Origin of the sequence: Pseudomonas sp. FSL R10-1339, assembly GCF_009600545.1 — a bacterium.
Classification (GTDB): domain Bacteria; phylum Pseudomonadota; class Gammaproteobacteria; order Pseudomonadales; family Pseudomonadaceae; genus Aquipseudomonas; species Aquipseudomonas bubulae.
In genome coordinates this window covers 1-57671 of the sequence record NZ_WIVQ01000007.1, presented here as the reverse complement: position 1 = coordinate 57671, position 57671 = coordinate 1, and the positions used below count along the sequence as shown (strand labels likewise).

Here is a 57671-nt window from a genome sequence, read left to right as displayed (position 1 = left end):
CGTCAGCCTGAGCCCGGTAAGCGCCAGGCTCAAGGTCAACACCAAAGATATCGACTTGCGTATCGCCCAGGCCTATATCGACCCGTTTATCCGCCTTGAGCTGCGTAGCGGCATGCTTGGCAGCGACCTGGCGGTTGATCTGAAAAGCACCGCCCCCCTGGCCTTTACCGTGGCCGGCCGCGCCCAGATCGATCAACTGCACACATTGGACACCCTGAAAAACCGCGACTTCCTGAAGTGGCAAAAACTGGTGCTGGAGGATCTGAAGTACCAGCACGGCGATAGCCTCTCGCTTGCACGGGTCAATTTCGAAAAGCCCTATGTGCGCTTCATGATCAACGATGACCGCACCACCAATATCGATGACCTGCTGATCCCGCAACCTGCTGGCAGTACGTCGGCCAAAGGCACGGCCAGCAAGGAAAAACCGCTGGGCATTCACATCGGCGCAATTGCGATCAACGATGGTTCAGCGAATTTCGCCGACTTCAGCCTGACACCCAACTTCCAGACCGCGGTTCAACAGCTCAACGGCCTGATTGGCACCATCGACAGCCGTAACCCCAAACCTGCCCCGGTCAATATTGCAGGCAAGGTCGACCGTTATGCGCCGGTGACCATCAAGGGCAGCGTCAACCCGTTTGACCCGATGGCCAGCCTGGATATCGCCACCAGCTTCAAGCGTGTCGAACTGACCACATTGACCCCCTACTCCGGGAAGTTTGCCGGTTACCGCATCCGCAAGGGTCGTCTCAACCTCGACCTGCATTACCTGATCACCAACGGCCAGCTCAAAGCCGAGAACAAACTCGTGGTCGAACAATTGCAGCTGGGGGAAAAGGTCGACAGCCCGGACGCCGTGGATCTGCCGATCAAACTGGCGATTGCCTTGCTCAAGGACACGGACGGCAAGATATCTATTGAACTGCCCATCAGTGGCGACCTCAACAACCCGCAGTTCAGCGTGATGCCGATTATCTGGCAAACGGTACGCAACCTGGTGCTGCGTGCCGCCCAGGCGCCCTTCAAGTTCATTGGCGGGCTGATCAGCGGCGGTGGAGCCGAGGACCTGGGCACCGTGTCATTCGCCCCAGGATCAAGCGAGCTGAGCCCTGAGGCACAAAAAGCCCTGACCACACTGGCCCAGGCCCTGAAAGAACGCCCGGCTTTACGCCTGGAGATCGAAGGTACGGCCGCACAGAGCAGCGATGGCCCTCTGATCGCCAAGGAACGTCTTGAGCGCGAGTTCCAGTACACCTACTACAAGATCCTCCAGCGTCGTGGCGACAAAGTACCGGCCAGCGCCGGCTTGCTCACCGTGCCGGACGATGAGAAAGGCCCGTTACTTGAAGGTATCTACCGCACGCGTCTCAAGCAGCAACCGCCTGCTGAATGGAAAGACCTGAGCCGTGACGAGCGCGCGGCCAAAATGACCGCGGCACTGATCGACTTCTGGAGCAAAAGCGAAGTGTTGTTGCGTCAGCTGGGGCAAGACCGTGCAAGCAGCATCAAGGACTACCTGGTAGACAAGGGCGGGCTGGCGGATGACCGCGTGTACTTTATCGATGCCACCCTGGGCCAAGCCGAGAGCGACGGCCGGGTAATCTCGCCACTGCATCTGGATAGCGAATAATGCACAACGTCGCCGAACGCAGCCTCGTTCCTTCGGCAGCTGCTACGCGGATTTTCGTAGCCCCAATCCCAAATACACCCAATCCCAAATAGAACAGCCCCCGACGCAAGCGCCGGGGGCTGTAATGACCACATCCGTGTGGCCGTCGCATGAACCTTTTTAACAATGCCTGCAGGCGTACTGCTTCAATCACCTGCCAGAACCTTGTTCCCCCGGTTCTACGAGAAAGGGTGCTTTATTCCGCTTTCAGGCCATCAGCCGATACAGCTTTAACGCCTTTGATCTTTTTGGCGATCGCAACAGCAATCTCTTTTTGCGCTTCAGTCACCGGTACCATCGAGGACAGGGAAACAACGCCTTTGTTGGTTTCTACCTTGATGTCCGTGCCCGGAATGCCTTTTTCAGTGACCAGGTCAGCTTTTACTTTGGTAGTGATCCAGGTATCAGAAGTAGCTTCCTTGGCTTTGGTTACTTCGCCTGCAGCCACCACCATGGTTGCCTGGGTGGTCGCCTGGGCAGCAAATGCAGCATTGGCCATAGTCAGGGTCAGAGCGGTGGCAGTTGCGGCAGCGATAGCGAACTTCTTCATACGAGTAACTCCTGTCTTCTTTAGAATCTGCGCCGTCTTGCAGCAGCAGGGTTATCAGTACTATTGCAGGCCGCGTGCCAACTTTTAAAAACAAATAAACCTATATAAATCAATAACTTACAAAATGACCAAAATTGCCCCGTCGTGCAAAATGCATGGCGCCGGTTAATTCTGCATGCAAGTTGCGGCTTTCGACTCGTGGCCTATGGCCCTAAGGTGCTGACTTTGCTCCAGGCATAAAAAAAGGACCCCGAAGGGTCCTTTTTCAAAGCAGGTGTCGAGAGCGATTAAGCTTCCGAAGCCTTGGCAGCAGCGACGTCCTTGATGGACAGCTTGATACGGCCGCGGTTGTCCACGTCCAGTACCAGTACTTCCACTTCCTGACCTTCTTTCAGAATGTCAGTCACTTTCTCAACGCGAGCATCGCTCAGCATGGAGATGTGAACCAGGCCGTCTTTGCCCGGCAGGATGTTTACGAATGCGCCGAAGTCGACGATACGCTCAACCTTGCCCACGTAGATCTTGCCGATCTCGGCTTCAGCGGTGATGCCCAGAACGCGCTGACGCGCGGCTTCTGCTGCTTCCTTGGACTCGCCGAAGATCTTGATCGAACCGTCGTCTTCGATATCGATCGAAGCCTTGGTTTCTTCACAGATTGCACGGATCGTCGCGCCGCCTTTACCGATAACGTCACGGATTTTGTCGGTGTCGATTTTCATCGCGATCATGGTCGGAGCGTTGGCCGACAGCTCGTTGCGCGATACGGCAATGATCTGGTTCATCTGGCCCAAGATGTTCAGGCGAGCGTCCAGGGCCTGGCCCAGAGCGATCTCCATGATTTCTTCGGTGATGCCCTTGATCTTGATATCCATCTGCAGCGCGGTAACACCTTTGGCGGTACCGGCTACCTTGAAGTCCATGTCGCCCAGGTGGTCTTCGTCACCCAGGATGTCGGTCAGAACAGCGAACTTCTCGCCTTCTTTAACCAGACCCATGGCGATACCGGCAACCGGCGCCTTCATCGGCACACCGGCATCCATCAGTGCCAGGGAAGCACCGCAAACCGATGCCATCGAGCTGGAACCGTTGGATTCGGTGATTTCCGATACAACACGGATGGTGTACGGGAACACGTCGGCAGCAGGCAGCATGGCTTGAACCGAACGACGGGCCAGACGGCCGTGACCGATTTCGCGACGACCAGCACCACCCATGCGACCACACTCACCTACCGAGAACGGAGGGAAGTTGTAGTGCAGCATGAACGGGTCTTTTTTCTCGCCTTCCAGGGTGTCCAGCAGTTGCGCGTCACGGGCAGTACCCAGAGTTGCAACAACCAGCGCCTGAGTTTCACCACGGGTGAACAGGGCCGAACCGTGGGTCTTCGGCAGAACGCCAACTTCGATGTTCAGAGGGCGAACAGTCTTGGTGTCACGACCATCGATACGCGGCTTGCCGTTAACGATGTTTTCGCGAACGGTGCGGTATTCGATTTCGCCGAATGCAGCTTTAACTTCGCTGGCAGAAGGCTGGCCTTCTTCACCGGACAGCTTGGCAACAACCTGATCCTTCAACTCGCCCAGACGCGCGTAACGGTCTGCCTTGACGGTGATGGTGTAAGCCTGGGAGATCGCTTCGCCGAACTCGGCACGGATAGCGCCCAGCAGTGCGGTCGCTTCCGGGGCAGCAGCCCAGTCCCAAGTTGGCTTGGCAGCTTCGGCAGCCAGCTCTTTGACAGCCTGGATAACCACCTGGAATTCGTCGTGGGCGAACAGTACGGCGCCCAGCATCTGGTCTTCGGTCAGCTCTTTGGCTTCCGATTCAACCATCAATACGGCTTCCGAAGTACCGGCAACAACCATGTCCAGGCTCGAAGCGGCCAGTTGCTCGTAAGTCGGGTTCAGCAGGTAACCGGTGCTTTCGTGGTAAGCAACGCGGGCAGCGCCGATCGGACCATCAAAAGGGATGCCGGAAATGGCCAGGGCAGCCGAAGTACCGATCATCGCAGCGACGTCCGGATCGGTTTTCTTGCTGGTGGACAGAACGGTGCAGACAACCTGCACTTCGTTCATGAAACCTTCTGGGAACAGCGGACGGATCGGACGGTCGATCAGACGCGACGTCAGGGTTTCTTTCTCGGAAGGGCGACCTTCACGCTTGAAGAAACCGCCAGGGATTTTACCCGCGGCGTAGGTTTTTTCCTGGTAGTGAACCGACAGAGGGAAAAAGCCCTTGCCTGGATCCGCTTGCTTGGAACCGACCACAGTCACCAACACGCTGACGTCGTCGTCAACGGTGACCAATACTGCGCCGGAAGCCTGACGGGCGATACGGCCAGTCTCGAGAGTAACGGTCGACTGACCGAACTGAAATTTTTTGATAACCGGGTTCACGGTGTCCTACCTTCTTTGTGGCTCTTGGGGAACGGGTTTCTTGCGAAAGTCATATGCAACATCGGGTATTGGCCCGACTCAAGATGCTTACGAAAACAGCCCTATAGGCAAGCTTTCGTAAGAATCCGGGTAGTCCAGATAAAACTTGAGGCTGGAAGCCTGCCATGAGACTGCGGGAAACCCGCAGACACACGACAGACAACCAGCCTCTAGCAACATCGCTATTAGCGACGCAGACCCAGGCGAGCGATCAGCGCTTTGTAACGCTCAACGTTCTTGCCTTTCAGGTAGTCCAGCAGCTTGCGACGCTGGTTTACCATGCGGATCAGACCACGACGGGAGTGGTGATCTTTGCTGTTAGCTTTGAAGTGACCTTGCAGCGTGTTGATGTTAAAGGTCAGCAGTGCAACCTGCACTTCTGGAGAACCTGTATCACCTGGAGCTTGCTGGTAGTCTTTTACGATTTCTGCTTTGTGTTCAACTGTAAGTGCCATTTGGCTTTCCTTTCAATTAGGGCCTGCTTGCGAACAAGACAGATCCAATAGGCCGAGGACAAATCCTCGTATTTAAATGTGAGATGTGACCGTGCCTAATAACAGCCACCCTCATTCCAGTCTGCGCCGGTAATACTACACCCGATGCAGCCTGGTTCCGGTCATTCCGACCGAATCAGTCGACGCGGCGCAATACGCCCGTCTTCGCTCACTTCACCGATACCGATAAAGCGACCGTTGTGATCCTGTACCCGCACCATACCGAACTTCGGAGCATCCGGAGCACGCACCGGTTGGCCATTGAGCCAATAAAACGAGCTGGCTTCCGAGAAGTGCAGCAATGGCCAGTCGAGCAAACCGCTGTCCGATGGCATCAGGAAGCGATCAACCGCTTCATTGCCGCCTTCGGCATGCACGGCCTCCAGCTCTTCCAGGGTAACCGTCTGGGCGAGGCTGAAAGGTCCGGCGTGGGTACGACGCAGTTCTGCAACGTATGCCCCGCACCCCAATTGCTCACCGATATCTTCCACAAGGGTACGGATATAGGTGCCTTTGGTACAGTCGACGGCCAGGCGCGCAGTGTCGCCTTCGCTGGCCAGTAATTCGAGGCGGGTAATAGTAACAGAACGCGGTTCACGCTCCACCACTTCGCCTGCACGGGCCAGCTTGTAAAGCGGCTGTCCGTCACGCTTGAGCGCAGAGTACATCGGCGGTATCTGGCTGATTTGCCCACGAAAATTGGGTAAAACAGCTTCAATATCGGCGCGACCAACGGTCACCGGGCGAGTCTGCAAAACCTCGCCTTCAGCGTCTGCCGTGGTCGTGGTCTTGCCCAATTGCATCAGGGTTTCATAACCCTTGTCGGAATCGAGCAGGTATTGCGAAAACTTGGTGGCTTCGCCAAAGCACAGCGGCAATACACCGCTGGCCAATGGATCGAGGCTACCGGTGTGCCCTGCCTTCTCGGCATTGAGCAGCCAGCGAACTTTCTGCAGGGCCGCATTGGAAGTAAACCCAAGTGGCTTGTCCAGCAGGATGATGCCGCTGACGTTACGACGGATACGCTTGACCTGAGCCACCGGTTACTCCTTGGTGTCTTCGGGAGCAGTGGTTTCAGGGTGCTGATTGTCTTCAGCCACTGCACGCTCGATCAAGGCGGACAGATGAGCACCACGCACGACGCTTTCATCGTAGTGGAAGTGCAACTGCGGAACGCTGCGCAGCTTCATTTCACGCGCCAGTTGCATGCGCAGGAAACCCGCTGCCGAGTTCAGCACCTTGATGCTCTGGGCGATATCTTCAGCGCTGTCCTGACCCATCACGGTGATGAAGATCTTGGCGTGACCGACGTCACGGCTGACTTCAACAGCAGTAATGGTGACCAGGCCCACGCGCGGGTCTTTGACTTCACGACGGATCAGCTGTGCCAGCTCGCGCTGCATCTGATCGCCAATACGTTGGGTACGGCTATATTCTTTTGCCATGTCTTGTTACCTGTTACTCACCCATGGGAAACCCATGCGGTCTGAAAGCGGCAAACGCCCGGCACGACAGAAGCCGGACCGGGCGTTGCGTTTAGAGTCCAGGCCGAGCGCTGCGCATTTGCATGCGCGGGCTCGTCCTCGCTCTTGAGGCTCGCGAGTTAGAGGCTGCGAGCAACCTGGACCTTCTCGAACACTTCGATCTTGTCACCGACTTTAACGTCGTTGTAGCTCTTGACGCCGATACCGCATTCCATGCCGGCACGCACTTCGGACATGTCATCTTTGAAGCGACGCAGGGATTCCAGCTCGCCTTCGTAGATAACGATGTCTTCACGCAGTACGCGGATTGGACGGTTACGGTGAACAACACCTTCCAGCACCATGCAACCTGCAACCGCGCCGAACTTAGGCGAACGGAACACGTCACGGACTTCAGCGATACCCAGGATGTTCTCCCGAACGTCGCTGCCAAGCATGCCGGTAAGGGCTTTCTTGACGTCTTCGATGATGTCGTAGATGACGTTGTAGTAACGCATGTCCAGGCCTTCCTGCTCGACAATCTTGCGAGCGCCGGCATCGGCACGCACGTTGAAGCCAAACAGTACAGCGTTGGAGGCCAGTGCCAGGTTAGCGTCGCTCTCGGTGATACCACCGACACCGCCGCCCACTACGCGCACTTGCACTTCGTCGTTACCCAGGCCGCTCAGAGCGCCCTGCAGAGCTTCCAACGAACCACGGACGTCAGATTTGAGGACGATGTTAAGCGTCTTCTTCTCTTCCTGGCCCATGTTCTCGAAGATGTTTTCCAGCTTGCCTGCGTGAGCACGCGCCAGTTTCACTTCGCGGAACTTGCCTTGACGGAACAGGGCAACTTCACGTGCCTTCTTCTCGTCGGTCATTACGCTCATCTCGTCGCCAGCATCTGGCGTACCGTCCAGGCCGAGAATCTCGACAGGGATGGATGGACCGGCTTCCTTGATAGGCTTGCCGTTCTCGTCGAGCATGGCGCGGATGCGGCCGTAGTTGGAACCGACCAGTACCATGTCGCCTTGGCGCAGGGTACCGTCTTGAACCAGAACGGTAGCAACAGGACCGCGGCCTTTGTCCAGACGGGACTCAACCACTACGCCACGGCCAGGAGCCGATGGAGTTGCCTTGAGTTCCAGAACTTCAGCTTGCAGCAGTACGGCTTCGAGCAATTCGTCAACGCCGGTACCCATTTTCGCCGAGACCGAAACAAACGGAGTGTCACCACCCCACTCTTCCGACGTCACGCCGTGAACGGACAGTTCGCTACGAATGCGATCGAGGTCAGCACCAGGCTTGTCGATCTTGTTCACTGCAACAACCAGCGGCACGCCAGCGGCTTTCGCATGCTGAACGGCTTCGATGGTCTGCGGCATTACGCCGTCGTCTGCAGCCACAACCAGAATCACGATGTCAGTCGCCTTGGCACCACGAGCACGCATTGCGGTAAACGCAGCGTGACCCGGGGTATCGAGGAACGTGACCATGCCGCGTTCGGTTTCAACGTGGTACGCACCGATGTGCTGGGTAATACCACCGGCTTCGCCAGCCGCTACCTTGGCACGACGGATGTAGTCGAGCAGGGACGTTTTACCGTGGTCAACGTGGCCCATTACGGTCACAACCGGTGCACGGGAGAACGACTCGCCTTCGAACTTCAGGGACTCGGCCAGGGAATCTTCCAGGGCGTTGTCGCTGACCAGAGTCACTTTGTGGCCCAGTTCTTCAGCAACCAGTTGGGCAGTTTCCTGATCCAGTACCTGGTTGATGGTTGCTGGAGTACCCAGCTTGAACATGAACTTGATGACTTCGGCAGCCTTGACCGACATCTGTGCGGCCAAATCGCCGACAGTGATGGTCTCGCCAATCTGCACGTCACGAACTACAGGGCCGGTTGGGCTCTGGAAACCGTGAGCGTTGCGCTTCTTCAGCTTGCCCTTGCCACGACCACCGCGACGGAAGCTGTCGCTTTCTTCGTCGGAAGTGCGCGGAGCAACACGTGGAGTCGGTGCTTTTTCTTTAACCGAGGCACGATGCGGAGCGTTTTTGCGATCGCCGTCACCACTGCCGCGACGATTGTTATCGTCTGCGCGTGGTTTGTCCGGGCGACGCTGTTCGTCACGCTTGCGTGCATCAGCGGCTGGAGCCGGTGCTGGCGCTGCGGCTTGCACAGGTGCAGGCGCTGCAGCGGCCGGAGCCGGTGCTGCAACAGGAGCAGATGCAGGCTGGCGGCGCGCTTCTTCTTCGGCGCGACGCTTGGACTCTTCTTCAGCCTTTTGACGTGCGGCATTTTCTACTGCACGACGTTCATCCATCTCACGTTTGCGCTCGGCTTCGATTTCTTCCGGGCTTTGCTGTACGAAGACTTTCTTCTTGCGTACTTCAACGCTGATGCTTTTGCTGCCAGCTACACGCAGGGTACTGGTGGTTTTACGCTGCAAAGTGATCTTGCGCGGTTCTTCCACTTTAGCCTTGTGGCTGCTTTTAAGGTGAGTCAGCAGAGCCTGCTTCTCACTATCGGTTACATTCTGCTCGGCGGCGTTGTGCGGCAGACCTGCCTCACGCATCTGCTGCAACAGGCGCTCAACCGGTGTTTTGACCTCATCGGCCAGTTGTTTCACCGTGACTTGCGTCATGCATTTCTCTCCTCAGGCCGCGCCTAATTACTCGAACCAATGGGCTCGGGCGGCCATGATCAACTTGCCGGCACGATCATCGTCAATGCCGTCGATGTCGAGCAGGTCGTCAATAGACTGCTCGGCCAGGTCTTCGCGGGTAATTACGCCGCGCACCGCCAGTTCCATCGCCAAATCCTTGTCCATACCCTCAAGCGAGAGCAGGTCTTCGGCCGGATGGGCGTCTGCCAGCTTTTCCTCAGTAGCGATGGCTTTAGTCAACAGTCGATCCTTGGCGCGAGCGCGAAGCTCGTTGACGGTATCTTCGTCAAAGCCATCGATGTTGAGCATTTCCTCCACCGGTACGTAGGCAATCTCTTCCAGGCTAGTAAAGCCTTCATCAACCAGTACCTGCGCCAGGTCTTCATCAACTTCCAGCTCTTCGATGAAGTTGCGCAGGATATCGCCGGTTTCTGCTTGCTGCTTGGCCTGGATGTCCGATTCGGTCATCACGTTCAGGGTCCAGCCGGTCAACTGGCTGGCCAGACGTACGTTCTGACCGCCGCGACCAATCGCCTGGGCCAGATTGTCTGCGCCAACGGCGATGTCCATTGCATGGGCATCTTCGTCGACGATAATAGCCGCCACTTCTGCTGGCGACATTGCGTTGATCACGAACTGCGCCGGGTTGTCATCCCAAAGGACGATATCCACTCGCTCTCCGCCCAATTCGCCGGACACTGCCTGGACACGCGAACCGCGCATACCAATGCAGGCACCTTGCGGATCAATGCGTTTGTCTTTCGAGCGAACGGCTATTTTAGCGCGTGATCCAGGATCGCGGGAGGCCGCCATCACTTCGATCAGGCCTTCGGAGATTTCTGGCACTTCAATGCGGAACAACTCGATCAGCATCTCTGGCGCTGTACGCGACAGGATCAGCTGAGGACCGCGGTTTTCAGTGCGGATTTCCTTGAGCAATGCGCGAAGGCGTACGCCAACACGGAAAGTCTCACGCGAAATGATGTCTTCACGGGCCAGCAACGCTTCAGCGTTGTTACCCAGGTCAACGATCACATTGTCGCGGGTCACCTTTTTAACGGTGCCGGAAATGATTTCGCCCAGACGCTCACGATAGGCATCGACTACTTGAGCACGCTCGGCTTCGCGAACTTTTTGCACGATGACCTGTTTGGCCGTCTGTGCAGCAATTCGACCGAATTCGATAGAATCGATTTTCTCTTCGATAATATCGCCGGCTTTCGCGCCTGGCTGTTTCGCCTGGGCCTGGTCTACAGCCAACTCGTATGCTGGATCATCCAGATCTTCGTCTTCGACCACAGTCCAGCGACGGAAAGTCTCATAGTTACCGGTGTGGCGATTGATTTCCACACGCAGTTCGACTTCGTCTTCAAAACGCTTTTTAGTAGCGGTGGCCAGAGCCAGCTCCAGCGCTTCAAAAATAACGTTTGCCGGTACGCCCTTTTCATTGGACACCGACTCAACAACCAGCAGTACTTCTTTGCTCATCGTACGCCTCGCCTTTCGCAAGCCATTGGATCCGCGGGATCCGCGTCTCAGTCAAAACTGGGAATAATGTTGGCCTTGTCGATCATATCGATCGGCAACAGGAACTCATGGTCTTCAACCTGCACCACGATGTCCTGCTCTTCTACGCCGCGCAGAAGGCCCTGAAAGTTGCGTCGCCCTTCAAAAGGCGAGCGCAGCTTGATCTTCACTTGCTCACCGACAAATTGGGCAAACTGTTCAAGGGTGAACAGCGGGCGTTCCATGCCAGGAGAAGAAACTTCAAGGGTGTATTCAACAGCGATAGGATCTTCGACATCCAGAACGCCGCTGATCTGACGACTCACGATAGCGCAGTCATCCACCAGTACGCCGCCTTCCTTGTCGATATACACACGCAACATTGAATGGCGGCCTTGAGCCGAAAATTCAATACCCCAGCATTCATAGCCAAGGGCCACGACCACCGGGGCCAACAAGTCCTGCAACTGTTCTAGCTTGCTCGACACCTGAACCCCCTAGTGCATGTTTGTGCATGCTGTGCAAAATGAAAAAATGGGCGAAGCGCCCATCTCTGAAACGTCGTTGAATACCGACGCTATAAAGTGTCCAGCTAACAAAAAGCCCCTGAAAAGGGGCTCCGCTGAAACTGGTTGCGGGAGCCGGATTTGAACCGACGACCTTCGGGTTATGAGCCCGACGAGCTACCAGACTGCTCCATCCCGCGACAAAGCTGGAGCGGAAGTATACGGTTGATCCCGTGACGGGTCAATCCAACCTTCCACATACAAGAAAGCCCGCTACTGCGGGCATTCTTGATAATTGGTACCGAGAAGGGGACTCGAACCCCTACACCCTATGGGCACAACCACCTCAAGGTTGCGTGTCTACCAATTCCACCACCTCGGCAATACAACGTTTACATCATGAAACCCGTTTTACTTTTGCTCTTGAGCTGGAGGTACGTCAGTCGCAGGAGTTGCCGACTTTTGCTCTTGAAGCACCGGAACATCATCTGAAGCCGGCTTTTGCACTGGAACTTCCAACACCGCTGGATTTGGCAAACCTACTTGAGTCAGCTGTTCAGCCTTCTCTTTAGCAAAGTAACCTAACCCCAAGCTGGTTATGAAAAAACCTGCGGCAAGTATAGCAGTAAACTTACTAAGAAAGGTAGAGGAACCTTGGCTTCCGAACACAGTATTTGATGCACCTGCGCCGAAAGATGCTCCAGCATCCGCTCCCTTGCCCTGTTGCAGCAAAACCAGGGCAATTACACCCAATGCTGTCAACAGATGAAACACAGTTACGACGTTATCCAGCATTTTCAGTTTCCTGCGGCACGAATGATCGCACCGAACTCATCTGCATTCAGGGAAGCCCCGCCAATGAGTCCCCCATCGATATCCGGCATGCTGAACAGTTCGACCGCATTGGCCGCCTTCACGCTGCCGCCGTATAGAAGCCGCACACCTTGTGCCACTTCAGAATTCTTTTGCGCCAGCTGTGCGCGAATGGCCGCATGCACATCTTGCGCTTGCTGTGGTGATGCGGTCAGCCCGGTGCCAATGGCCCAGACCGGCTCGTATGCAATCACGGCATTTACAAAAGCATCAATGCCAAACTCGTCAATCACGGCATTCAGCTGACGCTCTACCACTTCCAGCGTTTGCCCCGCTTCGCGCTGCTCCAGGGTTTCCCCTATGCACAACACTGGCGTCAAGCCTGAGGCTTGGGCCGCTGCAAACTTGCGATTGAGTGTCTCGCCCTGCTCACCCAGTATCAGGCGGCGTTCGGAGTGCCCCACAAGCACCAGCTTGCAACCTGCGTCGGCCAACTGACTAGAGGAAATCTCGCCAGTCAGCGCGCCCTGCCCCGACTCCACTGCAGCATCCTGAGCACCGACCGAAATCGCGGCGCCTTGCAAGCCATTGATAACACGATCAATAAACAGCTGAGGCGGAAAAACTGCAACATCAACATCGTTTGGCAGGACCAGACCACGCAGACCGTCGATCAGCTCAGCGACGCTGGCGCGGGTACCGTGCATCTTCCAGTTACCAGCTACCATAGTGCGACGCATGCTTTACCTCGTCGGTCAAAGTGGGCGCAGATGTTACCCAACCAAATCAAAGCTGGCAAGCCGAATCAGGCACAAACTTCACTTACCAGTTTTGCCAGCTCTTCGGCGTAGCCGCGAACCATGTTTTCGTCATCGCCTTCGACCATCACGCGCACCAAAGGCTCTGTTCCGGACTTGCGCAACAACACACGACCACGGCCATTCATGGCAGCCGTCACTCGCGCGCACGCCTCCTTCACCGCCGGGTGCTCGACAGGGTCGACGCCACCGGCAAAACGAACATTCAGTAACACTTGCGGGCACTTGCGCAGCGCCTGACGCGACTGGGCCAGGCTTTCATCGCGACGACGCAAGGACAACAACACCTGCAGCGCAGCAATGATCGCATCGCCAGTGGTGGTGTGGTGGAAGCACACGATATGCCCGGAGTTCTCGCCACCCACCAGCCAGTTACGCTCTTGCAGGGCCGCGATAACGTAACGGTCGCCCACATTGGCGCGTACGAACTCGATACCCAGGTCAGCCAATGCCAGCTCAAGGCCAAGGTTGCTCATCAGCGTACCGACAACGCCACCCTGCAATTTGCCACGCTCGTGCAGGTCACGGGCAATGATAAACAACAGCTCATCGCCATCGACCACGGCACCGGTATGGTCAACCATCAACACGCGATCGCCGTCGCCATCAAAAGCAATACCCAGGTCCGCACCTTCAGCCACCACGGCAGCCTGCAACTGACCCATATGGGTCGAACCGCAGTTTTCGTTGATGTTCAGGCCATCAGGCTGCGCCGACAGAACAACGACTTGAGCACCCAGCTCCTTGAAAACACTTGGCGCAACCTTGTAGGTAGCACCGTGGGCGCAATCGAGAACAATCTTCATACCGCTGAATTTGGTGCTGCTTGGCACGCTGCTTTTACAGAATTCGATATAACGGCCCGGCGCATCATTGATCCGCGAGACCTTGCCGAGCTTGTCGGAATCGACAACGGTCATCGGCGCATCCAGCAACTCTTCGATCATCAGTTCAACGTCGTCAGGCAGCTTGGTGCCCTCGCCGGAAAAGAACTTGATGCCATTATCGTCGTGGGGATTGTGCGAAGCGCTGATCACGATGCCCGCCTCCGCATGGAAGGTACGTGTCAGGTAGGCAATGGCCGGTGTCGGCATAGGCCCCAGCAACATCACATCAGCCCCGGCAGCCGACAAGCCCGCTTCAAGAGCCGACTCAAACATGTAACCCGAGATGCGGGTGTCCTTGCCTACCAGGATCCGGCAAGCGCCCTTGCTGCGAAACGCCATGCCCGCTGCCCAACCCAACTTGAGCATAAAGTCAGGGGTAATCGGATAAACGCCGACCCGACCACGAATACCGTCGGTGCCAAAATACTTCTTTGTCATAAGTGCTCCATCATTCTTAGTCGGCGGAATCTACCGCTGCGATCATCCGTACCACATCAACTGTTTCGGCAACATCATGGACGCGCAGAATGCGCGCACCCTTGGTCATCGCCAATGCTGCAAGCGCCAGGCTGCCATAGAGACGCCCTGCAACTGGCCGGTTCAGTGTCTGCCCGACCATGCTTTTACGTGACACGCCCACCAGCAAAGGCCGACCCAGCGCATGCAAGGCCTCCATATGCTTGAACAGGCTCAAATTGTGCTGCAATGTCTTGGCAAAACCAAAGCCCGGATCGAGCACGATGCGTTCGGCCCCAATGCCAGCAGCAGCGCAACGCGCCATGCTGTCAGCGAGAAACGTCGACACCTCGCCCACCAGGTCTTCGTAATGCGGGTTGTCCTGCATGTCTCCAGGCTCACCGAGCATATGCATCAGGCATACCGGCAAGCCTGTCGCCGCAGCGGCCTGCAAGGCCCCTTCACGGCGCAGCGAGCGCACATCATTGATCAACCCTGCTCCCAGGCGCGCAACCTCGGTCATGACGATTGGCGCGGATGTATCGACCGAAATAATCACATCCAGTTCCCGGGCAATTCGCTCGACAACAGGAGCAACCCGGTCGAGCTCTTCCTGCGGCAATACCACAGGAGCTCCGGGGCGCGTTGACTCACCGCCAACATCAATCAGGGTTGCACCCGCCTGTACCATCGCCTCTGCGTGGCGCAGAGCCGCATCCAGGGCAGCAAAGCGGCCGCCATCGGAAAAGGAATCAGGGGTGACATTGAGGATGCCCATAACATGCGTATGGGCCAAATCAAGAACCCGGTTGCCGCAAGGCAACCGGGTTGAGGACTGAACAGAAGTCATTTCAAGCCTTATTGATCAGCAGCAGGGCCGCCGATAGGTGTTTCCGGGCGCTCGGTTTTATCCAGCGTAGGGGCAGTCGGGGTACCCGAGTTGCCATCTTCCCAGTCACGCGGCTCACGTGGCGGACGACCCGCCATGATGTCGTCGATCTGATCGGCATCGATCGTTTCGTACTTCATCAACGCGTCAGCCATTGCATCCAGCTTGTCGCGATTTTCGGTCAGGATCTGCTTGGCCGTGTTGTAGCACTGATCAATGATGCTGCGCACTTCGGAGTCGATCAGCTTGGCTGTCTCGCCCGACACGTTTGCAGACTGACCACCGCCACGACCCAGATAGGACTCTTCGTCTTCGGCATACATCAGCGGGCCGAGCTTCTCGGACAAGCCCCACTTGGTCACCATGTTGCGAGCAATCTGGCTGGCTCGCATGATGTCATTGGAAGCGCCGGTGGTCACACCGTCAAAGCCCAAGGTCATCTCTTCAGCGATACGGCCGCCATACAGCGAGCAGATCTGGCTGATCAGCGCACGCTTGGACAAGCTGTAGCGATCTTCTTCCGGCAGGAACATGGTCACGCCCAGGGCGCGGCCACGAGGAATGATCGACACCTTGTAGACCGGATCATGCTCAGGCACTACGCGACCAACGATAGCGTGACCCGCTTCGTGATAGGCCGTGTTGCGCTTTTCTTTATCGGACATGACCATCGATTTGCGCTCGGCGCCCATCATGATCTTGTCCTTGGCCAGCTCGAACTCTTTCATTTCAACAACACGCTTGCCGGTACGCGCCGCGAACAGGGAAGCTTCGTTGACCAGGTTGGCCAGGTCGGCACCCGAGAAGCCCGGGGTACCACGTGCAATAACAGCCGGCTGGACGTCGTCGCCCATTGGCACTTTACGCATGTGTACTTTGAGAATCTGCTCGCGACCACGGATGTCCGGCAAGCCAACCACCACCTGACGGTCAAAGCGACCTGGACGCAGCAGCGCAGGGTCAAGCACGTCAGGACGGTTGGTGGCGGCAATCACGATGATGCCGTCATTCATCTCAAAGCCGTCCATCTCAACCAGCAACTGGTTAAGGGTCTGCTCGCGCTCGTCATGACCGCCGCCCATACCGTTACCACGGTGACGGCCGACAGCGTCGATCTCATCGATAAAGATGATGCAAGGCGCGTGCTTCTTGGCCTGCTCAAACATGTCACGAACACGGCTTGCACCAACGCCCACGAACATTTCAACAAAGTCGGAACCGGAAATAGTGAAGAACGGTACCTTGGCCTCACCCGCAATCGCCTTGGCGATCAGGGTTTTACCCGTACCTGGCGGACCCACCATCAGTACGCCGCGAGGGATACGCCCGCCCAGGCGCTGGAACTTGCCCGGATCGCGCAGGAACTCAACCAGCTCGCCCACTTCTTCCTTGGCTTCATCGCAACCTGCCACGTCAGCCAGGGTCGTCTTGACCTGGTCTTCCGACAGCAGCCGCGCCTTGCTCTTGCCAAAGCTCATCGGGCCGCCTTTACCGCCGGCACCGCCCTGCATCTGGCGCATCATGAACATGAAGACCGCAATAATCACCAGGATCGGGAAGCTCGCAACCAGCAACTGGGTCCAGATGCTTTGTTGCTCAGGCAATTTGCCTTCAACGGTGACGTGGTTATCCACCAGGTCGCCGATCAAACCGTTGTCCTGAATCGCCGGACGGATGGTTTTGAAGGTATCGCCATCGCTGCGTTTGCCGGTAATCACGTAGCCATCCACGGCAACGCGCTCGACCTTGCCATCCTTAACTTGCTGGATGAAGTCGGAATAGTTGAGGGTTTGTGGCTCGTTTGGACTGGAGAAGTTGTTCATCACTGTCACCAGGACAGCGGCGATGATCAACCACAGGATCAGATTCTTTGCCATATCGTTCAATTAGCTACCCTCTGAAGCACAAGCCCCGCTACTGAAGCGTGCTTCGCATGATATTCACCGGCATAACTTACTACATTGCCTACAACCCTTGCAGGCTCCGTCTGTAACCCTTTGTGAAACTTTGCCTACACAATATTCGTTATGCCAGATCTGTAAAGCGATTCAAAAAAATCTATCGCCCTTGTTACAGACGTTCATCACTGGCCGAACCTTCAACACCGCGGAAGCCGCGCCCCAGCAAATACTGCTCGCGGGACCTGTCTCGCGACGAGGACGGCTTGCGCATCTGTACCTTGTCAAACAGCTTGCGAATGTCCTTGTGGTACTGATCGAAGCCTTCCCCCTGGAAAACCTTAATCAGAAAATCACCACCTGGACGCAGGACGCGACCGGCAAGATCCAGTGCCAATTCGCACAGAAACATCGCCCGCGGCATGTCGACAGCTGCCAATCCACTCATATTGGGGGCCATATCTGAAATCACAAGGTCTACTTGTGTATTTCCGACGGCCTCGAGGATCTGAGCAAGCACGGCGTCCTCGGTAAAGTCGCCCTTGATGAAGGTCACATCAGGGATGCTGTCCATGTCCAGGATGTCGGAAGCAATCAAACGCCCCTGACCACCGATCAGACGACTGGTCACCTGCGACCAGCCACCCGGGGCTGCACCCAGGTCGATAACGGTCATACCGGGACGAATCAGCTTGTCGCGCTCCTGGATCTCCAGCAATTTGTAGCTGGCACGGGAGCGATACCCGTCTTTTTGCGCCATTTTGACGTACGGGTCGTTGAAATGTTCTTTCAGCCAGTTAAGGCTAGTCTTGGAACGGGCCACGGGCCACCTCAAAAATTTTAAACGGGTCGTGATTAACTGGGCGGTCTGGGACTCGCTCGGGTAAACTGGCCGCCGCTTTTTACAAGATCAGACACAGGGGTCAGATTATGCCGCTCACTCAAGAGCAGAAGAAACAGTACAAATCCATTGGCCACCATCTGAAACCAGTTTTGACTGTGGCTGACAATGGTTTGACTGAAGGTGTTTTAGCCGAACTCGAACGCGCATTGGGCGATCACGAGCTGATTAAAATCAAAGTCAACATTCTGGATCGCGAATCCCGCCTGGAGGCCATTGCAGAACTGTGCAAGGCCGGCAAAGCGGAACTGGTACAGGTTATCGGCAAAATGGCGCTTCTGTACCGCAAGAACGTCAATGTAAACAAGCAACTGTCGAACATCCACCGTTTCAAGTGATGTAGACAAGGGTCAAGGGTGCGCCTGGCGCGCCCTGAAACTCTTCCAGGGCCAAAGCCCGAGAGTCATGCAAGCACTGCCCGCGCAACGCATCAGGCAGCCAGAGACGCCCAACGCACTACTTCCCCACTTGCTCCATGCCACTTCAACAGCTTCGCTGCCAACCGCATTGCGGCCAGCACCGGCAAACAATTCTGTGTGCAACAACCACAGGCCGCCAACCCGGAACACCCGGGCCGACCGCCAAAAAAGTGCGCCCGCACACGGCGGGCGCTCTTCTTAGATGTGACTTACTTTGACAATTTCGTACTCAATGACGCCGCCCGGTGTTTTCACCGCCACCACATCACCCTCTTCCTTGGCAATCAAGGCACGGGCAAGTGGCGAACCAACGGAGATCTTTCCGAGCTTGAAGTCAGCCTCATCTTCACCAACGATCTGGTAGGTCACGCTTTCGTCAGTTTCAACGTTGGCGATCTCGACCGTGGTACCGAAAATCACTTTGCCGGTGTGAGGAATAGTCGTTACATCGATGATCACCGCGTTCTGCATGCGGCCTTCGATGTCACGGATACGCGCCTCAACCATACCCTGCTGCTCACGGGCAGCATGGTATTCAGCGTTTTCTTTAAGGTCGCCCAGCTCACGCGCCGTGCCGATATCCTGGCTCAGCTTGGGACGGACAACCTTGGTCAGATGTGCGTGTTCTTCTTCCAGGGCTTTGGCGCCCTGGACCGTCATTGGGTACTTGATCATGCCTTTAATCCTGCGTGTAGATCCTGCAAGCGACGTACGGTTTTTTCAGGACCGAATTTAAGCGCTTCACAGATCGCTTCGCCAGCAGCAATAGTCGTGGTGCAGTAGATCTTGTGCTGCAGCGCGTTGCGGCGAATGGAATAGGAGTCAGCAATCGACTGACGACCTTCGGTAGTGTTGATGATCAAGGTTACTTCGTCGTTCTTGATCATGTCGACAACGTGCGGACGACCTTCGGTCACCTTGTTCACACGACGTACTTTCAAGCCTGCTGCTTCGATGAACTTGGCAGTGCCAACGGTCGAAACGATTTCAAAGCCCAGGTTGATCAGGTCGCGGGCAACGCCGGCAACCAGCGGCTTGTCGTCGTCGCGCACGCTGATGAAAGCAGTACCGCCAGTCGGCAGCACTTCGCTTGCACCCATCTGGGCCTTGGCAAACGCTTCGCCGAAGGTATCGCCCACGCCCATCACTTCACCGGTGGACTTCATCTCAGGGCCGAGAATCGGGTCAACACCCGGGAATTTGGCGAACGGGAAGACCGCCTCTTTCACGCTGTAGAAGTTAGGAATGATTTCTTTGGTGAAACCGATTTCCTTCAGGGTTTTACCGGCCATTACGCGAGCTGCGATCATCGCCAGGGAAACACCGATGCACTTGGAGACGAAAGGAACGGTACGCGATGCACGCGGGTTCACTTCGATCACGTAGATATCTTCGCCCTGCAGAGCCAATTGCACGTTCATCAGGCCGACAACGCCCAACTCCAGAGCCATTTTCTTGACCTGCTCGCGCATCTCGTCCTGGATGTGCAGCGGCAGCGAGTACGGCGGCAGCGAGCAAGCGGAGTCACCGGAGTGAACGCCAGCCTGTTCGATGTGCTGCATGATTGCGCCGATCACTACATCAGTACCGTCGCAGACAGCATCCACGTCCATTTCGATGGCGCAGTTGAGGAAGTGGTCCAGCAGCACGGGGCTGTCGTTGGACACTTTCACTGCGTCACGCAGGTAGCGCTTGAGCTCGTCTTCTTCGTAAACGATTTCCATCGCACGGCCGCCCAACACGTAGGAAGGACGAACAACCAGCGGGTAACCGATCTTGCCAGCGGCACGAATGGCTTCGTCTTCGCTGCGCACAGTAGCGTTAGGCGGCTGACGCAGGTTCAGGCGCTCAACCATCTGCTGGAAGCGCTCACGGTCTTCTGCACGGTCGATCGCGTCAGGGCTGGTACCGATGATCGGCACGCCGGCTTCTTCCAGGGCACGCGCCAGTTTCAGCGGGGTTTGGCCGCCGTACTGGACGATCACGCCTTTTGGCTTCTCGACACGCACGATTTCCAGCACGTCTTCCAGGGTGACGGATTCGAAGTACAGACGATCCGAAGTGTCGTAATCGGTGGAAACGGTTTCCGGGTTGCAGTTGACCATGATGGTCTCGTAACCGTCGGCACGCAGCGCCAGAGCGGCGTGAACGCAGCAATAGTCAAACTCGATACCCTGGCCGATACGGTTCGGGCCACCACCCAGAATCATGATCTTGTCACGATCCGAAGGGTTGGCTTCGCACTCTTCCTCATAGGTGGAGTACATGTAGGCGGTGTCAGTAGCGAACTCGGCTGCGCAGGTGTCAACGCGCTTGTAGACCGGGAACACTTCCAGCTTGTGGCGGTGGCGACGCAGGTTCTTCTCGGTCACACCCAGCAGAACGGCCAGACGCGCGTCGGAGAAGCCCTTGCGCTTGAAGCGGTACATGGCGTCGCGATCGATCGACGACAGGGCCATGGTCTTGATTTTTTCTTCGTCCTTGATCAGATCTTCGATCTGTACCAGGAACCAAGGGTCAATCATGTTCATGCCGAAGATATCTTCAACGGTCATGCCGGCGCGGAACGCGTCAGCCACGTACCAGATACGCTCGGCGCCCGGCACGGTCAGCTCGCGCTTGAGCACGGCCATGCTTTCCGGGTTGCTCAGGTCCAGCTTTGGATCAAGACCGCTGACACCTACTTCCAGACCGCGAAGGGCCTTTTGCAGGGATTCCTGGAAAGTCCGGCCGATGGCCATGACTTCGCCCACAGATTTCATCTGTGTGGTCAAACGGGCGTCAGCCTTGGCGAACTTCTCGAAAGCGAAGCGCGGCAGCTTGGTCACAACGTAGTCGATGGACGGCTCGAAGGACGCAGGCGTAGCGCCGCCGGTGATTTCGTTTTGCAGCTCGTCCAGGGTGTAACCGATCGCCAATTTGGCAGCGATACGAGCGATCGGGAAGCCGGTGGCTTTCGATGCCAGCGCCGACGAACGCGATACACGCGGGTTCATTTCGATCACGACCATACGGCCGGTGTCCGGGCAGATACCGAACTGAACGTTGGAACCGCCGGTTTCAACGCCGATCTCACGCAGTACCGCCAACGAGGCGTTACGCATGATCTGGTATTCCTTGTCCGTCAGGGTCTGTGCCGGAGCAACGGTGATCGAGTCACCGGTGTGCACGCCCATCGGGTCGAAGTTTTCGATCGAGCAAACGATGATGCAGTTGTCTTTTTTGTCGCGGACAACCTCCATCTCGTACTCTTTCCAGCCGATCAGGGATTCGTCGATCAGCAGCTCTTTGGTTGGCGACAGGTCCAGACCACGGGTGCAGATCTCTTCGAACTCTTCACGGTTGTAAGCAATACCGCCACCGGTGCCGCCCATGGTGAAGGACGGACGAATGATGCACGGGAAGCCCAGTCGCTCGAGGACCGCATTGGCCTCTTCCATGGTGTGGGCGATACCGGAGCGCGGGCAATCCAGGCCGATGGACTTCATGGCCTTATCGAAACGCGAACGGTCTTCAGCTTTGTCGATGGTGTCAGCGTTGGCGCCGATCATTTCTACGCCGAACTTCTCGAGCACGCCTTCGCGCTCCAGGTCCAGTGCGCAGTTCAGAGCTGTCTGGCCGCCCATGGTTGGCAGCAGTGCATCCGGACGCTCTTTTTCGATGATCTTGGCAACGGTCTGCCACTTGATCGGCTCGATGTACGTGGCGTCAGCCATGTCCGGGTCGGTCATGATAGTGGCAGGGTTGGAGTTCACCAGGATGACGCGGTAACCCTCCTCGCGCAGGGCTTTGCAGGCCTGGGCGCCGGAGTAGTCGAATTCACACGCCTGGCCGATAACAATCGGGCCAGCGCCGAGAATCAGGATGCTTTTTATGTCTGTACGTTTTGGCATGGGTTTGTCACTCAAGTCCGCAGGTCAGTCGGCAAGCTGTCAATCAGGTTCCTGAAGCCCCCTGGGGGCCACCGAAATTCGGGGCCGCCACAGGGCGCTGCAAAAGGAGGCTGATTAACGGCGCTTGGCCATCTCATTGATGAAGCGATCGAACAGCGGTGCAACGTCGTTCGGGCCAGGGCTTGCTTCAGGGTGACCCTGGAAGCTGAAAGCGCTCTTGTCGGTCAGCTCGATACCTTGCAGGGTGCCGTCGAACAGCGACTTGTGGATGGCACGCACATTGGCTGGCAAGCTCGCTTCGTCTACCGCAAAACCGTGGTTCTGGCTGGTGATCATCACAACACCGGTGTCCAGATCCTGAACCGGGTGGTTGGCACCGTGATGGCCATGACCCATTTTCACGGTCTTGGCGCCGGAAGCCAGGGCCAGCAGCTGGTGACCCAGGCAGATACCGAAAACCGGAATCTCGGTGGTCAGCACTTGCTTGATTGCAGTGATCGCGTAGTCGCAAGGCTCAGGGTCACCCGGGCCGTTGGACAGAAACACGCCATCCGGGTTGAGTGCCAGAACGTCGCTGGCCGGAGTCTGTGCCGGAACCACGGTCACGCGGCAGCCGCGCTCGACCAGCATGCGCAGGATGTTCCACTTTACGCCGTAGTCATAAGCGACCACGTGATAAGGCAATTCGCTGGCTTCGATGGTCGGGTGACTGTCGGTAGCCAGGTTCCAGACGCTGGAGCGCCACTCGTAGGCTTTTTCGGTGCTGACGACTTTCGCCAGATCCATGCCCTTCAGGCCCGGGAAGCCGCGGGCCGCTGCGATGGCAGCTTCTTCAGAAATGTTGTCGCCCGCCATGATGCAACCGTTCTGCGCGCCTTTCTCACGCAGGATGCGCGTCAGGCGGCGAGTGTCGATACCGGCGATAGCCACAACATTGTTGGTTTTCAGGTAGTCGGCCAGCGACATGGTGTTGCGCCAGTTGCTTGCAACCAGCGGCAGATCACGAATTACCAGACCTGCGGACCAGACACGATCAGACTCGGCGTCTTCCGGGGTAGTACCGGTGTTGCCAACATGCGGGTAAGTCAGGGTCACGATTTGCTGAGCGTAGGAAGGATCCGTCAGGATCTCCTGGTAGCCAGTCATTGCGGTGTTAAACACCACCTCACCAACGGTTTGACCGTCGGCCCCAATGGCTTCGCCGCGAAAAATGCTGCCATCAGCGAGGGCGAGTATGGCTTGCTTAGTCAAGAAGACCTCCCGTAAATAAAGCCTGAAAGGGCGATCGCAGGTTGTAAAAAAGCGGAGTGACGTATGGACACGTCACCCCGCTTCTTCATCGAATTATCTGCGCGCTTTTAGTGGACACACTAAAGCTGTAGCTTACAGAAAAAGGCTTTTTTGGTCTACCGCTAAAGAGTCTAAAAGACAGGGGAATGCGACAGAACATCGCTTAGCGGTTAAAAATCGGGCTACTGGCGCGCCAACAGCCCGATTTTACAGAGGTTACTCAGCGCAGGTCGAGCACATCCTGCATGTCATACAGGCCAGGCTCGCGCCCTTGCAGCCAGAGAGCAGCACGAACAGCACCCTTGGCAAAGGTCATGCGGCTGGATGCCTTGTGGGTAATTTCCAGGCGCTCGCCTTCAGTGGCGAACAAGACCGTGTGATCACCCACCACATCACCGCCGCGCACCGTGGCAAAACCGATGGTTTCGCGCTCACGGGCACCGGTATGGCCTTCACGACCATAGACCGCAACCTTTTGCAGGTCACGACCCAACGCATCGGCGATCACCTCACCCATGCGCATCGCGGTACCCGAAGGCGCGTCGACTTTGTGCCGATGATGAGCTTCGATGATTTCGATATCGGCATCCTCACCCATCACCCGCGCCGCCATATCCAGCAACTTGAACGACAGGTTGACGCCGACACTGAAGTTGGAAGCAAAGACAATCGCAATATCCTGGCCAGCCTCGACCAGCAACTGCTTCTGCTCGGCATTCAGCCCCGTCGTACCAATGACCATGGCCTTGCCCAATTTGCGACACACCGCCAGGTTGGCGAGCATCACTTCAGGCAAGGTGAAGTCGATCAGCACGTCGAAATCAGCCGCGACCGCTTGCAGGCTTTCGGACAACGGCACGCCGATGCGCCCGATAGAAGCCAGCTCACCGGCATCAGCCCCCACCAGGGAGCTGCCAGGACGCACGATGGCCGCCGTCAGCCCGCACAGCGGCGAACGCTGCTGCACCGCATCGATCAAGGTCTTGCCCATGCGCCCGGCAGCGCCCATCACAGCTATACGTCGCATCTACCGCTCCTTACAGGTCGCCGAAAAAACGCTTTACGCCTTCGAACCAGCCAGTGGCGTTCGGCGAGTGACTGCTGTCACCTTCCAGCGTGGTGCGGAACTCTTCCATCAGCTCACGCTGGCGGCGGCTCAGCTTGACCGGGGTTTCGATCACCACACGGCACATCAAGTCGCCAGCACCGCCACCCCGTACAGGGGCCACACCCTTGCCACGCAAACGGAACTGCTTGCCGCTTTGTGTGCCTTCCGGGATTTTCAGCTTGACCCGACCATCCAGCGTCGGCACTTCAATTTCAGCACCCAGCGCAGCGTCGGCAAAGTTGATTGGTACTTCACAGAACAGATGCTTGCCGTCGCGCTGGAAAATCGCGTGCTCGCGCACATCGATCACCACATACAGGTCACCCGTAGGCCCACCCTGCACGCCCGCCTCGCCTTCGCCCGACAGACGAATGCGGTCACCGGTATCAACACCAGCCGGCACTTTCACAGAAAGGGTTTTGTATTCTTCTACGCGGCCTTCACCACGGCAGCTCTCGCACGGATCAGAAATCACCTTGCCTTGACCGTGGCAGCGCGGGCAAGTCTGCTGAACCGCGAAGAAACCCTGCTGCATGCGCACCTGACCAATACCGCCACAGGTGGTACAGGTCACAGGCGAAGAACCTTTCTTGGCGCCCGAACCGTCACATGGTTTGCAATTGACCAGTGTAGGAACGCGGATATTGACCGTAGTACCGCGTACGGCCTCTTCCAGATCCAGCTCCAGCGTGTAGCGCAAATCGCTACCGCGCTGAGCGCCACCCCGGGAGCCGCCACGACCACCGCCAAAGAAGTCGCTGAATACATCACCGAAAATATCGGAGAAGTTCTGACCGCCGAAACCTGCACCGCCGCCGCCCATTTGTGGATCAACACCGGCATGACCGTATTGATCGTAAGCAGCACGTTTGCTGGAGTCCGACAGAACCTCGTAAGCCTCGTTGGCCTCTTTGAACAATTCTTCCGAAGCCTTGTCATCCGGATTACGGTCCGGGTGATGCTTCATCGCCAGACGACGATAAGCCTTTTTCAGCTCTATCTCGGTCGAGGTGCGTTCAACACCCAAAATTTCGTAATAGTCGCGCTTTGCCATAATTCTTTGCACTCTCAAGGACGTTCGACAAAACCCTCCCGAGCCTCGCCAAACCCGCCAAGCCCGAAAAGGATCAGACCCGACTCACGTCTTTTCAACGATATAGGTTTGTGTTTAACAGCCAATGCATTGGCCGCCAGGAGCGGTTACTTCAGGCCGGAAAACAGAAAAGATCCAGACCAAACCGCCAGCATTCGACTTTGTCGCATGCTGTAAAAATTTCGGTACTCCAGACACGCCAACGCGGGAGCAAGCTCCCGCGCGGCGACATCCTACCAGTCACCGCGCAAGCGCGGTCAACCGGGCGACAAACAAGCTGATTACTTGTTGTCTTTTACTTCTTCGAACTCAGCGTCGACAACGTCGTCCGCTTTTTCAGCCGAATCAGCTGGCTTGGCCGCTGCGTCTGCCGGGTTCGCCTGCTCGGCGTACATTTTCTGTGCAACCGGAGCCGATACCTTGGACAGCTCTTCAACCTTGGCTTCGATAGCCGCCTTGTCGTCGCCTTTAACAGCGGTTTCAAGTGCAACTACAGCAGCTTCGATTGCAGCTTTCTCTTCCTCGGTCACTTTATCGCCAGCATCGACGATCATTTTGCGAGTCGAGTGAACCAGTGCATCGCCCTGGTTACGTGCAGCTGCCAGCTCTTCGAACTTGCGGTCTTCCTCAGCGTTGATCTCGGCATCGCGAACCATCTGAGCGATTTCTTCCTCGGACAGACCCGAGTTAGCCTTGATCACGATCGACTGAGACTTGCCAGTCGCCTTGTCTTTTGCACTTACGTGCAGGATGCCGTTGGCATCGATGTCGAAGGTCACTTCGATCTGAGGCACGCCACGTGGAGCAGGTGGAATGTCAGCCAGGTCGAACTTGCCCAACGACTTGTTCTGTGCAGCTTGCTTACGCTCGCCTTGCAGCACGTGAATGGTCACAGCGCCCTGGTTATCGTCTGCAGTCGAGAACACTTGCGATTTCTTGGTAGGAATCGTGGTGTTTTTCTCGATCAGGGCAGTCATTACGCCACCCATGGTTTCGATACCCAGAGTCAGCGGGCTCACGTCCAGCAACAGAACGTCTTTAACATCACCGGCCAATACCGCGCCCTGGATAGCAGCACCCATTGCAACAGCTTCGTCCGGGTTCACGTCTTTACGTGCTTCCTTGCCGAAGAACTCGGTTACCAGCTTCTGTACCAGCGGCATACGAGTCTGGCCACCGACCAGGATCACGTCGTTGATTGCGCCAACGTCGATACCGGCGTCTTTCAGCGCGATGCGGCAAGGCTCGATGGTGCGTTGAACCAGGTCTTCAACCAGCGATTCCAGCTTGGCGCGCGAAATTTTCACGTTCAAGTGTTTAGGACCGGTGGCATCTGCAGTGATGTAAGGCAGATTCACGTCAGTCGACTGGCTCGAAGACAGTTCGATCTTGGCTTTTTCCGCAGCTTCTTTCAGACGCTGCATCGCCAGCGGGTCACCTTTGAGGTTCATGCCGCTTTCTTTCTTGAACTCGTCAACCAGGTAGTCGATCAGACGGATGTCAAAGTCTTCACCACCCAGGAACGTGTCACCGTTGGTTGCCAGCACTTCAAACTGGTGCTCGCCATCTACTTCGGCAATTTCAATGACCGACACGTCGAAAGTACCGCCACCCAGGTCATAAACGATGACAGTGTGGTCGCCTTTCGCTTTATCCATACCGTAAGCCAGAGCAGCTGCGGTTGGTTCGTTGATGATGCGTTTTACGTCCAGACCCGCGATACGGCCGGCGTCTTTGGTCGCCTGACGCTGGCTGTCGTTGAAGTAGGCCGGAACGGTGATTACCGCTTCAGTCACTGGCTCGCCGAGGTAGTCTTCGGCGGTTTTCTTCATTTTCTTCAGAATTTCAGCCGAGATTTGTGGCGGAGCCATTTTCTGGCCGTTCACTTCAACCCAGGCGTCGCCGTTGTCAGCCTTGGCGATCTTGTACGGAACCATCTGAATGTCTTTCTGTACAACTTCTTCGTCAAAACGACGACCGATCAGACGCTTCACCGCGTACAGGGTGTTATGCGGATTGGTCACAGCCTGACGCTTGGCCGACTGGCCAACCAGAATTTCGCCATCATTGGCGTACGCAACGATCGACGGCGTAGTACGCGCGCCTTCTGCGTTTTCGATAACTTTTGCTTTACCGTTTTCCAGAACCGACACACACGAGTTGGTGGTCCCGAGGTCAATACCGATAATTCTGCCCATGTTTACTCTCCCTAAATTTGAATTTTGTTGCCGCAGCAGTAATGACCAACTGCGGCACTGCTTAACGCTTGACTTCTAAATGGGGGCCTTGTGGCCGATTTCAAGCCTGCTCGTCAATCGATGGCGAAACCGGCGCTGGCGCCTTGCTGACTACGACCATAGCCGGGCGCAGCAAGCGACCATTGAGCTGATAACCTTTTTGAAACACCTTGAGCACACTGTTTGGCTCCAGGTCTGCGCTTTCCTGCATTGCCATCGCCTGGTGATGCTCGGCATTGAAGGGTTCGCCGTGCGGGTCGATGGCTTCCAGCTGATAGCGCTTCAGGGTGTCCTGGAACATTTTCAGGGTCAGCTCGATCCCTTCACGCATCGGACGGATGTTTTCATCGTCCGGGCTGGACAGCTCAAGACCGCGCTCCAGGCTGTCGATCACCGGCAACAGGTCGCCAGCGAATTTTTCCAGTGCAAACTTGTGAGCCTTCTCAACGTCCTGCTCGGCGCGGCGGCGAACGTTCTGCAGATCGGCAGCTACGCGCAGAGCCTGATCGTTAGCGGCTGCCAGCTGCTCTTCAAGCACCTGCACGCGGGTTGCCAGATCTTCGCCAGCTACTTCGGCTTCCTGGTTCTGCGTATCCATAGTCTGTTCGTCTGCCATAGATTTCTCCTTTCAAACTTCGTCCGCGAGCTCGACTCGCGCTTGTGCCAAGGTATATGGGGTCGCAATTCTCAGGTTCAAGAGCCAAAAACCCATAAAAGGCATGTTTGGCGAACCATCCTCCCACTGCCGAAAAAACCAAACGAGCTAAGAACCCGAATAAAACAAGCAAATCGAACTAAACACAGCCATTGTCAGCACGAAACAAAACACTGTATAAATAACCAGACATTACGTTTTGGAGCAGCTCCCATGCTGGTGCACCTGTCCGTACACAACTACGCCATCGTTGAACATCTCGATCTGGAACTGGATCGCGGGATGAGTGTAATCACTGGCGAGACCGGTGCCGGCAAATCGATCATGCTCGATGCATTGGGCCTCACCCTTGGCGACCGCGCCGACAGCGGCGTCGTGCGCCCCGGGGCCGACAAGGCCGATATCCTGGCCACGTTCGACCTGCAGGATATCCCCGAAGCCCGTGCCTGGCTGGCCGAGCGCGACCTTGAAGGCGACGGCCCGTGCATCCTGCGCCGGGTCATCACCGCCGAAGGCCGCTCGCGCAGCTATATCAACGGCACGCCCTGCCCCCAGGGCGACCTCAAGGTCCTGGGCGAGCTGCTGATCGATATCCACAGCCAGCACGAACACCAGTCGCTGCTCAAGCCCGATACCCATCGTCGCCTGCTCGACGAGTTCGCCGGTGCCACCGACCTGGCCCGCCAGGTACAACTGGCTGCACAACGCTGGCGCCAGACCAAACAAGAGCTTGAGCACCTGTCCAACTCCGGCGACGAACAGCGCGCGCGCCATCAGTTGCTCAGCTATCAGCTTGAAGAGCTGGAGACACTCTCGCTGGGAGAAAACGAACTGGAAGAGTTGGAGCAGGAACATAAAAACCTGACCAACGCCGAAACCCTGCTGACCATCTGCCGCCAGGTAGTCGAGCAATGCAGCGAAAGCGATTCCGGCAACGTGCTCAATGCATTGACGGCCAGCCTCAACCGGCTTTCGAGCATCAACAGCAACTCCGGCTCACTGGGCGAAGCCACCGACCTGCTGGCCAGCGCACAGATTCAGGTCGAAGAGGCCGTCGGCGAGCTCAACCGCTTTATTGACCACTTTGACGCCGACCCGGGCCGCCTGCAGTATCTCGAGGAGCGCCTCGACACCATTTATACCCTGGCACGCAAACATCGGGTTCAACCCACCGAAGTGGCCGCCTTGCAGCAAAAACTGCTGGATGAGCTCGAAACACTCAACGCCAATGATGAAAATATCGAGCGTCTGGCCAATGAGCTGACCTCCTATACCCGCCACTATCAAGAGTGTGCCCGCGAACTCAGCAATTTGCGCAACCTGGCCGCGACACGCCTGAGCAGTGCCGTCGAAGAAGAGATCCAGCGCCTGGGCATGCCTGGCGGCCGCTTTGTGATCGAACTGCGCCCGCAAGCCAGCAGCGACCCGGCGCCCTTCGGCCTCGAACACGTTGAACTGCTGGTGAGCGCCAACCCCGGCCAACCGCTCAAAGCCCTGGCCAAAGTGGCCTCGGGCGGCGAACTGTCGCGTATCAGCCTGGCCATTCAGGTCATCACCGCACAAACCTCCCGCGTACCGACCCTGGTGTTCGACGAAGTGGACGTGGGCATTGGGGGCCCCACTGCCGAGATCGTCGGGCAACTGCTGCGCCGCCTGGGCGAACGCGGCCAGGTGCTGACGGTCACTCACTTGCCGCAAGTGGCAGCGCAATGCCATCAACATCTGTTTGTCCATAAGGTTCGCGAGAGCGATACCACCCGCACGGCCGTGGCCAAACTGAGCAAAAAAGAGCGCGTAGAAGAAGTCGCCCGCATGCTTGGCGGTATCGACCTGACCAAGGAATCCCTGGCCCACGCCAAAAAGATGGTGATCACTGCAAAAAATCTTGCAGCTTAACGACGAACGGTCATGAAATAACCGATATCAGAAAGCACGAAGGCGGCCCTTGGGCCGCCTTCGATCGTTTCGCGAACCGTAATTCGCGTGACATGCTCTTACTTGGCCTTCTTGCGCACGTACAGCACCAAGTTGTGATCCACCAACTCAACACCGTGCTTGGCTGCAATGGCGTGCTGCAGTTTTTCGATGTCTTCGTCGAAAAACTCGATCACTTCACCGCTGTCCACGTTGACCATATGGTCGTGGTGGCCGCCGTCAGCATCAGCCAATTCAAAGACAGCATGACCGCCATCAAAATTATGGCGAATCACCAGCCCAGCTGACTCAAACTGGGTCAGAACACGGTAAACCGTGGCCAGACCTACGTCCTCGCCTGCTTGCATAAGTGCCTTGTAAACATCCTCGGCGCTCATGTGACGCTGCTCTGCAGAGTCAAGCATCTGTAGAATTTTGACTCGTGGCAGAGTCACCTTAAGTCCGGCCTTACGTAGTTCGCTATTTTCAACCATGGTTAGCTTTCTCGCGGAAGCCGCTTCGCAGCTTCTCTTAATACGGGTATGATCGGCGTTTACGTTGTCCCAGCCAAGATAGTGGAAGTCGCCCACCGATGCAAAACACCAAGCTCTTGCTAACCAGTTTCACCTTTGTGGGACTGCTCGCACTCGCCGGTTGTTCATTCCCCGGGGTTTACAAAATCGACATCCAACAGGGCAATGTCGTCACGCAGGACATGATAAACCAGTTACGCCCGGGAATGACCCGCCGGCAAGTGCGGTTTATCATGGGTAATGCCCTGCTGACCGATACATTCCACCCTGATCGCTGGGATTATCTGTATAGCCTGCAGCCCGGCGGCGGAGAACGCCAACAGGAACGCATCAGTGTGTTCTTCAACCAGAATGACCAGCTCGTGAGCCTGTCAGGTGACTTCAAGCCTGGCGTCAGCCGCGACGAAGCCATTCTCGGCAAAACCGGCGGCACAGACGTGACCGAACCGGCGACTCAAGCTCCAGCCGAGAAGAGCGAAGTTCCAGCCAAGCCTGGTTCATTGCTTGATCAGATCCAGAAGGACGTAGACGGTGTTGAAACCGTACCGGTTCCTACGCCAGAACCTCTGGATACCACCGAGCAATAAGCGCCCGGTACAAAAAAGCCCGGCATGCCGGGCTTTTTGTTGCCTGCAAGAAAGCCGTCAGGGCTGACTGAGGCGCTTGGCCTCGGCAGCCTTGGCCGCACGCTGACGGCGAATCTCCTTGGGGTCGGCCAGCAGCGCTCGATACATCTCGATACGATCCCCTGCCTGCAGCACCCGGGTATCAGGATCAGCCACCTGCTTGCCGAAAATCCCCACCGGGCAATTAGCCAGGTCAACCTCGGGAAACTCGCGCCCCATGCCCGACACCAATACCGCTGCACGCAGCGTCGTGCCTTGCGGCACAACCACGGTCAGCAGGCACTGGCGATCGACCGCGGCATAAACCACCTCAACTTCAATCACCGGCTCAGCCATACAACTGCTTGGCGCGCTGGCAAAAAGCATCCACCAGCGTATTGGCCGCCTGATTGAACAAAGGCCCCAGAGTGGCCTTGACGATGGCCCCGGCGTAATCAAAGGTCATGTCCAGGCTGATTTTGCACGCTTTGTCACCCAAAGGTTTGAACACCCACAGGCCGTGCAGCTTGGTAAAAGGACCTTCTTCCAGGTTCATCTCGATGGACTGCCCGGGCACCAGGGTATTGCGGGTGACAAAGTGCTGGCTCAGGCCACCCTTGGCCACCCCCAGGCTGGCGCGCATCAGCACTTCAGTGCTTTCCAGGATTTCGGCAGACGAGCACCACGGCAAAAACTGCGGGTAGCTCGCAACATCATTCACCAGGTCATACAGCGCCTGGGCTGGATAAGGCAACAAGGCAGAGCGTTGGATATGGGTAGTCATGTCAGCGTTACTTCCACAGCTGGGCGGCAAACACAATCAGAATGCCGAGTGGCGCCACATAGCGCATCAAAAAAAGAGTCAGGGCGAACATCACCGGGCTGCGCATCGACAATTCGTCACGAACCGCGCCGCGCCCCATGATCCAGCCTGCAAAGACCACAAAACACAGGCCGCCCAAGGGCAACATGATACGCGAGGTGAAGAAATCGACGACACCAAAGAAGTCCAGACCGCTGGCCGCGCCCCATTGATAGAGATGAAAACCGGAATCTTCGTTCACGAAAAACTTCGCCTGTTTCCAGATATTGAACGAAAACACCGTGCCCAGGCCAACAAACCAGCAACTGAAAGCCAGCCATAAAGTGACCCACAAGCGCCGCACCCTGGTGCGCTCCACCAGGTACGCCACCATTGGCTCAAGCAACGAAATGGCCGAACTCCAGGCAGCGACTGCCACCAGCACAAAAAACACCACGCCCATCAACTGACCAAAGGCCACGTTACCGAAGGCAAACGGCAAGGTCACGAACATCAGGCCCGGGCCTTCGCCAGGGTTGAGCCCCGACGCAAATACAATTGGAAACAATGCCAGCCCGGCGAGCAATGAGACAAAAGTGTCGATCAGCGCCACCCCGACTACGGTGCCCGAGATCGATGCATTCTTGGGCATGTATGCGCCATAAATCATGATCGACCCCACGCCCACGCTCAGGGAAAAGAACGCATGGCCCATCGCGGCCAGCAACCCGTCGAGTACGCGATCGGGGTTGAAGTCGAACATGAAATGTACGCCCTGCATAAAGTGCCCGGTGGTCATGCTGTAACCCAGCAGTACCAGCAGCAGCACAAACAGCAGCGGCATCATGATCCGCAAACTGCGCTCAAGCCCCGCCACCACCCCCTTGGCGATCACATACGCAGACAGCAACATAAACCCGGTATGCCAAAAAGTGAGGCGCCAGGGATTGGAAATCACATCACCAAAGTACTGGCCGACCTGATCGGCCGTCGCCCCCTGAAAATCGCCCTTGCCCATATTGATGATGTAATCCAGCGACCAGCCGCCCACCACACTATAAAAAGACAAAATCAGCAGCGCCGTGATCATCCCGGCAAAAGCCCCCCACGACCAACGCCCCGAGTGCCCCGCCTCGACCGCCAACACCTTCAAGGCATTCGCCGGACTCAGCCGGGCACGCCGCCCGATCAGGGTTTCAGCCAGCATCACCGGCACACCGATCAGCGCGATACAGGCCAAAAACACCAACACAAACGCGCCGCCGCCATAGACGCCAACCATGTAAGGGAATTTCCAGATACTGCCCAAACCCACGGCAGAACCGGTCGCAGCGAAAATAAAGACCCAACGGCTTGCCCAACTGCCGTGGACAGAAACCTTGTCTGTCGACATCGTTACTACGCCCAACCACTAAAAAAAGAGGGCGCATTGTCCGGGAATCACCCTACGTGCTCAAGCACGCAGGTGCCCGTAGCCGACACGCTCGCAACTGCCTATAATGCTGCCCCTATGGCTAAACAGAAGAAACACCCAACAGGGACCATCGCGCAGAATAAAAAAGCGCGACACGATTACTTCATCGAACATCGGTTCGAAGCTGGTCTGGTCCTGGCCGGCTGGGAAGTAAAAAGTCTGCGTGCAGGCAAGGCACAGCTGGTCGACAGCTACGTGCTACTCAAGGATGGTGAAGCATGGTTGCTCGGCAGCCATATCGCGCCTCTGACGACAGCCAGCACGCACGTTATTGCCGACCCAACGCGCAGCCGCAAACTGCTGCTTAACCAGCGCGAGCTGGAAAAGCTGTTTGCCTCGGTGCAGCAGAAGGGTTACGCCTGCGTCTGCCTCTCGCTTTACTGGAGCAAGCACTTGATCAAGTGCGAAATTGCCCTGGGTAAAGGCAAGAAGGAATACGACAAGCGTCATACCGAGCGTGAGCGCGATTCCGATCGCGAGCTGCAACGTGCGGTGCGCAACAAGGGCAAGGAAGACTAGTTCTTCAGCCCTTGTACTCGTAGGAGCAACTGCCTTGATGCTGCCTCAGCTCTTGTGGGAGCGGGCTTGCTCGCGATGGAATCGACTTGGTATACCTGATATACCGAGTTGCATGAATCGCGAGCAAGCCCGCTCCCACAGGGTTTGCATCAACAATTACAAGCCATTGCGCCGCTCGGCCCGCGCCATGCGCTGAACTTCCTGACGCACTTCTTCCAGCACTTCCTGCACATACACCAGGTGTCGGCTCGCCACTTCCCGGGCGTCTTCCGCCCTGCCCTCGATAATCGCCAGATACAACTCGCGATGCTGACTGATCAGCATGTCGCGCGTTTCACTGCGCTGCTTGTACATGCCACCAATATTGGTCACCACGTTGCGCTTGAGCAGGTCGAATAACCCGCGAATCGTATGCAGCAACACCGCGTTATGGCTCGCTTCGGCAATGGCCAGGTGGAAGTTGGCATCGGCCTCCCCCTCTTCTGCGCGACTGACTTCATCCACCCGTGCATAACAGTCCTGCAACCGTTCAAAAGCCAGCCGCAGCCGCTCACGGTCCATCTCGGTGGCACGCGATGCCGCGTAAAAAGCGCACGAAGCCTCAAGCGTGTGACGGAATTCAAGCAGATCGCGCTGCGCTTCAGGATTGCTTTCCAGCAACTGCAACAAAGGATCACTAAAGGTCGAGCCCAGGGATGTTGCCACATAATTGCCGCCACCCTGGCGACTGACCAGCAGCCCCTTGGCCGACAATTTCTGGATCGCCTCCCGCAACGAAGGGCGCGACACCCCAAACTGCTCCGCCAGCGCACGTTCGGCAGGCAAGCGCTCACCTGACTTCAACGTGCCCTCGAGGATCATGCCCTCGAGCTGCTCGACAATATCGTCCGACAAACGGCGCTGCCGGATCTGATCAAACCCCATAACTGCTCTCCACCCTCCCGACCACGCGCCGGGGGCCGCTATTCTCGCCGATTGGCGCCACGCATACACCCATCAGAAACACCGCTAAAAACCCCATCAGATGCCCGGACAACGAACACCCCGACGAAAGTTTGTGAGGCGGCAAATTGACACATGCCTCATAAGGCTTTTAACCTAGCCAACAGTGATTGTAAATTGGTAATACCAATATACCAAACACAGTCTGCAGCATCGACCAATAACAATTAGGGGCCACCCCATATGCAAACCTGGCAACAGCTCTACAGCCCGCTCGGCAGCCTCGGCCTGTCCGCTCTCGCGGCCGTCGTCCCGATCGTATTCTTCTTCCTCGCCTTGGCCGTGTTCCGTCTCAAAGGTCACGTCGCCGGCAGCATCACCCTTGCCCTGTCGATTCTGGTGGCCATCTTTGCCTTCCAGATGCCTGTCGATATGGCCTTCGCAGCAGCGGGCTACGGATTTGCCTATGGCCTGTGGCCAATTGCCTGGATCATCGTTGCCGCGGTGTTCCTCTACAAACTGACCGTCAAAAGCGGCCAGTTCGAAATCATCCGCAGCTCCGTGCTGTCGATCACCGACGACCAGCGCCTGCAAGTACTGCTGATTGGCTTCTGCTTCGGTGCTTTCCTTGAGGGTGCAGCCGGTTTCGGTGCGCCGGTAGCGATTACAGCAGCACTGCTTGTAGGCCTGGGTTTTAACCCGCTGTACGCCGCTGGCCTGTGCCTGATCGCCAACACGGCCCCGGTCGCGTTTGGCGCCCTGGGCATCCCGATCATCGTGGCGGGTCAGGTCACCGGAATCGACGCGTTCAAGATCGGCGCCATGGCCGGTCGCCAGCTACCACTGCTGTCGCTGTTCGTGCCGTTCTGGCTGGTATTCATGATGGACGGCCTGCGCGGCGTGCGTGAAACCTGGCCCGCAGCCCTGGTGGCCGGTTTGAGCTTCGCCATCACCCAGTACTACACCTCCAACTACATTGGCCCGGAACTGCCGGACATCACCTCGGCCTTGGCCAGCCTGGTCAGCCTGACCCTGTTTCTGAAAGTCTGGCAGCCAAAACGTAGCGCAGGTGCACGAATTGCTGGCGTTAGCTCTGACGTAATTGTTACCGCGAGCGCAGGTGGTTTCGGTAAACCGACCAATCTGATGGCTTCGCCTTACAGCCTGATGCAGATTCTGAAAGCCTGGTCACCGTTCCTGATCCTTACCGTGCTGGTCACCATCTGGACCCTCAAACCGTTCAAGGCGATGTTCTCTGCCGGTGGCTCGATGTACGGCTGGGTGTTCAACTTCGCGATCCCGCACCTTGATCAACTGGTGATCAAGACCGCCCCTATCGTCAACGCGCCGACCGCGATTGCCGCCGTGTTCAAACTTGATCCGATTTCGGCCACCGGCACGGCGATTTTCTTCTCGGCACTGATCTCGATGCTGATCCTGAAGATCGACATCAAGACTGGTCTGACCACTTTAAAAGAAACCTTCTACGAACTGCGCTGGCCGATTCTTTCCATCGGTATGGTGCTGGCCTTTGCCTTTGTCACCAACTACTCGGGCATGTCCTCGACCATGGCCCTGGTACTGGCAGGTACTGGCGCCGCGTTCCCGTTCTTCTCGCCGTTCCTCGGTTGGCTGGGCGTGTTCCTGACCGGTTCCGACACCTCGTCCAACGCCCTGTTCAGCTCGTTGCAGGCCACCACCGCGCACCAGATCGGCGTGAGCGACACCCTGATGGTGGCTGCCAATACCAGTGGCGGCGTGACCGGCAAGATGATTTCCCCGCAATCGATCGCTGTCGCCTGTGCGGCGACCGGCCTGGTGGGCAAAGAATCGGACCTGTTCCGCTTCACCCTCAAGCACAGTCTGTTTTTCGCCACCATCGTCGGCCTGATCACCCTGGCCCAGGCCTACTGGTTCACCGGCATGCTGGTTCACTGATAAGCGCTATGGTTACTGCACGTTAATGTCGCCGGGGCACAGCCCCGGCGTCAGTAATTCACGACCCGGTCCACCTCGGTGGACACATAACCGGGACCACCCGGAGACGCCTGATGAGCGAGCTTTTTTACAACGCCGTGCCGAATGCGACCCGTGTCGCCCCGCCCTTGCCTGTACCCCGCCAATACCCCGCGCAAAAACCGCGCAAGGTCTACCTGTTCGGCACCTGCGTGGTCGATCTGTTCTTCCCCGAGGCCGGGATGGACGCCATCCACCTGATCGAGCGCGAAGGTATCGACGTCGATTATCCCCAAGGCCAGAGCTGCTGTGGTCAACCGGCCTATACCTCGGGTTACACCGAGCAAGCCCGGGAAGTGGCCCGTGCGCAACTGGCCCTGTTCGCCGAAGACTACCCGGTCGTCGTGCCTTCCGGCTCCTGCGCCGGCATGCTGCGCGAACACTATGAAGACCTGTTCAAGGACGAGCCCGACACCCTGAAAAAGGTTCACGCCCTGGCTGAACGCACCTTTGAACTCACCGAATTTTTGCTATTTGTGTGCAAGGTCCGCTTCAAGGACCACGGCGCCCCGGTCAAGGTCGCACTGCACACCTCCTGCTCGGCCCGCCGCGAAATGAACACCCACCTGCACGGCCGCGAAATGCTCGCGCAACTGGGCAATGTGGAGCGCATCGACCACAGCCACGAAAGTGAATGCTGCGGTTTTGGCGGGACCTTCAGCGTACGCATGCCGGATATTTCCGGCGCCATGGTCGCTGACAAAACCCGCTCCCTGATTGATACCGGCGCCCATCAAGTGCTCACCGCCGATTGCGGCTGCCTGATGAACATCAACGGTTCGCTGGAAAAACAGAAGGCATCACTGCGCGGCCAGCATCTGGCCAGTTTCCTGTGGCAGCGCACCGGAGGTGGCCAATGAGCGCCAGCACCCTGATCCCTACCGTCGCGGTCGAAGAAGACTTCCGCGAGCGCGCCCACGAAGCCCTGGGTGACAAGCAACTGCGAAACAACTTCCGCAGTGCAATGGATTCTCTGATGACCAAGCGCGCTGTTGCCTTCAGCGACGCCCATGAGCGCGAGCACTTGCGCGCTCTGGGCAACGCCATCCGCGCCCGCGCCCTGTCCAAGTTGCCTGACCTGCTGGAACGACTGGAAGCCAACCTGACCCGTAATGGCGTGCAGGTTCATTGGGCTGAAACCGTCGACGAAGCCAATCAAATCGTCATGTCCATCGCCCGCCGGCGCGCCGCCAAACAGGTGATCAAAGGCAAGTCGATGGTCAGCGAAGAGATGGAGATGAACCACGTACTCGGCGCCCAGGGCATTGAATGCCTTGAGTCCGACATGGGCGAATATATTGTTCAACTCGACAACGAAAAGCCCTCCCACATCATCATGCCCGCGATCCATAAGAACGCCGGGCAAGTGGCCGACCTGTTTCACGAAAAACTCGGCGTGGAATACACCAAAGACGTGGATCAACTGATCCAGATCGGCCGCCGCGTACTGCGCCAGAAATTCTTTGAAGCGGACATCGGCGTGTCTGGCGTCAACTTTGCCGTTGCTGAAACCGGCACCCTGCTGCTGGTGGAAAACGAAGGCAACGGGCGTATGTCGACCACGGTGCCGCCTGTGCATATTGCCGTTACCGGCATCGAGAAAGTGGTCGAGAACCTGCGCGACGTTGTACCGCTGGTGTCCCTGCTGACCCGCTCGGCCCTTGGCCAGCCCATCACCACCTACGTCAATATGATTTCCGGCCCACGCAAACCCGGCGAGCTGGACGGCCCTGAAGAAGTGCACCTGGTGCTGCTCGATAACGGTCGCAGCCAGGCGTTTGCCGACAGCGAATTGCGCCAGACACTCAACTGCATTCGCTGCGGTGCCTGCATGAACCACTGCCCGGTTTACACCCGCATTGGCGGTCATGCCTACGGTGAGGTGTATCCCGGCCCGATTGGCGCAATCATCACGCCACATATGGTGGGCTTGAACAAAGTCCCGGATCACCCGAGCGCCTCATCGCTGTGCGGTGCCTGTGGCGAAGTGTGCCCGGTAAAAATCCCGATCCCGGCCCTGCTGCGGCGCCTGCGTGAAGAAAACGTCAAAGCCCCCAATACCGTACCGCGCATCATGCGTGGTCAGGGCAGCAAGTATTCGCGTAAAGAGCGCCTGATCTGGAATATGTGGGCCAAGCTCAACAGCTCACCCGCGCTTTACCGCACCTTCCTGAAAGCCGCTACCCGTCTGCGCGCCCTGACGCCGAGCAAGGTAGGCCCGTGGACGCAAAACCACAGCGCGCCCAAACCCGCCGCCCGTTCGCTGCACGATATGGCCCGCGAGCATCTGGCGAAAAAGTCGGGAGAAACACGATGAGCGCCAAGCAAAACATCCTCAATAAACTGCGTAAAAGCCTGACGGGCACCACACCGGTGCCTGACAATTTTGACGAAGTGCTAGTCACAGAGCCCTGGACCTACACCCCGGAGCAACGTATCCCGCAACTGCGCAAGCTGATGGAAGCGGTCCACACTGAAATCCACCTCAGTACCGAGCAAGGCTGGCCTGCATTGCTCGCGCAATTGGTCACCGACCGTCAGTTGCCAAGCCTGCTGATCGCACCGACTACAGCGCACGGGCAAAAGGTCAGCGAACACTGGGCACAAAACCCCGGGTTGCCAGCACTTAAAGCCTACGACCGGCCGGTAGAAGCGTGGAAAGCCGAACTGTTCAACGATACACCGGCCAGCCTCACCACCACCCTGGGGGCAATTGCTGCCACCGGCAGCCTGATCATGTGGCCAACCCCGGAAGAACCACGGCTGATGAGCCTGGTGCCGCCGGTGCATTTTGCCCTGCTTAAGGCCAGCGAAATCCGCGACAACTTTTATCAGGTGCAGCGTGAAATGAACTGGACCGCCGGCATGCCGACCAATGCGTTACTGGTGTCCGGCCCGTCGAAAACCGCCGATATCGAGCAAGTGCTGGCCTACGGCGCCCACGGTCCCAAAGACCTGATCGTGCTGATTCTGGAGGATGCATGAGCCTGCCCGCCGCGTTTATGCGTGATGCCGAGCGACTGATCCCCCAGGACCGCCGTTTTACCGATGCGCTGTCGACCCTGGCGTTCGGCACCGATGCGAGCTTTTACCGACTGATCCCCAAGCTGGTGATTCGCGTCGAGTCCGAAGATGAAGTGGTGGAGCTGCTGCGCCTGGCCCGTCGCGATCAGGTATCGGTGACCTTTCGCGCAGCGGGCACCAGCCTCTCTGGCCAGGCCATCAGCGACTCGGTGCTGATCGTGCTCGGCGACAACTGGAACGGCAAGGAAATCCGCGGCCAGGGCAGGCAAATCCGCCTGCAACCGGGAGTGATCGGCGCCCAGGCCAACGCCTGGCTGGCCCCGTTCGGACGCAAGATTGGCCCAGACCCGGCATCGATCAACGCCTGCAAAATTGGCGGCATCGTCGCCAATAATGCCAGCGGCATGTGTTGCGGCACCGCGCAAAACACCTACCACACCCTGGCGGGCCTGCGCGTAGTGCTGGCCGACGGTACCCGGGTCGACACCGAAGATGCCGCCAACATCGCCGCCTTTCGCCAAAGCCACGGGCCATTGCTCGAGCAGTTGGGGACGTTGGCTCGCGAAACCCGCGCCAACGCTGAACTGGCTGCAAAAATCCGCCACAAATACCGTCTGAAAAACACCACAGGCCTGTCCCTTAATGCCCTGGTGGATTTCGACGACCCGCTGGATATCCTCAGCCACCTGCTGGTGGGCAGCGAAGGTACCCTGGGCTTTATCAGCGCGGTGACCTACGACACCGTGATCGACCACCCGAACAAGGCTTCGGCGCTGATCGTGTTCCCGGATGTCGAGACCTGCTGCAACGCCGTCACCGTGCTTAAAAGCCAGCCCGTGTCTGCCGTGGAACTGCTCGACCGTCGCAGCCTGCGTTCGGTGCAGGACAAACCCGGCATGCCGGCTTTCGTACAACAATTGTCGGCCAATGCCTGCGCGCTATTGATCGAGTCCCGCGCAGCATCCCAGACCTTGCTGCACGAACAACTGGCGCAAATCATGGCCTCGCTGGTCGACTTCCCGGTTGAAAAACAGGTCGACTTCACCGAAGACCCTAAAGAAAACGCCAAGCTGTGGGCGATCCGCAAAGACACCTTCCCGGCCGTCGGGGCGGTGCGCAAAACCGGCACCACGGTGATCATCGAAGACGTGACCTTCCCCGTTGAACAACTGGCCATCGGCGTCAACCGCCTGATCGAGCTGTTCGACAAGCACCACTACGACGAAGCGATCCTGTTTGGCCATGCGCTGGAGGGCAACCTGCACTTCGTCTTTACCCAGGGTTTCAACAACCCCGAGGAAGTGGCGCGCTACCAGGCCTTTATGGATGACGTGGCGCAACTGGTGGCCGTGGAGTTTGGCGGTTCGCTCAAGGCCGAACACGGCACCGGGCGCAATATGGCGCCCTTTGTCGAGCTGGAATGGGGCAGCGACGCCTACCAGTTGATGTGGACGCTCAAGCGTTTGCTCGACCCGCAGGGCATTCTCAACCCCGACGTGGTGCTTAGCGAAGACCCGCATATCCACCTCAAGCACCTCAAGCCAATGCCTGCGGCGGACGAGATTGTGGATAAGTGCATCGAGTGCGGTTTTTGCGAACCGGTGTGCCCGTCCAAGGGGCTGACCCTGAGTCCACGCCAGCGGATTGTGATCTGGCGCGATATCCAGGCCAGGCAACGCGCCGGCATCGACACCACAGAGCTGGAAAAAGCCTACGCCTATCAAGGCATTAATACCTGCGCAGCCACCGGTTTATGCGCGCAACGCTGCCCGGTGGGCATCAATACCGGCGAACTGGTGAAAAAACTCCGGGCACGCAGCGCTGACAGTGTGAAAACGGCTGACTGGCTGGCCAGTCACTTCACCACAGCACTGCAGGGGGCACGTTTTACCCTGCACGTGGCCAATGGTGCGCGCATGCTGCTGGGGGCGCCGCGACTGGCAAAACTCTCATCGGCCCTGAGCAAGGCCAGCAAAGGCCGCGTGCCATTGTGGACCAACGCCATGCCCCAGCCGGAACGGGCGATCCGTTTTACCCCGCCGGTCAAGGATGCCCGCCCGCGGGTGGTGTACCTGGCGGCTTGCGTGTCGCGGGTCATGGGCCCGGCGGCAGGAGACAAAGAACAAATGTCGTTGCTGGACAAAACCCGCGGCCTGCTGGAAAAAGCCGGTTACCAGGTGGTGTTCCCCGACAATATGGACAGTCTGTGCTGCGGCCAGCCGTTTGCGTCGAAAGGTTACAACGAACAGGCCGAACACAAGCGCCAGGAACTGATCGGCGCACTGCTGCAGGCCAGCCGTGGCGGGCTTGACCCGATCTACTGCGACACCAGCCCCTGCACCCTGCGCCTGGTGCAGGACCTGGGGGAAAGTCGCCTCGACCTGTACGACCCGGTCCGCTTTATCCGCACCCACCTTGTGGACAAGTTGACCTTTACCCCGCAAACCGCACCGATTGCCGTGCATGTCACCTGCAGCACCCAGCACCTGGGCGAAAGCCAGGCCCTGATCGATATTGCGCGGCTGTGCAGCACCGACGTGGTGATCCCCGAGGGTATCCATTGCTGCGGCTTTGCCGGTGACAAAGGCTTTACCACCCCGGAGCTGAACGCCCACTCACTGCGCACTTTGAAAGACGCGGTGCAATATTGCAGCGAAGGGATCTCCACCAGCCGAACCTGTGAGATTGGCTTGAGCCAGCATGGCGGGATCGACTATCACGGCCTGGTGTACCTGGTAGACCGCGTCACCAGCGCCCAGGCCTGAAAATGTGGGAGCGGGCTTGCTCGCGACAGGATCGCTGCGGTGTGACCCATACACCGCGTCGATGCCATCGCGAGCAAGCCCGCTCCCACAAAATCAAATATTCGCTCTACTTTAGGGCACAAAAAAAACCTGAAATTAATGGCCTGACCCAGGCAGAACTCCCGAGCGTGGCTATAGTCAATTGGCTTAAGGCCCCAATGTTTGGGGCATAAAACCGAGCCTGGAAACACCGGGCCTACCCTGTGCACAAGGAGTTTTCCCCATGAAGCGTACCGCTCTTGCTGGTCTGTTTATATCCGCAGTGATGTTGGCCTCCCCGGTGTTTGCGGCAGACGACCTTTGCCAGATCAACCTGCAAAAGATCAACGACGCCGTAGCCAGCTCTGGCGAAATCAGCTCCGACTTACAAGACAACATCGACAGCACCGTCGCCCAGGCCAAGGAAGAACAGTCCAAAGGCACCAAAGAAGGCACTCAGGCCTGCGTTTCACTGACCACCCAGGTGCTCCAGGACATTGCCAACAACAACAAAGGTGGTGAGTAACCCCTTTGAGTTGGCCTTCTGCGTGAGAAAGGCGTAGACTCCGCTAGCTTGCTGGTTATACACAGCAGGCATCGGGGCCGTTTAGGATTCGACGCCGGTTGCGAAACTCTAGGTGCATGCCGAGTTGGTAACAGAACTCGTAAATCCACTGTTGCAACTACTTATAGTTGCCAATGACGAAACCTACGAGGGTCAAGCTCTCGCAGCGTAAGCTGCCTTAGCCATCCTCCTGGTACCTTCGGGTCCAGCAATCACTAGGGGATGCCTGTAAACCTGAAGTGATTGTCATATAGAACAGGATCGCCGTGCAGTACGTTGTGGACGAATCGGCTAAAACTTACACAACTCGCCCAAAGCACCCTGCCCTTCGGGTCGCTGAGGGTTAACTTAATAGAAACGGCTAAGCATGTAGTACCGACAGCGGAGTACTGGCGGACGGGGGTTCAAATCCCCCCGGCTCCACCAAATACCAGTTTCCACATGTTCCCACATGATCGGAAACACCCCAAGAAGCCCGCCCTGCGCGGGCTTTCTTGTGTCTGGGTGTATCTGAATGCCCCCGTACAGCATTGCACTCTGTGTATGCCTCCTTGTATGCTCGCGGAATATTTGAAACTGAGGCATACACAGTGAAACGCTCGGAGATAAAGCGCCGTCCGATGGCAGATACAACCTTGGCCAGCCTTGAGCCCGAGGCCAGCACCTACCGGGAGCTGGATGGTGCCGGTCTTTATCTGCGAGTTAAGCCGACCGGACAGAAGTCTTGGGAGCTGCGCTACAAAAAAGCCGATGGCAAATGGTCTTGGTTAGGATTGGGAGGTTACGGCAAGGGTAGCCACCAGTTAACCGGCGAGCAGGCGCGCCAAAAGGCAGCAGAATTGCGCGACGGCACAGCAAAAGACGGCAGCATGCTTGCCACTCAGCGAGCAAAAAAAGCCTCCGAGCTTGAAGCCGCAAACAATACGTTCGAGCATCTGGCTCGCGAGTGGTACGCCAACAAGCGCAAAGGCTGGAGTGACGGCACGGCAACCCGGACCATCGGCGCCTTGGAACTTCATGTGTTCCCGGTCTTTGGTAAGCGCCCCTATCAAGGCATTCTGCCGATGGAGTGGATGGAGTTCCTGCGCGGCAAGGAGCAGACAGGCATTATCGAGCAGACCAGCCGGGTACGCGGCATGTGTCGGGAAATTTACGACCTGGCCCGTGTTACCGGACGCGCCACTCACAACCCGCTTGAAGGCCTGCACAAGTTTCTGCTGACCAAGCCCGCCGAAAACTATGCCCATGTCTCAATTGACGAACTGCCGCCTCTGTTGCGAGCGATCAGAGCGTACCCAAGTGCAGTAGACGTTCGTATGGGTCTGCACCTTTTGTCTATGCTCGCTTGCCGACCGTCTGAGTTGCGCGAGGCCCGCTGGTCTGAGTTCGATCTAGATGGTTGTCTGTGGACCGTTCCCGCTGAACGAATGAAGCGTCGTCGTGAGCATGTGGTTCCCCTACCACGCCAAGCCGTCGAACTGCTGCGCGATCTGCACAGCCTCACAGGGTCTTATTTGCTGCTATTCCCTGGCCGCAGCGACACCACTAAGCCGCGATCCAATACCGTCTTCCTGATGGCCCTACGCCGACTTGGCTACGAAGGTCGGCAGACCGGCCACGGGTTCAGACACATCGCCAGCACGATCCTTAACGAACACGGCTTCGACGAAAACCACATTGAAGCTCAACTATCGCACGTCAAAGATGGGATTGCCGGGGTGTACAACAAAGCTCAATACCTGGCTCAGCGCACGACCATGATGCAGTGGTATGCCGATCATCTAGACAAGCTGGCCGCCAACAACGTGGTTGAGCTAAAACGTGCATAAACTTTCGGTCAGTCAAGTGGATAAGCCGCAATCATCCACCGAGATACTAATGCTTTATTCAAAAGTGCAAATGTGCGCGAGGCCACTGCTTTGAGCTGGCTAGTAAAGTACAAGCGTTGGCTGACGCTAGCGGATGCCGCAAAGTATCTGAACAAGAGCCCAGACATGAATGTCACCGAGACGGATCTATTGTGGCTAGCTCTTGAAGGGCGTCTAAAAATCGCAGCGCGCTTTCCCTACCCCGTACCCGCCACAATAGGAACAACCGAAACACTCACCGGGATCCCCGAACATATTGCCTTAGAACCATTCCCCTTATACCCAGGCATAAAAGGGGAGTTCGACCTGCTATCCACGCCGGAGACACTCCTACTGAACAAAAATGGAGATCTTGAAAGCAGCGAAATTCTGGGTGGCTTCGTGTTCAACACCGATGTACCTGGAAAAGTAGTAATGATTGGTACTCGTACCCTCCCAGAAACGGCTTACTGGGTTATTCAATCCAGCGACTTGCTTGAGTTTGAATCCAAGACTGAGGAATTTAGTAACCCGCTACCCGCTCCCCTCATAGAAAAAAATCCCACGATTGGCATATCGGAACCACTCCAGGTACAGGAAAAGCCCAAAAGAAAGACATATCGCCAAGCCCAAGCTGTCATCGAGATACTGATAGATCTCGGTTACAACCCAAAGGCCCTTCCTCCACGCCAGCCGGGTTTACCGTGGGTAAAATCGGATGTCAGAAAAGCAGCACTAAACCGTAGAAATCTTTTCACGGAAAAATCCTTCGACAATACCTGGGAGCGGCTACGCGCCAGCAGGGAAATCTTAGAGCTAACGTGAGGTATCCCCTCCGAAAAAAGGGGATAGAGGGACACTTGCGGGGGAGGATACCTTCAGTAGGAACATTGCCTCACTTACAGAGAGGTCTATATGCATCCTAGTGATCCCCCCAGCAAAGCATTAATTCGCCAGACAGCGCTTTGCGACTGGCTCGACTTGTCCCGCTCAGGGCTGGATAAGCTCCGCAAAAAAGACACAACCTTTCCGCGTCCTCTCAAGGACAGCACCACCCGCCAAGCCGCGTCCTACTTTGTAGTGTCAGAAATTCAATCGTGGCTCCAATCCAAGATCGAAGCACGCGACACCGCGAACGCCCCCATCACTTCCTTCGACGATGAGCAACAGAGCAAGCACCAGCGGAGGATTGCCACATGAACCCAGTCAGGTTGACTCTCATCAGGGATGAACCCCGCGTGGATAGTCGCGTACTAGCCGAGCAACTGGGCGTTAAGCCCAAGAACACGCTTGGCCTGATCGAGCGATACCTCAGCAAGTTTGAGCGGTTTGGGGTTGTTCCGTTTCAAACGGAGAAACCTGGGGCCGGTACTGTTGGTGGTAGGCCGGAACGGTTCGTGCTGCTCAACGAGGATCAGTGCTACTTCCTGCTGTCCCTCTCGCGCAACAGTGATGTTGTGGTCGAGCTGAAAGCAGACCTGATAACGGCATTCTGCGAAGCCCGATACGGGCATGCTTACCAGACTCTTGAGGCTGCAAGGAAAGAAGCGAGCCAGAGCGGTAGGCGGCTGGCTCGTTGGCGCTACCAAAAGCCCCGCATGCAGCAGCACGTTGCCCACTTGAGGGAGCAACTGAAGCTCCCCCTCGAACTGAAAGGTGTATCTCCATGAACATCGCCCAGACCTTCCCGCCCCTTGCCATGCATTCCCACAATCGGTATGGTGCGCCCGTCGCTGCAAATTCAGCGCACGGGACGCCAAGCCCGGAAAGTAAAAGGAGCACAAGCTCCCACCTATCGTCGCGGAGTTTTTTTTCGTCTGCGTTTTATGGTGGCGCTGTGTGGGAGGGCCTCGGCCCTATCGGCTTCCTTTTGCGCCGATCTTGGCGGCCCGCACAGTGCTACCGCCTATCATCGCCAAGTGATGCCGGTAGCTCCTCAGCAAAAGGAGCTGTACCCATGCAACACATCCTCAGCCTCAATCCGTCCAAAATCCGCGCCCTTGCTCACCGCCGCATGGCCTTGAGCGCACTTCGCGCCGACTCATCCCTATCCGTTCGACTCAAGCGCTACAACGACCACATGACCATTGTTCGCGCCTTGGAAGTGCAAGGCGGTGCAAAGTGAACTGGTCGCTGTTGGTGCCTTTTCTGAGCGTGGCCTATTTCGGCTGCGGCGTTACAAAACGCAGTTCGTGCGCCTTGATTGCCACGACGACACCCGGTTGTAACTCGTCCATCAACCACAATCTGGAGTTGTCATCATGGGTAGCGTAAAGCCTTTAAATGGCAATCCATATGCGTGTGCCAGCACCAACAATACGCAGGGAGATTACGACGATGCCAGCGCTCCCACAGCGCCAGCCATTGACGACGATAGCTTCGCCCTGCTGATTGAGGCCTACTCTGAGCTTAGCGATTTTCACGACCTAGAGAAGTGCCCAGGACGGGCGGGCTGGCTATCGGAAATCATCGAAGAATTTAAGGCCTTAATCGACCGAGTTGATCCTTCGAGGGCCAGTGAGTGACGCAGCAAATCTTTTCGTGACGCGCTCCAGTCTGTCTAACGACGCTCGGGCGAGTAGCACCAAAAGCCTCGTAACGGAATAACCACAATGATCAAAACAACCTGCAAAAAAGCGGGAATGCCGAAGGCTTGCCTGAAGAAAGTCCTCGAACTCTGGTACATCCCCCATCCGAAGGGCGCCAAAGCATTGCTAGGGCCATTCTTGACTGAGGCCGACGCCGAGTGCGGGCGTGTCGTGATGCACAGCACCGATACCATGGTGACTGCCTACCTAGTCGATTCAATCGACGATTTCACCTGCTGGCACGGTGTTAACAACGGCCAAGTTTGCCGGGCCTTTGCTGGCGCTGCCAAGGGGGTCGCATGACCGACTCGACGATCCTTTTCCGTGACGTGCTCCAGTCAGCCTATGGCCCGCTTGATTGGCTTCCCGTGCCAGACGGTGCAATTCATCGTTTCCACGTGCCTGACGACAAGGCCGGTACGCTTAACGGCTGGTACGTGCTGTACCTGGACGGCATCGCGTCCGGCGCGTTCGGCAGTTGGAAAACGAATGGTTCCAGCGTTTGGAGCAGTCGATCACCCGTTGACTATCGTGAAGCCGAACAGGTACGCCAGCGCATTGAGCAGGCCAGCCGCCAGCGCGAAGCCGAGCAACAAGTGCGCCAGCTCAAAACCGCGAGCCTTGCTCAACGCTGGTGGCGTGATGCCCACCCCGCCGATACTGACCATGCCTATTTAATCGCCAAGGGAGTTCTGGCGCACAGCTTGCGCCAGCGTGGTGACGAGTTGCTGGTGCCGCTGTATGCCGATGGCGTGCTGGCCAACCTGCAACGGATCGCTCCGGACGGTGGTAAGCGCTTCCTGTTCGGTGGCCGGGTGAAGGGCACCTATTCACTGCTGGGTCGCATCACGCCAGGCAAGCCGCTGTGCATTTGTGAAGGCTGGGCCACGAGCGCAACGCTTCACGAAATCGGCTACACCGTCGCGTGCGCGCTGAATGCAGGGAATCTAAAACCAGTGGCGCTTGTGCTTAAAGCCGAACACTGCAACATCGAAATTATCATTGCGGGAGACGACGACCGGCGCACCGAGGGCAATCCCGGACGCACCGCCGCCAATGCCGCCGCCATTGCAGTGGGTGGACTGGTGGCGTTTCCCGACTGGCCGAACAGTGCCCCCGACACCCTGACTGACTTCAACGATCTGTACCGCTGGGAAATCGACCATGCCACATAACGTAACCAGCCAAACGGTTGACCTAGGCGGCACGGCTGGGGCAACTGACGGCACCGATACGGCAAAAACAACCGCAAGCCAAGCGGCAAAGGCCTCGTCCAAGTTTCTGACCTGTGAACCCCCGAAGATTGCACCTGTGCGCCCTTGCTGGGGCGTGTATGAATACTGGGTGAAAAATGAGAAAGCCCGCCCGCTGCGACCCGGTGTGTACTGGCACGGCTTTAAACGCACCACCGCAGATGATGAGACCGACGACGACAAAACAGATCGCCCCATCACTGACGAGTTTATCGCCAGCCCCGTGAGCGTAGTAGCCCGGACAACCAATAGCGACGATGGCAGCGAAGGCCGTTTACTGCGACTGGTGACGGAGACCGGCATTAAGGAGTGGATCATACCCATGGAGGTGTTCGGCGGCAGTGGTGAGGACGCAAGGCGCCAATTGTTCGGTATGGGCGTAATCATCGCACTCAAGAAACGTGGAGCATTCATGGAATACCTACTAGACCAACGTCCTGACCAAGTGCTTGCTACCACTTGCCGTCCCGGCTGGCATGAGTCGGGCGCCTTTGTGCTGCCAGGCCGCGCCCTCGGCAGTGACAAGGTGCGTTATCAGGCCAGCGGTAAGGGACAAAACCTATTCAGCCTTCGCGGTGATCTGGTGGGCTGGAAAGCCGAAGTCGCGGCCAAGTGCGAGGGCAACCCGGTACTGACCTTGGCGATTGGCTGCGCTCTAGCTGGCCCGTTGCTGAGTCTAGTGGGCGTCCTGGGTGGCGGTGTTCACCTGGTGGGCGACAGCTCTAGCGGCAAGTCGCTGGCGCAACTGATTGGCTCGTCCGTATGGGGCGATCCTGGAATATTCGCGGCGTCGTGGGATATGACTAAAGGCGGTTTGGAAATCGAAGCATCGAGTCGTAATGACACCATGCTACCTCTAGACGAGATCAAGCGGGCCGACCCAAAGCGCGTACAGGAAATGGCCTACTCACTCGCCAATGGCCAGGGCAAAGGCACCATGACTCGCGAGCGTGAAGGTAGGGCAAAACTGTCGTGGCGCCTGCTGGCGCTGTCGAGTGGTGAACGCTCCCTATCTGAGCACGCAGCCATCGGCGGTAATGCGGCCCACGCTGGCGCTGAATTACGCATGGTGGACGTGAACGCCGGTACTCGTACCCACCGTGCCTTCGACGAGTTGCATGGCTTGGCGGGCGCCGATTTCCACCGCCTTCTGACTGTCGCTGTCAGCGCCCACCATGGGCACATCGGGCCAGCCTTCGTGGAAAAGCTGCTCGCCAGTGATGACCGCCCCGGCCTGCTGGAAGATTTCGCCGGTATTCGCGCCAAGTTCATCGAGGACAACGCACAAGCCGGACGGGTGGCGGATCGCTTCGCCGTCATTGCGCTGGCAGGGGAAATGGCTATTACCTACGGCCTTTTGCCCTGGACGCCAGGCAGTGCCCTTGCTGACTGCCAGTTGCTCTATAGCGAGTGGCTGAGTCGAGTAGGCAGCGGCAATGCCGAAGACCGGCAAATCCTATCTAGCGTTAGCGACTTCATAGCCAGGCACGGCGATAGCCGATTCTCCAATGTGAACGACCAAACGCCCGACACTAAGGTACATAACCGAGCCGGGTTCTGGGAATTATCAATGGGGAAGCGGCTGTACCTATTCAACAAACCGGCACTGATCGAGGCCGCGCACGGCTACGGATTTAATCGTGTTATCAAGGCATTAGAGGCGTCTAGCGCTCTGACGCGTCGTGACAACGGACGGAATACGAAGAACTACCGACTGCCTGGTGGCGGGCAACATCGTCTATATGTCGTCGACCAAGAAGCAATGGACATGGAAGGTGGTGGCTCATGACCGCCCCCCAAACTCCACTTACCCAGAATGCCAAAGTTCACATGAACATAAAGTCACTGGCAACAGTGGCAACACCGGCAACAGCCTTGCGGGGCATGGCCTGTAGCCGTTGCCACCCTATAAAAAAAGTGGCAACAACTGGCAACACACACCTACGTTTCAATATATGGGCGTTTTCCTACTGCAACTTGTGGTTATCACTGTTGCCACTAAAAATACGCTGGCAACAAAATCACCAAATTGGCAATGACTGGAGGCCTCGGAAAACGGGGCTGTTGCCGATGTTGCCACTGTTGCCGGTGTTTTTTGATTCACAGGAACATGTTCTTGTGAAAAAACCGGGCTGGGTGGTGCTATGAGCCCGACTTGCCAATACTTGAGCCAGCACCAGAGGAAGTGGAAACCGAGAAGGTATCCGGTGTCCTGGTCAAAAGCATCGACCTTGTGCGTCAAGTTTTCGGAGGGTTCTAAATGAGCATCCTTCCTTCCGACTCTGATGGCTTCCTAACGGCGACGATGAAGGAAGCTCTCGACCAGATGGGCCGAGAAATCGAGGTACTTAAGGCAATTCAGAGGGACACGGCTTCAACCCTTTCGCAGCTATCGTCGATTGCCAACGCATTATCTAACCCCCCACGTCCTCCCGCCCCGCACCCGTCGTCAGGGCCAGCACTACGGCCTAGGCCTGCGCCACCGGTTCCGCCACCAAGTCCTGCGCCTAGACCGCCCAGTCCGGCGCCGATACCTCCAGCCCCGCCGGCGCCCGCTGGCCCGCAAAGTCCAGACCATGGCCGTGATGAGAGCGGACGATGGCGCCCACGCAACCCTGTGCCGCCTGGCCAGGATGGCGCGCCCCCTGATAACAGTCCATCACGGCCCGGATCCAGCAATCGCGCTACCGAGGCTATGGGGGATGCTGCCGCGAGCTTGAAAGGTGCGGCTGGGGCCTTGGCGTCTGGGGCTGATGGTATCGATCCAACTGTCCAGGCAGTAAAAGAGATTGGCGGCATTTTCCAGCCAATTATGGGTGTCCTCAGGCCCATGGGGCGCATGTTCGGCATTGGTCGACGGCCTGAACAGAAAAACCAGCGTGAGAATGTAAGCTGGTACCGCCGCATCTGGAACGCCCTAAGAGCGCCAGGTGGTGGGGGCGGTGGTGGTATGGGCCTGATCATGACGGCCTTGCTATCTATGCTCGGCATGATCATGGCGCCGATTAAGGCACTGGGAGCACTGACGGGGATTACTGGGCTTGTTAAAGGGCTTGGCTCGTTATTCGGGGTTGGTGCTGGCGGGGCTGGCGGTGGGCTGCTCAAGGGGATTCTAAAAAAGATCCCTTTCATTGGGGCGCTGATTGGTGGGGGGCTGCTGGCCAGTGACTTAATGGCCGGTGATGATCCGAACCTGACGCCTCAAGAGAACAAGACAAAGCGTTATGGCAACGTAGGCAGTAGCGTCGGAGGTCTAGTTGGTGGTGTGCTTGGGATGCTTGGTGGTCCTGCTGGCGCCATAGCTGGGGCAGTGATTGGTGACCAACTAGGGGGGATGGTCGGGAATTGGCTATCTACCTTTGACCTGACATCGATCACTAAGGCTTGGGATGGCATGGTAGCCACAGGCGTCAAACTCCTGAGCGGAATGACCGACAGTATCAAGGAGGCATTCAGTAAGGCCGTGGATGTCGTGCTGGGCATCAAGGACACCATTCAGACAGCTAAGGACTACGTGGGCGACAAGGCCACGTCGGTCAAGGACGCAGTTCAAAATGTACTCTACAAAAAATCCTCCGGGCGTCTTGGCTCTGAAGGTTCTGATGGGCGCAAGGCCGAACTGATAAAGGCGATGGACGCAGGTGGGATCACTGACCAGAAGTCGAAAGCCATGCTTATGGCCAACGTCGATGTTGAGTCGAGCGGGTTCACAGAGAGCGAGGAAAAATTGAACTACAGCGCCAAGCGCCTACAGGAAGTGTTCCCGAAATATTACAAGACCGCCGAGGCTGCTAGAGCTGACATGGGTCACCCGGAGGCTATAGCCAATAAGGTTTATGGCAGCCGTATGGGAAACACCGCGACGGGCGATGGGTACAAATACCGGGGGCGGGGAGCCATACAACTGACTGGTAAAGCTCAGTACGAGTCCATGGGAAAAGCGCTGGGCATCGACTTGGTGAATAACCCAGACCTAGCCATGGACCCTAAGTACTCCGCACAAATCGCTGTACAGCATTGGAAGGGGTCAGGCGCTAACAGAGCCGCGATGACCGGCGATGTTGTGCGTGCACGCAAACTCACGAATGGCGGTACCAATGGCCTAGCCGACGTACAGGCTAAATATGACGGTTATCTGGCTCAGGCGAAAGCTGGCGACCTGACACCCACCCGGCGAGCCGATCAGGGCAAGGTGCAAGCCCCGTACGCGGCCAATGCGGCGCTGGCCAGTACCATGTCAGCAGTCAGGGGTAGTCCACCTTTAGGCGTTATGCCGATAGGTCCAAGTCCCTCTGTGGCGTCTGGCCTATCAAGTACTCAGCCGGTGGGCGTAATGGCCCCGGCTATACCGGCCATGAGCATGGCGTCTCTCAAGCCGGTTAGCGCCAGCACGATGATCGCGCCAAGCTATGCAGCTCCTGCACCAGACGCATCACTGGTCAAGTTTCCAACCATGCCAGTAGTCGAAAAGCCACTGATGGCGCCCAGCAAGACAGCCGGTAATCAGACCATTCATATGTCGGTACCGCTCAGTCAGAACGTGGAAGACAGGCAGATTGCCCACGTCTCCAGTGGAGGCGTAGGGATGGGCATATAGCTCGCCCGTAGACTGCAAACCGCCCTCCAATAGGGTTGATAGCGGTTGGGGCGGCTACCATGGTCTATGCTCAAACAAATGGCCCGCCGATGCGGGCTATTTTTTTAACGTAAAGCGCAGGAAGTTGGCCTTTTTACCGTGGCTGATAGCGAACTTATCACGCCATGAGGTTGTTGGATGTCGTACAGGACAGAGACGGAAAAACCACCGAACCGGGGACAACCAATTCCTTCCAATGCGGCCAAGTGTGTTCATAAATCGGCAAAACCGCGTGTTGTTAACGTCAGCAAGAATTCACCTACCAAAATCCCGTCGCAATGGCTGAAAAAAACGCGGTATATACAAGTGGAGAAACTGAAAGTTTGAAGACTGCTAACCAGCACCGCGACTGTGGATATGCTCAGATAATGAGTCCGAAAAGGCTGGCTCTGAAATAGCAAAAAACCTTTGATTTAAAGGCTTTCAAAGGACTTTATGCCCGTGTAGACCTGTGGTTTGTGAGCTATAACGGGGCCGGGCCTACCGGCATGCTGGCTACCCGTGCAAGACCGAAGCAGGGCTCAAACGGGTGCAAGCAGATTGTTAACATTTGCTAACGTCCTTTTCCCATCAGGCTAACTTGCGCAAAATCGCAAGGTGAACAAATTGGTTAACCTCACCCACCTACAAATACGCCGAATTACCGGTAAAAGCCCGGATTTTCTGGTCAAAAGCGGCCTAATCGTATGCTGCTAGGCTGTTAAGGTTTGTTAAGGTCGTTTTTCCCCCATCAGAGGGATGGTCAGACTGCAATTTTGTGCGAGCTTTTCGTGGGCTGGCGCTACATTGGTGACATTCTTGTCGTATGGCAGCTATCGAGCTGCAAGAGTCAGCACAGATGAACGAAGACCAACACCGACGCCGTATCGCGTTGTGGTTAGGATCATTCCCCATGATTGCAGCCTTTGTGCTTCTGACCCTGGTGCTGCTACTGAGTGACCGTACGGCCCCGGTAACTCCGCAAATGCCTGTTGGCTCAAATCCGATCCATCCAGCGGATCAATCCCCTAAAGTGATGAGCCGGGCAATCGAGCCAATTCAGGCTCAATCCCCATAGACAGAATCGGACCACTCATCCGACAGTATAAATCTGAGTCATCGCCCAACAATCGATGCATAAATAAAGACCGACCCTCTTGAGGTAAAGGTGCGGGTCTTGCTGGCTGAACGTCTCCAACATCAAGCCTACGAAATCAAACTATTGGCAGCGGTGACAGCCTGTCAGTGAGCCCCAATGCTAATTTTCTCGCCCTACGATGTAGACAATAAATTAGAGGCAGGAGACTAAAACCCCGACCTTTTTCATTCATCTATAGAAATGTCTTTCCCCTTCGTTTTCGGCGGATTACTGCACTCCATAACGAAGTTGGCCCATTTATCCATAAGTGAGCGACGGCGCTCTAGCAGGTTGCCTCTGCTGTAGGATCGAGTAGTCGCGGTGCCTACAGAATGTGATAGAGCAATCTCGCAAATCTCATCTGGAAACTTAGTTTTCTCGACTGCCCACATACGGAAGGTTGAGCGGAACCCGTGCGGGGTTGCAGTTTCATCATATCGAGTCAGAACGCGGCGCAGAGAGTTGTTAGCCATGATGGCTTTAAGCGATCTATTCGGAAAAATTAAGTCACTTCGACCTCTTGTATGAACGTCTTTCAATACCCCCATGGCGGCGTCACTTAATGGGATCTGGTGGGGTTGACGGCTTTTCATGCGCTCGGCGGGGATGCTCCACATCTTGGTTTCGAAGTCGATTTCATCCCACCTTGCGCCCATCGCTTCGCCGCTGCGGCAAGCTGTCAATATCACGAATTGTAGGCAGCGCGCCGCACGGGTGATATCTCCCTCTAACTTCTCCATAAAGGCAGGCATTCGGGAGTAGGGCATAGATTCAAGGTGTTCGACTTCGGGGGTTATGCCCGACAGAATATTTTGTAGATGTCCGCGCCAGCGTGCCGGGTTATCTTCGAAGCGGTTGCCACGCGTCTTTGCGAAGTCGAGCACCAGCTCTATGCGGTTTCGCACGCGGCGCGCCGACTCTGGCATTTCACGCCAAATAGGCTCAAGCACAGACATAACCGCATCAGCGTCTACCTCGTTGACGGGCATTAGGCCTATTTTGGGGAATACATGATCGCGTAGCGAACTGAACCACTGAGCGGCGTGCTTTGTCGACCACTCGTGTTTGTAGTGCTCAATTCGTTCTAGCGCCTCATCTTGAAAGGTGATGGTCTGTTTCGCTTTCTGGTGTTTCTCAGCCAGCGGATCAATTCCGCTGTTGATCTTTACCCGCAGTTCCAGGCAGGCGGCTCGCGCATCCGCCAACGACACGAGTGGGAATGATCCCAATCCCATATCGTGACGATGCCCGTCTTTCTGGTATCGAAAGATCCAAGATTTAGAGCCGGTTTTTGTCACTCGCAGCGCCAAACCATTTTTATCTTGGTAGGTCGCCGGCAGAGTGATGTTCTGAACAGTTTTCTGAGTGAGAGCCATGTTGTGGCTTACCTTTTATGCGCGATTTTGTAATTTGCAGCGATAGCGTTTTGATTTAAATAACTCGAAGAACGTAGCAATATTCTTAAAGCGAGTAGATTTTTCAGCAGATATCATACTCACCACCGACCAAGCCCATATAAACAGCAATCCGAAGCTAATAGTTCGAGTCCGTCTCTGGCACCACCTTTTGTTTTCAGGTGATGCCAGAAAACAACGAACAGATTGCTAAGATTAGCCACGTACAAAGGCGTGAGTATTGCGGCCAAAGCCCCGCTTTTGCTGGCCGAGAATGGTTGAACCCTATGTCCCAAAGTTGCTAATTTTTGCTAAGGTCACTTTTCCCGTCGGGGAGCGGGAGCCCAAGACACGGCAATCGCTTCGGTTCAGATGCTCTATTAGGATTCCAACCACCGTCGGTGCGTTCTGTTGCTGGAATGTGACTTGAGGTTATGGCCTTACTAACACTCATCACTGCTCAATTTTATTGCCTGACACGGCGCAGCAACCAGCAGCATGTATGCCCCTGTGTATGCCTTGATCTCTAGCGGCGCGCCAAGCCCAATGATTACTAGAACATCACCGACCAGTTCAAACGGCCCCGGCTCCACCACTTTTACATCTAAAGACGTCCAAGGACGTCTTTTTTTGTGCCTGAAATCCAGCAAATACGGGGATTTCAGGGCTATTGTGGGCTTTGGAAGTTTTCTGAGTTCCAGGCACTTTGGTATCCCAGGTGGTATCCCGGGCTACCAGGTGCTATTTTCAGGATACCAAAACGGTGCTGGAGGTAGCCCCCATGCCTACTAACGCAACCCGCCTCTCTGATCGCCAGCTCAAGGCAGTTAAGGCAACTGGTAAAGACTTTGTCCTCAGCGACGGCGATGGCTTGCAGCTTCGAGTACGCGCCAGCGGCTCGATGATGTGGAATTTTAATTACCGCGAGCCGTTAACCTGAATCGCCCCGGGTTTCCTAGACACTCTCCAGGCTCGCTGCGTAACGCTTTTCAAACTCTACCGGTGACAGCTGA

Annotated in this window: 49 protein-coding genes, 2 tRNA genes, 1 other RNA gene and 1 pseudogene (1 of these 53 running past the window's edge); 23 read left to right on the top strand and 30 right to left on the bottom strand. The window is 56.8% G+C overall.

Annotated features, from left to right (window positions below; all coding sequences use genetic code 11):
* Positions 1-1633, top strand: the 3' portion of a protein-coding gene (locus tag GHO03_RS04330) for a DUF748 domain-containing protein (RefSeq protein WP_095002558.1). The gene continues 1283 nt to the left of window position 1, outside the view; the window shows 1633 of its 2916 coding nt (coding positions 1284-2916); its start codon lies beyond the left edge, outside the window; its stop codon occupies positions 1631-1633.
* 235 nt (positions 1634-1868) lie between these two features.
* Here the strand turns inward: GHO03_RS04330 and GHO03_RS04325 are convergent, their stop codons facing one another.
* The 16 genes from GHO03_RS04325 to rlmE all read right to left on the bottom strand — a co-directional run bounded on the left by GHO03_RS04325 (position 1869) and on the right by rlmE (position 17873).
* Complete coding sequence (locus tag GHO03_RS04325; protein ID WP_153399251.1) at positions 1869-2222, bottom strand: BON domain-containing protein; 354 nt, start codon at positions 2220-2222, stop codon at positions 1869-1871.
* A gap of 287 nt (positions 2223-2509) precedes the next feature.
* Positions 2510-4615 (bottom strand): polyribonucleotide nucleotidyltransferase, encoded by a 2106-nt coding sequence (gene pnp / locus GHO03_RS04320; protein WP_095002556.1) that lies wholly within the window; start codon positions 4613-4615, stop codon positions 2510-2512.
* A 224-nt stretch (positions 4616-4839) separates the two neighbouring features.
* The gene (gene rpsO / locus GHO03_RS04315; protein WP_016783433.1) at positions 4840-5109 is read right to left on the bottom strand and encodes a 30S ribosomal protein S15; all 270 of its coding nucleotides are present in this window, start codon (positions 5107-5109) and stop codon (positions 4840-4842) included.
* A gap of 161 nt (positions 5110-5270) precedes the next feature.
* The gene (gene truB / locus GHO03_RS04310) at positions 5271-6188 is read right to left on the bottom strand and encodes a tRNA pseudouridine(55) synthase TruB (RefSeq protein ID WP_095018769.1); all 918 of its coding nucleotides are present in this window, start codon (positions 6186-6188) and stop codon (positions 5271-5273) included.
* Between the two features lie 3 nt (positions 6189-6191).
* On the bottom strand, positions 6192-6593 hold the full coding sequence (rbfA, locus tag GHO03_RS04305) for a 30S ribosome-binding factor RbfA (protein ID WP_016783435.1): 402 nt from the start codon (positions 6591-6593) through the stop codon (positions 6192-6194).
* Positions 6594-6751: 158 nt separating this feature from the next.
* Entirely contained in the window at positions 6752-9256 is a 2505-nt protein-coding gene (infB, locus tag GHO03_RS04300; RefSeq protein ID WP_095002554.1) for a translation initiation factor IF-2, read from the bottom strand.
* Positions 9257-9283: 27 nt separating this feature from the next.
* Positions 9284-10765: a transcription termination factor NusA gene (nusA, locus tag GHO03_RS04295; protein ID WP_016783437.1), complete on the bottom strand. Its 1482-nt coding sequence runs from the start codon at positions 10763-10765 to the stop codon at positions 9284-9286.
* A gap of 47 nt (positions 10766-10812) precedes the next feature.
* The gene (rimP, locus tag GHO03_RS04290) at positions 10813-11271 is read right to left on the bottom strand and encodes a ribosome maturation factor RimP (protein WP_016783438.1); all 459 of its coding nucleotides are present in this window, start codon (positions 11269-11271) and stop codon (positions 10813-10815) included.
* 141 nt (positions 11272-11412) lie between these two features.
* A tRNA-Met gene (locus GHO03_RS04285) sits at positions 11413-11489 on the bottom strand.
* A gap of 96 nt (positions 11490-11585) precedes the next feature.
* Positions 11586-11671: transfer RNA gene (locus tag GHO03_RS04280), tRNA-Leu, on the bottom strand.
* 29 nt (positions 11672-11700) lie between these two features.
* Positions 11701-12084, bottom strand: a complete 384-nt coding sequence (secG, locus tag GHO03_RS04275) for a preprotein translocase subunit SecG (protein ID WP_003439612.1) — start codon at positions 12082-12084, stop codon at positions 11701-11703.
* A 2-nt stretch (positions 12085-12086) separates the two neighbouring features.
* A complete protein-coding gene (tpiA, locus tag GHO03_RS04270) occupies positions 12087-12842 on the bottom strand; it encodes a triose-phosphate isomerase (RefSeq protein WP_153399249.1) in 756 nt (251 codons plus the stop codon).
* A gap of 65 nt (positions 12843-12907) precedes the next feature.
* A complete protein-coding gene (glmM, locus tag GHO03_RS04265; protein WP_095025609.1) occupies positions 12908-14245 on the bottom strand; it encodes a phosphoglucosamine mutase in 1338 nt (445 codons plus the stop codon).
* Between the two features lie 16 nt (positions 14246-14261).
* On the bottom strand, positions 14262-15113 hold the full coding sequence (folP, locus tag GHO03_RS04260; protein ID WP_095002550.1) for a dihydropteroate synthase: 852 nt from the start codon (positions 15111-15113) through the stop codon (positions 14262-14264).
* Positions 15114-15121: 8 nt separating this feature from the next.
* Entirely contained in the window at positions 15122-17029 is a 1908-nt protein-coding gene (gene ftsH, locus GHO03_RS04255) for an ATP-dependent zinc metalloprotease FtsH (RefSeq protein ID WP_016783442.1), read from the bottom strand.
* A gap of 193 nt (positions 17030-17222) precedes the next feature.
* On the bottom strand, positions 17223-17873 hold the full coding sequence (gene rlmE / locus GHO03_RS04250) for a 23S rRNA (uridine(2552)-2'-O)-methyltransferase RlmE (RefSeq protein WP_016783443.1): 651 nt from the start codon (positions 17871-17873) through the stop codon (positions 17223-17225).
* A 107-nt stretch (positions 17874-17980) separates the two neighbouring features.
* On the opposite strand from rlmE, the gene yhbY reads away from it, so the two are divergent.
* A complete protein-coding gene (gene yhbY, locus GHO03_RS04245; RefSeq protein WP_003439595.1) occupies positions 17981-18289 on the top strand; it encodes a ribosome assembly RNA-binding protein YhbY in 309 nt (102 codons plus the stop codon).
* Between the two features lie 279 nt (positions 18290-18568).
* On the opposite strand, the gene greA is transcribed toward yhbY, so the two are convergent.
* The 7 genes from greA to grpE form a co-directional block, all read right to left on the bottom strand.
* The gene (gene greA, locus GHO03_RS04240) at positions 18569-19045 is read right to left on the bottom strand and encodes a transcription elongation factor GreA (protein WP_016783444.1); all 477 of its coding nucleotides are present in this window, start codon (positions 19043-19045) and stop codon (positions 18569-18571) included.
* Entirely contained in the window at positions 19042-22263 is a 3222-nt protein-coding gene (carB, locus tag GHO03_RS04235; protein ID WP_095002549.1) for a carbamoyl-phosphate synthase large subunit, read from the bottom strand. Before carB ends, greA begins: the two co-directional genes overlap by 4 nt.
* A gap of 114 nt (positions 22264-22377) precedes the next feature.
* On the bottom strand, positions 22378-23514 hold the full coding sequence (gene carA / locus GHO03_RS04230; RefSeq protein ID WP_016783446.1) for a glutamine-hydrolyzing carbamoyl-phosphate synthase small subunit: 1137 nt from the start codon (positions 23512-23514) through the stop codon (positions 22378-22380).
* A gap of 259 nt (positions 23515-23773) precedes the next feature.
* On the bottom strand, positions 23774-24580 hold the full coding sequence (gene dapB, locus GHO03_RS04225) for a 4-hydroxy-tetrahydrodipicolinate reductase (protein WP_095002548.1): 807 nt from the start codon (positions 24578-24580) through the stop codon (positions 23774-23776).
* A 10-nt stretch (positions 24581-24590) separates the two neighbouring features.
* A complete protein-coding gene (gene dnaJ, locus GHO03_RS04220) occupies positions 24591-25715 on the bottom strand; it encodes a molecular chaperone DnaJ (RefSeq protein ID WP_095002547.1) in 1125 nt (374 codons plus the stop codon).
* A gap of 320 nt (positions 25716-26035) precedes the next feature.
* Positions 26036-27952: a molecular chaperone DnaK gene (gene dnaK / locus GHO03_RS04215; RefSeq protein ID WP_095002546.1), complete on the bottom strand. Its 1917-nt coding sequence runs from the start codon at positions 27950-27952 to the stop codon at positions 26036-26038.
* Positions 27953-28052: 100 nt separating this feature from the next.
* Positions 28053-28607, bottom strand: a complete 555-nt coding sequence (gene grpE, locus GHO03_RS04210) for a nucleotide exchange factor GrpE (protein ID WP_095002545.1) — start codon at positions 28605-28607, stop codon at positions 28053-28055.
* 252 nt (positions 28608-28859) lie between these two features.
* Between grpE and recN the strand changes: the two genes are divergently transcribed.
* Positions 28860-30542, top strand: coding sequence for a DNA repair protein RecN (recN, locus tag GHO03_RS04205; protein WP_095020682.1), 1683 nt, complete (start codon positions 28860-28862; stop codon positions 30540-30542).
* A gap of 98 nt (positions 30543-30640) precedes the next feature.
* Here the strand turns inward: recN and fur are convergent, their stop codons facing one another.
* The gene (fur, locus tag GHO03_RS04200; RefSeq protein ID WP_029611724.1) at positions 30641-31054 is read right to left on the bottom strand and encodes a ferric iron uptake transcriptional regulator; all 414 of its coding nucleotides are present in this window, start codon (positions 31052-31054) and stop codon (positions 30641-30643) included.
* Between the two features lie 98 nt (positions 31055-31152).
* On the opposite strand from fur, the gene GHO03_RS04195 reads away from it, so the two are divergent.
* Positions 31153-31680, top strand: coding sequence for an outer membrane protein assembly factor BamE (locus tag GHO03_RS04195; RefSeq protein ID WP_016783453.1), 528 nt, complete (start codon positions 31153-31155; stop codon positions 31678-31680).
* 57 nt (positions 31681-31737) lie between these two features.
* On the opposite strand, the gene GHO03_RS04190 is transcribed toward GHO03_RS04195, so the two are convergent.
* The 3 genes from GHO03_RS04190 to GHO03_RS04180 are packed head-to-tail and all read right to left on the bottom strand — an operon-like array spanning position 31738 to position 33893.
* Complete coding sequence (locus GHO03_RS04190) at positions 31738-32055, bottom strand: RnfH family protein (protein WP_095002543.1); 318 nt, start codon at positions 32053-32055, stop codon at positions 31738-31740.
* Complete coding sequence (locus GHO03_RS04185; RefSeq protein WP_095002542.1) at positions 32048-32482, bottom strand: type II toxin-antitoxin system RatA family toxin; 435 nt, start codon at positions 32480-32482, stop codon at positions 32048-32050. The genes GHO03_RS04190 and GHO03_RS04185 overlap by 8 nt, the downstream gene beginning before the upstream one ends.
* Positions 32483-32489: 7 nt before the next feature.
* Positions 32490-33893 carry a sodium-dependent transporter gene (locus tag GHO03_RS04180; RefSeq protein WP_095025605.1) on the bottom strand — a complete coding sequence of 468 codons (1404 nt, stop codon included), beginning with the start codon at positions 33891-33893 and terminating at the stop codon, positions 32490-32492.
* A 117-nt stretch (positions 33894-34010) separates the two neighbouring features.
* Between GHO03_RS04180 and smpB the strand changes: the two genes are divergently transcribed.
* The gene (gene smpB, locus GHO03_RS04175; protein ID WP_048383611.1) at positions 34011-34493 is read left to right on the top strand and encodes an SsrA-binding protein SmpB; all 483 of its coding nucleotides are present in this window, start codon (positions 34011-34013) and stop codon (positions 34491-34493) included.
* A 156-nt stretch (positions 34494-34649) separates the two neighbouring features.
* Here the strand turns inward: smpB and GHO03_RS04170 are convergent, their stop codons facing one another.
* Positions 34650-35417 (bottom strand): GntR family transcriptional regulator, encoded by a 768-nt coding sequence (locus GHO03_RS04170; RefSeq protein ID WP_016783458.1) that lies wholly within the window; start codon positions 35415-35417, stop codon positions 34650-34652.
* A gap of 261 nt (positions 35418-35678) precedes the next feature.
* Between GHO03_RS04170 and GHO03_RS04165 the strand changes: the two genes are divergently transcribed.
* The 16 genes from GHO03_RS04165 to GHO03_RS04095 all read left to right on the top strand — a co-directional run bounded on the left by GHO03_RS04165 (position 35679) and on the right by GHO03_RS04095 (position 51659).
* Positions 35679-37373: a lactate permease LctP family transporter gene (locus GHO03_RS04165; RefSeq protein ID WP_095020679.1), complete on the top strand. Its 1695-nt coding sequence runs from the start codon at positions 35679-35681 to the stop codon at positions 37371-37373.
* 113 nt (positions 37374-37486) lie between these two features.
* The gene (locus GHO03_RS04160) at positions 37487-38311 is read left to right on the top strand and encodes a (Fe-S)-binding protein (RefSeq protein WP_153399246.1); all 825 of its coding nucleotides are present in this window, start codon (positions 37487-37489) and stop codon (positions 38309-38311) included.
* Positions 38308-39768, top strand: a complete 1461-nt coding sequence (locus GHO03_RS04155) for a LutB/LldF family L-lactate oxidation iron-sulfur protein (protein WP_153399244.1) — start codon at positions 38308-38310, stop codon at positions 39766-39768. The genes GHO03_RS04160 and GHO03_RS04155 overlap by 4 nt, the downstream gene beginning before the upstream one ends.
* On the top strand, positions 39765-40436 hold the full coding sequence (locus GHO03_RS04150; protein WP_095002537.1) for an LUD domain-containing protein: 672 nt from the start codon (positions 39765-39767) through the stop codon (positions 40434-40436). Before GHO03_RS04155 ends, GHO03_RS04150 begins: the two co-directional genes overlap by 4 nt.
* The gene (locus GHO03_RS04145; protein WP_153399242.1) at positions 40433-43240 is read left to right on the top strand and encodes an FAD-binding and (Fe-S)-binding domain-containing protein; all 2808 of its coding nucleotides are present in this window, start codon (positions 40433-40435) and stop codon (positions 43238-43240) included. The genes GHO03_RS04150 and GHO03_RS04145 overlap by 4 nt, the downstream gene beginning before the upstream one ends.
* Before the next feature lie 262 nt (positions 43241-43502).
* Positions 43503-43784, top strand: a complete 282-nt coding sequence (locus GHO03_RS04140; protein WP_095002535.1) for a hypothetical protein — start codon at positions 43503-43505, stop codon at positions 43782-43784.
* A gap of 73 nt (positions 43785-43857) precedes the next feature.
* Positions 43858-44249: a transfer-messenger RNA gene (gene ssrA, locus GHO03_RS04135) on the top strand.
* A gap of 164 nt (positions 44250-44413) precedes the next feature.
* Entirely contained in the window at positions 44414-45652 is a 1239-nt protein-coding gene (locus GHO03_RS04130; RefSeq protein WP_372241705.1) for a tyrosine-type recombinase/integrase, read from the top strand.
* Between the two features lie 165 nt (positions 45653-45817).
* Positions 45818-46495 (top strand): hypothetical protein, encoded by a 678-nt coding sequence (locus GHO03_RS04125; RefSeq protein ID WP_153399238.1) that lies wholly within the window; start codon positions 45818-45820, stop codon positions 46493-46495.
* 371 nt (positions 46496-46866) lie between these two features.
* Positions 46867-47340 carry a Rha family transcriptional regulator gene (locus GHO03_RS04120; protein ID WP_153399236.1) on the top strand — a complete coding sequence of 158 codons (474 nt, stop codon included), beginning with the start codon at positions 46867-46869 and terminating at the stop codon, positions 47338-47340.
* Between the two features lie 287 nt (positions 47341-47627).
* A complete protein-coding gene (locus GHO03_RS25080; RefSeq protein ID WP_178110288.1) occupies positions 47628-47795 on the top strand; it encodes a hypothetical protein in 168 nt (55 codons plus the stop codon).
* Positions 47796-47931: 136 nt separating this feature from the next.
* On the top strand, positions 47932-48195 hold the full coding sequence (locus tag GHO03_RS04115; RefSeq protein ID WP_153399234.1) for a hypothetical protein: 264 nt from the start codon (positions 47932-47934) through the stop codon (positions 48193-48195).
* Between the two features lie 87 nt (positions 48196-48282).
* On the top strand, positions 48283-48561 hold the full coding sequence (locus GHO03_RS04110; RefSeq protein ID WP_153399232.1) for a hypothetical protein: 279 nt from the start codon (positions 48283-48285) through the stop codon (positions 48559-48561).
* Positions 48558-49433: a toprim domain-containing protein gene (locus GHO03_RS04105; protein ID WP_153399230.1), complete on the top strand. Its 876-nt coding sequence runs from the start codon at positions 48558-48560 to the stop codon at positions 49431-49433. Before GHO03_RS04110 ends, GHO03_RS04105 begins: the two co-directional genes overlap by 4 nt.
* A complete protein-coding gene (locus GHO03_RS04100; protein WP_256668399.1) occupies positions 49423-51300 on the top strand; it encodes a DUF927 domain-containing protein in 1878 nt (625 codons plus the stop codon). Before GHO03_RS04105 ends, GHO03_RS04100 begins: the two co-directional genes overlap by 11 nt.
* Positions 51297-51659 carry a hypothetical protein gene (locus GHO03_RS04095; protein WP_153399228.1) on the top strand — a complete coding sequence of 121 codons (363 nt, stop codon included), beginning with the start codon at positions 51297-51299 and terminating at the stop codon, positions 51657-51659. Before GHO03_RS04100 ends, GHO03_RS04095 begins: the two co-directional genes overlap by 4 nt.
* Positions 51660-52018: 359 nt before the next feature.
* Here the strand turns inward: GHO03_RS04095 and GHO03_RS04090 are convergent, their stop codons facing one another.
* A complete protein-coding gene (locus GHO03_RS04090) occupies positions 52019-52174 on the bottom strand; it encodes a hypothetical protein (RefSeq protein ID WP_153399227.1) in 156 nt (51 codons plus the stop codon).
* A gap of 287 nt (positions 52175-52461) precedes the next feature.
* On the opposite strand from GHO03_RS04090, the gene GHO03_RS25490 reads away from it, so the two are divergent.
* Complete coding sequence (locus GHO03_RS25490) at positions 52462-54108, top strand: glycoside hydrolase family 19 protein (protein ID WP_178110287.1); 1647 nt, start codon at positions 52462-52464, stop codon at positions 54106-54108.
* Positions 54109-55449: 1341 nt separating this feature from the next.
* Here the strand turns inward: GHO03_RS25490 and GHO03_RS04080 are convergent.
* Complete coding sequence (locus GHO03_RS04080; protein WP_153399223.1) at positions 55450-56640, bottom strand: integrase arm-type DNA-binding domain-containing protein; 1191 nt, start codon at positions 56638-56640, stop codon at positions 55450-55452.
* Between the two features lie 799 nt (positions 56641-57439).
* Between GHO03_RS04080 and GHO03_RS25075 the strand changes: the two are divergent.
* Positions 57440-57595, top strand: a pseudogene (locus tag GHO03_RS25075) (integrase arm-type DNA-binding domain-containing protein); the annotation flags it as partial.
* Between the last annotated feature and the right edge of the window lie 76 nt (positions 57596-57671).

Excerpts from the sequence above, each read along its gene's own strand:
- tpiA (WP_153399249.1), bottom strand. The coding sequence starts at position 12,842 with ATGCGTCGCACTATGGTAGCTGGTAACTGGAAGATGCACGGTACCCGC.
- GHO03_RS04180 (WP_095025605.1), bottom strand. The coding sequence starts at position 33,893 with ATGTCGACAGACAAGGTTTCTGTCCACGGCAGTTGGGCAAGCCGTTGG.
- smpB (WP_048383611.1), top strand. The coding sequence starts at position 34,011 with ATGGCTAAACAGAAGAAACACCCAACAGGGACCATCGCGCAGAATAAA.
- fur (WP_029611724.1), bottom strand. The coding sequence starts at position 31,054 with ATGGTTGAAAATAGCGAACTACGTAAGGCCGGACTTAAGGTGACTCTG.
- GHO03_RS04160 (WP_153399246.1), top strand. The coding sequence starts at position 37,487 with ATGAGCGAGCTTTTTTACAACGCCGTGCCGAATGCGACCCGTGTCGCC.
- GHO03_RS04115 (WP_153399234.1), top strand. The coding sequence starts at position 47,932 with ATGGGTAGCGTAAAGCCTTTAAATGGCAATCCATATGCGTGTGCCAGC.
- dapB (WP_095002548.1), bottom strand. The coding sequence starts at position 24,580 with ATGCGACGTATAGCTGTGATGGGCGCTGCCGGGCGCATGGGCAAGACC.
- glmM (WP_095025609.1), bottom strand. The coding sequence starts at position 14,245 with ATGACAAAGAAGTATTTTGGCACCGACGGTATTCGTGGTCGGGTCGGC.
- GHO03_RS04110 (WP_153399232.1), top strand. The coding sequence starts at position 48,283 with ATGATCAAAACAACCTGCAAAAAAGCGGGAATGCCGAAGGCTTGCCTG.
- GHO03_RS04105 (WP_153399230.1), top strand. The coding sequence starts at position 48,558 with ATGACCGACTCGACGATCCTTTTCCGTGACGTGCTCCAGTCAGCCTAT.
- secG (WP_003439612.1), bottom strand. The coding sequence starts at position 12,084 with ATGCTGGATAACGTCGTAACTGTGTTTCATCTGTTGACAGCATTGGGT.
- GHO03_RS04120 (WP_153399236.1), top strand. The coding sequence starts at position 46,867 with ATGAACCCAGTCAGGTTGACTCTCATCAGGGATGAACCCCGCGTGGAT.
- folP (WP_095002550.1), bottom strand. The coding sequence starts at position 15,113 with ATGACTTCTGTTCAGTCCTCAACCCGGTTGCCTTGCGGCAACCGGGTT.
- GHO03_RS04190 (WP_095002543.1), bottom strand. The coding sequence starts at position 32,055 with ATGGCTGAGCCGGTGATTGAAGTTGAGGTGGTTTATGCCGCGGTCGAT.
- GHO03_RS04165 (WP_095020679.1), top strand. The coding sequence starts at position 35,679 with ATGCAAACCTGGCAACAGCTCTACAGCCCGCTCGGCAGCCTCGGCCTG.
- GHO03_RS04325 (WP_153399251.1), bottom strand. The coding sequence starts at position 2,222 with ATGAAGAAGTTCGCTATCGCTGCCGCAACTGCCACCGCTCTGACCCTG.
- greA (WP_016783444.1), bottom strand. The coding sequence starts at position 19,045 with ATGATCAAGTACCCAATGACGGTCCAGGGCGCCAAAGCCCTGGAAGAA.
- rpsO (WP_016783433.1), bottom strand. The coding sequence starts at position 5,109 with ATGGCACTTACAGTTGAACACAAAGCAGAAATCGTAAAAGACTACCAG.
- dnaK (WP_095002546.1), bottom strand. The coding sequence starts at position 27,952 with ATGGGCAGAATTATCGGTATTGACCTCGGGACCACCAACTCGTGTGTG.
- GHO03_RS04145 (WP_153399242.1), top strand. The coding sequence starts at position 40,433 with ATGAGCCTGCCCGCCGCGTTTATGCGTGATGCCGAGCGACTGATCCCC.
- recN (WP_095020682.1), top strand. The coding sequence starts at position 28,860 with ATGCTGGTGCACCTGTCCGTACACAACTACGCCATCGTTGAACATCTC.
- carB (WP_095002549.1), bottom strand. The coding sequence starts at position 22,263 with ATGCCAAAACGTACAGACATAAAAAGCATCCTGATTCTCGGCGCTGGC.
- GHO03_RS04150 (WP_095002537.1), top strand. The coding sequence starts at position 39,765 with ATGAGCGCCAAGCAAAACATCCTCAATAAACTGCGTAAAAGCCTGACG.
- GHO03_RS04140 (WP_095002535.1), top strand. The coding sequence starts at position 43,503 with ATGAAGCGTACCGCTCTTGCTGGTCTGTTTATATCCGCAGTGATGTTG.
- GHO03_RS04170 (WP_016783458.1), bottom strand. The coding sequence starts at position 35,417 with ATGGGGTTTGATCAGATCCGGCAGCGCCGTTTGTCGGACGATATTGTC.
- rbfA (WP_016783435.1), bottom strand. The coding sequence starts at position 6,593 with ATGGCAAAAGAATATAGCCGTACCCAACGTATTGGCGATCAGATGCAG.
- GHO03_RS04195 (WP_016783453.1), top strand. The coding sequence starts at position 31,153 with ATGCAAAACACCAAGCTCTTGCTAACCAGTTTCACCTTTGTGGGACTG.
- GHO03_RS25490 (WP_178110287.1), top strand. The coding sequence starts at position 52,462 with ATGGGCCTGATCATGACGGCCTTGCTATCTATGCTCGGCATGATCATG.
- infB (WP_095002554.1), bottom strand. The coding sequence starts at position 9,256 with ATGACGCAAGTCACGGTGAAACAACTGGCCGATGAGGTCAAAACACCG.
- GHO03_RS04100 (WP_256668399.1), top strand. The coding sequence starts at position 49,423 with ATGCCACATAACGTAACCAGCCAAACGGTTGACCTAGGCGGCACGGCT.
- yhbY (WP_003439595.1), top strand. The coding sequence starts at position 17,981 with ATGCCGCTCACTCAAGAGCAGAAGAAACAGTACAAATCCATTGGCCAC.
- nusA (WP_016783437.1), bottom strand. The coding sequence starts at position 10,765 with ATGAGCAAAGAAGTACTGCTGGTTGTTGAGTCGGTGTCCAATGAAAAG.
- GHO03_RS04080 (WP_153399223.1), bottom strand. The coding sequence starts at position 56,640 with ATGGCTCTCACTCAGAAAACTGTTCAGAACATCACTCTGCCGGCGACC.
- ftsH (WP_016783442.1), bottom strand. The coding sequence starts at position 17,029 with ATGGCAAAGAATCTGATCCTGTGGTTGATCATCGCCGCTGTCCTGGTG.
- GHO03_RS04155 (WP_153399244.1), top strand. The coding sequence starts at position 38,308 with ATGAGCGCCAGCACCCTGATCCCTACCGTCGCGGTCGAAGAAGACTTC.
- dnaJ (WP_095002547.1), bottom strand. The coding sequence starts at position 25,715 with ATGGCAAAGCGCGACTATTACGAAATTTTGGGTGTTGAACGCACCTCG.
- grpE (WP_095002545.1), bottom strand. The coding sequence starts at position 28,607 with ATGGCAGACGAACAGACTATGGATACGCAGAACCAGGAAGCCGAAGTA.
- GHO03_RS25080 (WP_178110288.1), top strand. The coding sequence starts at position 47,628 with ATGCAACACATCCTCAGCCTCAATCCGTCCAAAATCCGCGCCCTTGCT.
- GHO03_RS04125 (WP_153399238.1), top strand. The coding sequence starts at position 45,818 with ATGAATGTCACCGAGACGGATCTATTGTGGCTAGCTCTTGAAGGGCGT.
- GHO03_RS04095 (WP_153399228.1), top strand. The coding sequence starts at position 51,297 with ATGACCGCCCCCCAAACTCCACTTACCCAGAATGCCAAAGTTCACATG.
- GHO03_RS04185 (WP_095002542.1), bottom strand. The coding sequence starts at position 32,482 with ATGACTACCCATATCCAACGCTCTGCCTTGTTGCCTTATCCAGCCCAG.